This is a genomic window from Bradyrhizobium sp. TM233 (genome assembly GCF_036247965.1).
GTDB classification, from domain to species: domain Bacteria; phylum Pseudomonadota; class Alphaproteobacteria; order Rhizobiales; family Xanthobacteraceae; genus Bradyrhizobium; species Bradyrhizobium ottawaense.
On record NZ_BTIG01000025.1, the window covers coordinates 1 to 55,423 of the forward strand.

Annotated in this window: 54 protein-coding genes and 1 tRNA gene (1 of these 55 cut by a window edge); 26 read left to right on the forward strand and 29 right to left on the reverse strand. The window is 61.6% G+C overall.

From position 1 onward, the window contains the following. Positions 1-800 precede the first annotated feature (800 nt). Complete coding sequence (locus tag AABA86_RS30425) at positions 801-1,058, reverse strand: hypothetical protein (RefSeq protein ID WP_338309426.1); 258 nt, start codon at positions 1,056-1,058, stop codon at positions 801-803. Beyond that, positions 1,055-1,783 (reverse strand): recombinase family protein, encoded by a 729-nt coding sequence (locus AABA86_RS30430; RefSeq protein ID WP_338309427.1) that lies wholly within the window; start codon positions 1,781-1,783, stop codon positions 1,055-1,057. The genes AABA86_RS30425 and AABA86_RS30430 overlap by 4 nt, the downstream gene beginning before the upstream one ends. A gap of 224 nt (positions 1,784-2,007) precedes the next feature. On the opposite strand from AABA86_RS30430, the gene AABA86_RS30435 reads away from it, so the two are divergent. Next, a complete protein-coding gene (locus tag AABA86_RS30435; protein ID WP_338309428.1) occupies positions 2,008-3,180 on the forward strand; it encodes a sigma-70 family RNA polymerase sigma factor in 1,173 nt (390 codons plus the stop codon). A gap of 7 nt (positions 3,181-3,187) precedes the next feature. After that, positions 3,188-4,819: an NERD domain-containing protein gene (locus tag AABA86_RS30440; RefSeq protein ID WP_338309429.1), complete on the forward strand. Its 1,632-nt coding sequence runs from the start codon at positions 3,188-3,190 to the stop codon at positions 4,817-4,819. On the opposite strand, the gene AABA86_RS30445 is transcribed toward AABA86_RS30440, so the two are convergent. Together AABA86_RS30445 and AABA86_RS30450 are read right to left on the reverse strand one after the other, a co-directional pair. Continuing rightward, positions 4,792-5,742 carry a hypothetical protein gene (locus AABA86_RS30445; protein WP_338309430.1) on the reverse strand — a complete coding sequence of 317 codons (951 nt, stop codon included), beginning with the start codon at positions 5,740-5,742 and terminating at the stop codon, positions 4,792-4,794. The genes AABA86_RS30440 and AABA86_RS30445 overlap by 28 nt on opposite strands. Before the next feature lie 761 nt (positions 5,743-6,503). Continuing rightward, complete coding sequence (locus AABA86_RS30450) at positions 6,504-9,599, reverse strand: helicase-related protein (RefSeq protein ID WP_338309431.1); 3,096 nt, start codon at positions 9,597-9,599, stop codon at positions 6,504-6,506. Positions 9,600-9,765: 166 nt separating this feature from the next. Between AABA86_RS30450 and AABA86_RS30455 the strand changes: the two genes are divergently transcribed. From AABA86_RS30455 to AABA86_RS30465, 3 genes are all read left to right on the forward strand, one after another. Next, positions 9,766-11,421, forward strand: coding sequence for a DNA cytosine methyltransferase (locus tag AABA86_RS30455; RefSeq protein ID WP_338309432.1), 1,656 nt, complete (start codon positions 9,766-9,768; stop codon positions 11,419-11,421). Between the two features lie 33 nt (positions 11,422-11,454). Further along, positions 11,455-11,883, forward strand: a complete 429-nt coding sequence (locus AABA86_RS30460; RefSeq protein WP_338309433.1) for a very short patch repair endonuclease — start codon at positions 11,455-11,457, stop codon at positions 11,881-11,883. 397 nt (positions 11,884-12,280) lie between these two features. Continuing rightward, a complete protein-coding gene (locus AABA86_RS30465; protein WP_338309434.1) occupies positions 12,281-13,393 on the forward strand; it encodes a hypothetical protein in 1,113 nt (370 codons plus the stop codon). Positions 13,394-13,431: 38 nt separating this feature from the next. Here the strand turns inward: AABA86_RS30465 and AABA86_RS30470 are convergent, their stop codons facing one another. Together AABA86_RS30470 and AABA86_RS30475 are read right to left on the reverse strand one after the other, a co-directional pair. Beyond that, a complete protein-coding gene (locus AABA86_RS30470) occupies positions 13,432-14,028 on the reverse strand; it encodes a hypothetical protein (protein WP_338309435.1) in 597 nt (198 codons plus the stop codon). 5 nt (positions 14,029-14,033) lie between these two features. Continuing rightward, positions 14,034-15,356, reverse strand: a complete 1,323-nt coding sequence (locus AABA86_RS30475; RefSeq protein ID WP_338309436.1) for a GmrSD restriction endonuclease domain-containing protein — start codon at positions 15,354-15,356, stop codon at positions 14,034-14,036. A gap of 336 nt (positions 15,357-15,692) precedes the next feature. On the opposite strand from AABA86_RS30475, the gene tenA reads away from it, so the two are divergent. Further along, a complete protein-coding gene (tenA, locus tag AABA86_RS30480; protein ID WP_338309437.1) occupies positions 15,693-16,367 on the forward strand; it encodes a thiaminase II in 675 nt (224 codons plus the stop codon). Positions 16,368-16,392: 25 nt separating this feature from the next. Here tenA and AABA86_RS30485 read toward each other — a convergent pair whose 3' ends face one another. Next, positions 16,393-17,337, reverse strand: a complete 945-nt coding sequence (locus AABA86_RS30485; RefSeq protein ID WP_338309438.1) for an AEC family transporter — start codon at positions 17,335-17,337, stop codon at positions 16,393-16,395. 108 nt (positions 17,338-17,445) lie between these two features. Between AABA86_RS30485 and AABA86_RS30490 the strand changes: the two genes are divergently transcribed. After that, the gene (locus AABA86_RS30490; protein ID WP_338309439.1) at positions 17,446-18,786 is read left to right on the forward strand and encodes a helix-turn-helix transcriptional regulator; all 1,341 of its coding nucleotides are present in this window, start codon (positions 17,446-17,448) and stop codon (positions 18,784-18,786) included. A 48-nt stretch (positions 18,787-18,834) separates the two neighbouring features. On the opposite strand, the gene AABA86_RS30495 is transcribed toward AABA86_RS30490, so the two are convergent. Together AABA86_RS30495 and AABA86_RS30500 are read right to left on the reverse strand one after the other, a co-directional pair. Next, positions 18,835-19,755 carry an HpcH/HpaI aldolase/citrate lyase family protein gene (locus AABA86_RS30495; RefSeq protein WP_338309440.1) on the reverse strand — a complete coding sequence of 307 codons (921 nt, stop codon included), beginning with the start codon at positions 19,753-19,755 and terminating at the stop codon, positions 18,835-18,837. Positions 19,756-19,757: 2 nt separating this feature from the next. Further along, positions 19,758-20,924 carry a CaiB/BaiF CoA transferase family protein gene (locus AABA86_RS30500; protein WP_338309441.1) on the reverse strand — a complete coding sequence of 389 codons (1,167 nt, stop codon included), beginning with the start codon at positions 20,922-20,924 and terminating at the stop codon, positions 19,758-19,760. A gap of 431 nt (positions 20,925-21,355) precedes the next feature. On the opposite strand from AABA86_RS30500, the gene AABA86_RS30505 reads away from it, so the two are divergent. Then, complete coding sequence (locus AABA86_RS30505; RefSeq protein ID WP_212248339.1) at positions 21,356-21,700, forward strand: hypothetical protein; 345 nt, start codon at positions 21,356-21,358, stop codon at positions 21,698-21,700. Between the two features lie 383 nt (positions 21,701-22,083). Further along, the gene (locus AABA86_RS30510) at positions 22,084-22,761 is read left to right on the forward strand and encodes a ParA family protein (RefSeq protein WP_028150667.1); all 678 of its coding nucleotides are present in this window, start codon (positions 22,084-22,086) and stop codon (positions 22,759-22,761) included. A gap of 80 nt (positions 22,762-22,841) precedes the next feature. Here the strand turns inward: AABA86_RS30510 and AABA86_RS30515 are convergent, their stop codons facing one another. The 5 genes from AABA86_RS30515 to trxB all read right to left on the reverse strand — a co-directional run bounded on the left by AABA86_RS30515 (position 22,842) and on the right by trxB (position 26,715). Continuing rightward, positions 22,842-23,006: a hypothetical protein gene (locus AABA86_RS30515; RefSeq protein ID WP_212248460.1), complete on the reverse strand. Its 165-nt coding sequence runs from the start codon at positions 23,004-23,006 to the stop codon at positions 22,842-22,844. A gap of 133 nt (positions 23,007-23,139) precedes the next feature. Next, complete coding sequence (locus tag AABA86_RS30520) at positions 23,140-23,286, reverse strand: hypothetical protein (protein ID WP_165637427.1); 147 nt, start codon at positions 23,284-23,286, stop codon at positions 23,140-23,142. A 166-nt stretch (positions 23,287-23,452) separates the two neighbouring features. Next, positions 23,453-24,361 carry a 4-hydroxy-tetrahydrodipicolinate synthase family protein gene (locus AABA86_RS30525; RefSeq protein ID WP_212248338.1) on the reverse strand — a complete coding sequence of 303 codons (909 nt, stop codon included), beginning with the start codon at positions 24,359-24,361 and terminating at the stop codon, positions 23,453-23,455. Between the two features lie 459 nt (positions 24,362-24,820). Further along, positions 24,821-25,744, reverse strand: coding sequence for a LysR family transcriptional regulator (locus tag AABA86_RS30530; RefSeq protein WP_026201990.1), 924 nt, complete (start codon positions 25,742-25,744; stop codon positions 24,821-24,823). 5 nt (positions 25,745-25,749) lie between these two features. Further along, entirely contained in the window at positions 25,750-26,715 is a 966-nt protein-coding gene (trxB, locus tag AABA86_RS30535) for a thioredoxin-disulfide reductase (RefSeq protein WP_338309442.1), read from the reverse strand. A 266-nt stretch (positions 26,716-26,981) separates the two neighbouring features. Here trxB and AABA86_RS30540 point away from each other — a divergent pair, with 266 nt between their 5' ends. After that, positions 26,982-27,461, forward strand: a complete 480-nt coding sequence (locus AABA86_RS30540; RefSeq protein WP_057741909.1) for an Lrp/AsnC family transcriptional regulator — start codon at positions 26,982-26,984, stop codon at positions 27,459-27,461. Between the two features lie 315 nt (positions 27,462-27,776). On the opposite strand, the gene greA is transcribed toward AABA86_RS30540, so the two are convergent. The 3 genes from greA to AABA86_RS30555 all read right to left on the reverse strand — a co-directional run bounded on the left by greA (position 27,777) and on the right by AABA86_RS30555 (position 33,249). Next, on the reverse strand, positions 27,777-28,250 hold the full coding sequence (greA, locus tag AABA86_RS30545) for a transcription elongation factor GreA (protein ID WP_007596674.1): 474 nt from the start codon (positions 28,248-28,250) through the stop codon (positions 27,777-27,779). A gap of 222 nt (positions 28,251-28,472) precedes the next feature. Then, the gene (gene carB / locus AABA86_RS30550; RefSeq protein ID WP_338309443.1) at positions 28,473-31,937 is read right to left on the reverse strand and encodes a carbamoyl-phosphate synthase large subunit; all 3,465 of its coding nucleotides are present in this window, start codon (positions 31,935-31,937) and stop codon (positions 28,473-28,475) included. A gap of 142 nt (positions 31,938-32,079) precedes the next feature. Then, a complete protein-coding gene (locus AABA86_RS30555; RefSeq protein WP_338309444.1) occupies positions 32,080-33,249 on the reverse strand; it encodes an MFS transporter in 1,170 nt (389 codons plus the stop codon). Between the two features lie 113 nt (positions 33,250-33,362). Here AABA86_RS30555 and AABA86_RS30560 point away from each other — a divergent pair, with 113 nt between their 5' ends. Beyond that, a complete protein-coding gene (locus AABA86_RS30560; RefSeq protein WP_212248334.1) occupies positions 33,363-33,734 on the forward strand; it encodes an ArsR/SmtB family transcription factor in 372 nt (123 codons plus the stop codon). 110 nt (positions 33,735-33,844) lie between these two features. Here the strand turns inward: AABA86_RS30560 and AABA86_RS30565 are convergent. Together AABA86_RS30565 and AABA86_RS30570 are read right to left on the reverse strand one after the other, a co-directional pair. Further along, positions 33,845-33,920, reverse strand: a tRNA-OTHER gene (locus AABA86_RS30565). Positions 33,921-33,974: 54 nt separating this feature from the next. Then, the gene (locus tag AABA86_RS30570) at positions 33,975-34,676 is read right to left on the reverse strand and encodes a class I SAM-dependent methyltransferase (protein ID WP_212248333.1); all 702 of its coding nucleotides are present in this window, start codon (positions 34,674-34,676) and stop codon (positions 33,975-33,977) included. A 114-nt stretch (positions 34,677-34,790) separates the two neighbouring features. Between AABA86_RS30570 and AABA86_RS30575 the strand changes: the two genes are divergently transcribed. Then, positions 34,791-35,315, forward strand: coding sequence for a Dps family protein (locus AABA86_RS30575; RefSeq protein WP_212248332.1), 525 nt, complete (start codon positions 34,791-34,793; stop codon positions 35,313-35,315). A 115-nt stretch (positions 35,316-35,430) separates the two neighbouring features. On the opposite strand, the gene AABA86_RS30580 is transcribed toward AABA86_RS30575, so the two are convergent. Then, positions 35,431-35,952: a cupin domain-containing protein gene (locus AABA86_RS30580; protein ID WP_212248331.1), complete on the reverse strand. Its 522-nt coding sequence runs from the start codon at positions 35,950-35,952 to the stop codon at positions 35,431-35,433. A 208-nt stretch (positions 35,953-36,160) separates the two neighbouring features. Further along, positions 36,161-37,351: a glutamine-hydrolyzing carbamoyl-phosphate synthase small subunit gene (gene carA, locus AABA86_RS30585; RefSeq protein ID WP_212248330.1), complete on the reverse strand. Its 1,191-nt coding sequence runs from the start codon at positions 37,349-37,351 to the stop codon at positions 36,161-36,163. A 146-nt stretch (positions 37,352-37,497) separates the two neighbouring features. Here carA and AABA86_RS30590 point away from each other — a divergent pair, with 146 nt between their 5' ends. From AABA86_RS30590 to AABA86_RS30620, 7 genes are all read left to right on the forward strand, one after another. Further along, positions 37,498-38,208: an alpha/beta fold hydrolase gene (locus AABA86_RS30590; RefSeq protein WP_212248329.1), complete on the forward strand. Its 711-nt coding sequence runs from the start codon at positions 37,498-37,500 to the stop codon at positions 38,206-38,208. Between the two features lie 52 nt (positions 38,209-38,260). Next, a complete protein-coding gene (locus AABA86_RS30595) occupies positions 38,261-38,716 on the forward strand; it encodes a GatB/YqeY domain-containing protein (RefSeq protein WP_212248328.1) in 456 nt (151 codons plus the stop codon). A 127-nt stretch (positions 38,717-38,843) separates the two neighbouring features. Then, positions 38,844-39,980, forward strand: a complete 1,137-nt coding sequence (locus AABA86_RS30600) for an epoxide hydrolase family protein (RefSeq protein ID WP_338309445.1) — start codon at positions 38,844-38,846, stop codon at positions 39,978-39,980. A 129-nt stretch (positions 39,981-40,109) separates the two neighbouring features. Then, the gene (locus AABA86_RS30605; protein ID WP_212248326.1) at positions 40,110-41,720 is read left to right on the forward strand and encodes an acyl-CoA synthetase; all 1,611 of its coding nucleotides are present in this window, start codon (positions 40,110-40,112) and stop codon (positions 41,718-41,720) included. A 26-nt stretch (positions 41,721-41,746) separates the two neighbouring features. Further along, positions 41,747-42,214: a MarR family winged helix-turn-helix transcriptional regulator gene (locus AABA86_RS30610; protein ID WP_338309446.1), complete on the forward strand. Its 468-nt coding sequence runs from the start codon at positions 41,747-41,749 to the stop codon at positions 42,212-42,214. A 97-nt stretch (positions 42,215-42,311) separates the two neighbouring features. Continuing rightward, positions 42,312-42,680, forward strand: coding sequence for a YybH family protein (locus tag AABA86_RS30615; protein ID WP_338309447.1), 369 nt, complete (start codon positions 42,312-42,314; stop codon positions 42,678-42,680). Positions 42,681-42,682: 2 nt separating this feature from the next. Then, positions 42,683-43,126 carry a hypothetical protein gene (locus AABA86_RS30620; RefSeq protein WP_212248323.1) on the forward strand — a complete coding sequence of 148 codons (444 nt, stop codon included), beginning with the start codon at positions 42,683-42,685 and terminating at the stop codon, positions 43,124-43,126. On the opposite strand, the gene AABA86_RS30625 is transcribed toward AABA86_RS30620, so the two are convergent. Then, the gene (locus tag AABA86_RS30625; protein ID WP_338309448.1) at positions 43,127-45,358 is read right to left on the reverse strand and encodes an ATP-binding protein; all 2,232 of its coding nucleotides are present in this window, start codon (positions 45,356-45,358) and stop codon (positions 43,127-43,129) included. Positions 45,359-45,600: 242 nt separating this feature from the next. Here AABA86_RS30625 and AABA86_RS30630 point away from each other — a divergent pair, with 242 nt between their 5' ends. Continuing rightward, a complete protein-coding gene (locus AABA86_RS30630) occupies positions 45,601-46,374 on the forward strand; it encodes a DUF2189 domain-containing protein (protein WP_212248321.1) in 774 nt (257 codons plus the stop codon). A 28-nt stretch (positions 46,375-46,402) separates the two neighbouring features. On the opposite strand, the gene AABA86_RS30635 is transcribed toward AABA86_RS30630, so the two are convergent. Both AABA86_RS30635 and AABA86_RS30640 read right to left on the reverse strand, forming a co-directional pair. Next, the gene (locus AABA86_RS30635) at positions 46,403-46,594 is read right to left on the reverse strand and encodes a hypothetical protein (RefSeq protein ID WP_338309449.1); all 192 of its coding nucleotides are present in this window, start codon (positions 46,592-46,594) and stop codon (positions 46,403-46,405) included. Beyond that, positions 46,594-47,400 carry a transglutaminase-like domain-containing protein gene (locus AABA86_RS30640; protein WP_338309450.1) on the reverse strand — a complete coding sequence of 269 codons (807 nt, stop codon included), beginning with the start codon at positions 47,398-47,400 and terminating at the stop codon, positions 46,594-46,596. The genes AABA86_RS30635 and AABA86_RS30640 overlap by 1 nt, the downstream gene beginning before the upstream one ends. A gap of 393 nt (positions 47,401-47,793) precedes the next feature. Between AABA86_RS30640 and AABA86_RS30645 the strand changes: the two genes are divergently transcribed. Beyond that, positions 47,794-47,973 carry a hypothetical protein gene (locus AABA86_RS30645; RefSeq protein WP_028140481.1) on the forward strand — a complete coding sequence of 60 codons (180 nt, stop codon included), beginning with the start codon at positions 47,794-47,796 and terminating at the stop codon, positions 47,971-47,973. 18 nt (positions 47,974-47,991) lie between these two features. Here AABA86_RS30645 and AABA86_RS30650 read toward each other — a convergent pair whose 3' ends face one another. The 3 genes from AABA86_RS30650 to AABA86_RS30660 are packed head-to-tail and all read right to left on the reverse strand — an operon-like array spanning position 47,992 to position 49,278. Continuing rightward, positions 47,992-48,504, reverse strand: a complete 513-nt coding sequence (locus AABA86_RS30650) for an SRPBCC family protein (protein WP_338309451.1) — start codon at positions 48,502-48,504, stop codon at positions 47,992-47,994. Further along, positions 48,501-48,971, reverse strand: a complete 471-nt coding sequence (locus AABA86_RS30655; protein ID WP_212248316.1) for an SRPBCC family protein — start codon at positions 48,969-48,971, stop codon at positions 48,501-48,503. The genes AABA86_RS30650 and AABA86_RS30655 overlap by 4 nt, the downstream gene beginning before the upstream one ends. After that, positions 48,964-49,278 carry an ArsR/SmtB family transcription factor gene (locus AABA86_RS30660; protein WP_212248315.1) on the reverse strand — a complete coding sequence of 105 codons (315 nt, stop codon included), beginning with the start codon at positions 49,276-49,278 and terminating at the stop codon, positions 48,964-48,966. The genes AABA86_RS30655 and AABA86_RS30660 overlap by 8 nt, the downstream gene beginning before the upstream one ends. 230 nt (positions 49,279-49,508) lie before the next feature. Between AABA86_RS30660 and AABA86_RS30665 the strand changes: the two genes are divergently transcribed. The 3 genes from AABA86_RS30665 (at position 49,509) to AABA86_RS30675 (ending at position 52,830) form a co-directional block, all read left to right on the forward strand. Continuing rightward, positions 49,509-50,954 (forward strand): LVIVD repeat-containing protein, encoded by a 1,446-nt coding sequence (locus AABA86_RS30665; RefSeq protein ID WP_338309452.1) that lies wholly within the window; start codon positions 49,509-49,511, stop codon positions 50,952-50,954. A gap of 197 nt (positions 50,955-51,151) precedes the next feature. Next, positions 51,152-51,772: a LysE family translocator gene (locus AABA86_RS30670; protein WP_212248313.1), complete on the forward strand. Its 621-nt coding sequence runs from the start codon at positions 51,152-51,154 to the stop codon at positions 51,770-51,772. An 83-nt stretch (positions 51,773-51,855) separates the two neighbouring features. After that, the gene (locus AABA86_RS30675) at positions 51,856-52,830 is read left to right on the forward strand and encodes a DUF3592 domain-containing protein (protein ID WP_212248312.1); all 975 of its coding nucleotides are present in this window, start codon (positions 51,856-51,858) and stop codon (positions 52,828-52,830) included. Here the strand turns inward: AABA86_RS30675 and AABA86_RS30680 are convergent. Then, a complete protein-coding gene (locus AABA86_RS30680) occupies positions 52,827-53,621 on the reverse strand; it encodes an N-formylglutamate amidohydrolase (protein ID WP_338309453.1) in 795 nt (264 codons plus the stop codon). The two genes, AABA86_RS30675 and AABA86_RS30680, sit on opposite strands and share 4 nt — an antisense overlap. A gap of 75 nt (positions 53,622-53,696) precedes the next feature. On the opposite strand from AABA86_RS30680, the gene AABA86_RS30685 reads away from it, so the two are divergent. Then, on the forward strand, positions 53,697-54,095 hold the full coding sequence (locus AABA86_RS30685) for a gamma-glutamylcyclotransferase family protein (protein ID WP_212248310.1): 399 nt from the start codon (positions 53,697-53,699) through the stop codon (positions 54,093-54,095). Here AABA86_RS30685 and AABA86_RS30690 read toward each other — a convergent pair. Beyond that, on the reverse strand, positions 54,092-54,655 hold the full coding sequence (locus tag AABA86_RS30690; RefSeq protein ID WP_338309454.1) for a chlorite dismutase family protein: 564 nt from the start codon (positions 54,653-54,655) through the stop codon (positions 54,092-54,094). The two genes, AABA86_RS30685 and AABA86_RS30690, sit on opposite strands and share 4 nt — an antisense overlap. A gap of 161 nt (positions 54,656-54,816) precedes the next feature. Here AABA86_RS30690 and dnaG point away from each other — a divergent pair, with 161 nt between their 5' ends. Beyond that, positions 54,817-55,423: the 5' portion of a DNA primase gene (gene dnaG / locus AABA86_RS30695; protein ID WP_338309455.1), read on the forward strand. Its footprint extends 1,406 nt past the window's final position; 607 of the gene's 2,013 nt are visible here — the first part of the coding sequence; its start codon is at positions 54,817-54,819; its stop codon lies beyond the right edge, outside the window.

The window sequence follows — 55,423 nt, forward strand, 5'->3', positions numbered from 1 at the left end:
TGGGACTTCTAACGGGTGGAGAATATAGGGATGTACCTAAGTATATGAAATATATGATATAATAGGTATTATTACATAGGGGGTGGTGATGGTTATTCACCCCCCATGTACCTCGGGGGGTATACCTACCATAACGTGGAACGAATGTTTGACCGACCTGATCAGTTTATGACTGGACGGGGGATGCGAACAGTTAATGAGCGGCTGGGGTACGTTACGCTCCTCTGGCTCAGCGACATAGGCCACAGGGATTCCTATGGTGGCGCTGGATTCGCTTCAGCGCTCGGGGGCACCAAGACAGCATGGACACGAACGGCCTCTGGGTGGACTCCTTATGGAATCCTTGGGCATAGCGGCTTCGTTGGCCGCAGGCGGGGCACCGGCCTATATTGTTTCACTCAAGGTGAGTGACAGGGCTGACGCCGCTGGGGTTCGGCGGCTTTGGCGGCTTGAAACCGAGTAGACTTGAAGTGCCGCGTAGGCGCCGCGCCACGATAGGGTCCAGTCGGGCCGGAAGGACCCATTCGATCCTCACGTGTACCGAGGGACCGAGGAACACCACCTGACCGCCAACTGAGGCCTGGCGTTGATGTCGGCTGCGGGAAGGCGAAGCAGACGTATCGGAGATGTTGAGCGTGTACACTGCTGCAGTTAGCTCGGCGGCGGCGGCCCTTAAAGCCAAGCAGTTGTGAAGTCGGGACACCGGGGCGTGGCCATTTAGGATCCAGTATCGCGGGAGAGGCTCATTTGAGGAGCCTCAAAGGGATACCACTATGAAGTGGCGAGCGCGCCAACGCGCGTTAGCTGTTGCTGTCCACAACGACCAGAGTTGCCTTAAAGCACTCGTCACACACAGGTACTTCGAGATTTCCTGTTCCATCATTGTCTGTCACGTCCTGATACCAGCGCGTAGCAAGTGCGGTTTCACATCTCGCGCACTGCTGGTCCTCCACGACTATGTCACGGATAAGGGCCGCGATTGCTTCGTCGCGTGTCTCGCATACGCCGACCCACAAGGCTCGGCCGTCCTTTGAAATGATGTTCATCACGCGCTTCATGTGCTCAGTTCTTCCTTCTTTCCATTGTTCTGCTCGCGCTTCCCAAGACACAACATGAGCTTGATCGCCGTGGGCGCGTAGGGCTTACCGGTTTTAGTCGTATGTCCGGCCTCTGCAAGCGCGGCTGAGACCTCGCGGAGCGAACGTCTACCACCCTTCGGCCGTGACCGGGCCAACTTCCGCGCAAGCTCAACTGTCTCAGGCCGTTGCTCAGCAATGGACTTGCGGCCCTCGACCTTCAAGCCGGTTCGGCGCTTGCGGTCTCGGGCGCCCTTTAGCTTCGCGACCAGCATCGCCTTCTCAAACTCAGAGACAGCGCCAAGGACCTGTCGGATCAAGCGCGCTGTGGGGGTGTCATCAAGGAATGACGTGGGGCTGTCCGCCGCGACAAGCTCGATGCCGCGCGCCCTCAACATGGCATAGCCAACTTCCTGGACCATCAGGTCCCGGGCAAATCGGTTGGCAGTCTCGACAATAATGGTTTTGGTGCCGTTCGCCTCAAGTGCTTCCAGCATCGCCGCGAAACCCGGTCGGGTGTCGATTGGATCGGAGCCTTTGACTGCCTCGTCGTGATAGGTGCCAACCAAGTGGATGCCGGTGCGTTTGGCGTAGGCCTCAATGGAATGAAGCTGTCGACGTCCACTGTCCCTATCCTCGCCAATATTGGCGGCCGATGAGGTCCTAAGATAGGCGAATGCTCTGACAGATTGTCTTGATTTTGCCATAGCTTGCAAACTGATGTCGTATCGATTTCCTGAGAATTAGATACAGTACCCGGAGATGCAACCCGGTATTTTGGAATCCCTTCGATTCCCTATTCGCATACCTGAGCGAGCCCGTGCGGGGCCTGCAGCTTGAAAAGATAGACTTTGTGCCATCCCGCTGAGGGCACGTCATAGTTGCAGTTCACCTCCATTAATCCCAAAATGTGCTGGGGGAGGGATTCTGAGTGGTTGAGGTTGAGGAACTTGCTCAATCGGCCGCATCGCCGGCTGACATCGTCACGGCCGAAGAGGCCGCTTCTTCGTTCTTTCGGACTGATCTTGTTGAGCGCGTGCTCAAAGCGCTGCTTGCAGACGCCGAGCGTGCTGAAGGTGACTTGCAGCGGGCTGATATCAATCGCGCGTATCTCCGACGAAAGCTCACCATTCCTGAATGTGAATGGGTCGAGCAGCATCTCCGGCAAAGCCCTATTCGAATTGTTGAAGATGATGAAGGCGATGAGGACGCCTCCGTTTCAGAACTGAACGAGTTCATTAGCTCTAAGCGTGTGAGATATCTGACCGAGATTGAAGAGCGAGAGCTCGGAAGGAAAATCCAACTTGCTCGTCAGGTACGGGAAAGCGACGAATCCTCTGATCCTGAATTTGTTGCGCGAGTGATGCGAGACGCTGAAACTGCCAAGTCAAGGTTTGTGGAAACCAACATTCGGTATGTCTACAAGCTCGCCCGACAGGAGCGGCACGTTCATCATCTTGCTGCGGATGACCTCTTTCAAGAAGGTATGATGGGGTTGCTTCATGCCACTGAGCTGTATGATCCCGAGCTGGGGTTCCGCTTCAAGACTTATGCGACTTGGTGGGTACAACAGCGGATGCATCGAGCGCGGGATGATAGCGAACGAACGATCCGGCTGCCTGTGCACGTTCAAGAGACGATCAGGAAGGTCCGACGTAAGAAAGTGAAATTGGCTTTAGAGCTCAATCGTGAGCCGAGCCTAGGTGAACTCGCAGACTACATCGGCGCTAATCGGGAAAGATTAGCGAAGCTGCTTTGGCGCCTCCGAGCCACCGATTGTCTGGAAGCGGACGCGCCAGTAACTGAGGACGGCGATCCCCTAATCAATTTTAAATCCGACGACGAAGCTGAGACGGCCTTCGAAATCGTCGCGCAGCAAGAGCTGAGGGCGAATCTTTCGGAAGCATTGGCCACGCTCTCTCCTCGTGCAGAGCGGATTCTAAGAATGCGATTTGGTCTAGATGGGAACGAGGAGCAGACGCTCGAAAGCATTGGTCAGGTTTTTCACGTTACGAGAGAGCGGATAAGGCAAATCGAAGCAAAGGCGCTTCGGACATTGAAACACCCTTCTAGGTCGCGAAGACTGCGTTCATTCATCGAATAATGCACCAATGGCACAGTATTTTGGACTCGGCTCAGATGTTCCTATTGAAGACTCAGAAAGGCTAGTCGCTGACAGCTTGAGGCAATTGCCCGATGACTACTTTGTTCTCCATCACGTTGCGTGGCAGTCGCGCAGGAATGGGAGGGAAGGTGACGGCGAAGCCGATTTCCTCGTAATCCATCCGCGCAAAGGCATCGTCGTGATCGAAGTGAAGGGCGGTGGGATTGATGTAGTAAATGGAAGATGGTTCTCGAAAGACCGTTATGGTCAGAGTCACGAGATCAAGAATCCGTACGAGCAAGCTATCGCCTCAAAGCATGCCCTAGTAGATTGGTTAAAGGGCGACTTGGCTATTTCCAATGTCGGTATTGGGCACGCTGTTGCCTTTCCGCACATCGATGCCGTGCCTCCTCTTGGGCTGGTGGCATCAAAAGCTATAACCTGGTCTCGCGCTGATCTCGCGGAGCCGCGGAAAGTCGTCGAAGGGGTGATTTCTCATTGGGGGTTGCGGGCAAACCTTTCCGCACAAGATACTTCGAGGCTTTTGAAGCTGCTTGCTCCAACCGTAACCGTTCGCAGGACTCTCGTTTCAATCTCGGCTTCGTCATCGAACGAGCTATTCGCGCTGACGGCACAACAGGTCGAAGCTCTGGCAGGGCTCCGGTCTGTACGTGGAGGACTTCTGTTTGGAGGCGCGGGTACTGGCAAGACTGTTCTGGCCATTGCTAGGGCCCAACAACTGTCTAACGAAGGCTTTCGAACTCTGCTGGTCTGCTACAATGAATTGCTGGGAGATCAGCTTCACGCCCAATTCAATGATATGAAGTCGCTATATGCGACGACCTTCCATAAGCTCTGTTTTCAAGAAGCTCGGAAGGCCGGCCTGACTATACCATCTTCTCCTTCCGCAGAATGGTGGGAAACTGAGGCGGCAGAATTGCTTGTAGAAGCCTGCGCAACAAATGGCGCGGAATTCGACGCCATAGTGGTCGATGAAGCGCAGGATTTCGCTCCCTCTTGGCTTGACGCACTTCGCTGTCTCTTCGGTCCTAAAGCAGAGCAACCGTTCTACGTGTTTGCAGACCCGCGCCAAGAGTTGTGGGGCCGGAATTGGGCCAATGGGGCCGACTGGCCTTTCACCCACCAGCTGACTAAGAATCTTCGTAACACTTCCCCCATTGCCGAGCGCATTTGTGCCGTTTTCCAAAGCAATGACCACCCAAGTGGCGTCAACGGTCCGGCTCCCATGTGGAGGGATCTTGAGAATCCCAAAAATCCCGAGGTCGACGTCATCGCCGTTGTCGAAAAGCTCATCGACGAGGGCTTTGGACCGAAAAATCTACTTGTCCTTTGCGGCACGGCGAAGACGGCTAGCCGATTGAGGAGCTTCACTGTCGGGCCATACTCTTTTGGGCTTTGGGGAGGCAACGGAATTGCGGCAGAGACAATCGCGCGGTTCAAAGGACTTGAATCAGAAGCCGTCGTTCTACTTCTGGACCGGAGCGATGAAGCAAATATTGAAAAAATGCTGGCCTATGTTGGCATTAGCCGCGCGCGGGCCGTCTTGGCGGTCATCGGAAGTGGTAAGCAACGGAACCTTTTGAATTGGTCTTACTCTGCGGCTGTCAAGTCGAAATAGCCGGCCCCACCTGCAAGAGTTGATCTTGCGAGCATTGTATTGAACATCCTGCAGGAAGGCTCGCCAAGATGCAGGCATACGGCGCATGCGCCCCCGTTGTCGGCGCAACCGGGATCAAGGGCGCAGCGTTGCTCGTCCTCAACCAGCCCATCGAGCATCGTATGCAATTCACTTTCGAAAAGCGCCTGCAGTCCTCCTAGGATGAAATCTCCTCGAGCCGCAGAGTAGACGAAGAATCCAAAGCAATATGGAAGCACAAGTTCGGACAGTGCGCTCCTCTCGATGCCAGCGAAAACCGCCGCTCGCTTGATGAAGGCATGACAAAAGGAATGGATCAGCGTGATCAACAGTCGATCTGAATCGCTCACTACGCTAAAGTCACTAGACGATCCGCTCATGTCTTGCAGTAAAGCAATCGCTGCGTCTCTCGATGTACTGGCAGCTGCTAACCGTCTTCCCCTTGCGGACATCCATCTGTGTATCCACAGCGGATCCAGCCGCAAGAAAAGAGCTTCGGTCTGAACCAACTCTCCATAGATGGTGTAATCGCCATTCATCTCCCGGTAGGTTCGCAAACGGCTCTTGCCTGGAGTTGCATCACCCCGTGTGTAACCAAATTGCCCAGTTAGAACAGGGAATCGGTCTACCAACTCGACACGCTCAAGTCCCGCTCTTCTTAGCGCCTTTGGATAGGCGTCGTTGTATAATTGCTTTGTCTGGATTCCGGCAGCGGCGTTTTTCAAGTCGGAAACAGTTATCCTGCTCTCGAAGTTGGCCAGCGCGATCTGCCGCGCCTCGCGTTGGGCTCGTTCTCGTACGGCCGGCGTTAAGTCGATGGCTATTGGACGCTCCTCGCTACGTGGCGGCATCGCAGCTACCATCGCTGCAACTGTCGCATCATCGAAGCCTCGTTCCTTCAACATTCGACGCAAGGAGTCCGTGTCGGTTGCTGCAGGGGCGTCCACGAGATTCCGTCCTCGCATGCCGTCCAAAACCCACTCCAGTGCCCGCTCTCCACCGCCAGCGACCTCGACGCGTTGTAGGATCTCACGTCTGGGCGGATTTATGAGGACGATGCCTCGCGGCTTGAACACATTCCCTGATCGATGAACCGTGAACGAAAGTGCCCCTCCCTGATCGCAATCGCATTTTGCGCCAAATCCACGTTGGATTCTGTCGTTGCATACAGGACAATAAAACACGAGCTCGGTTGCGGAAGCCGTACCGGGTAGCCTAACTGCGCGTTGACCGTGCTTCGGGCACTTCTTCACGTAAGGTGTCTTCAGCGCCCCACAGTCCTGATGGTATCCGACGAAAGGCAACTGTCCTCGCGCGGTGGTCGAACCACATTGACATCGGCCGGCCGGTGTATCGTGAAGACGCATGCAGCGCCGACACAAGTAGAGCCTTGGAAATGGCTCGCACCAGACGCCTCGTTCCTTATTGACCGATTTTACGCGGACGGAACGGTTTCGAAGTAGGTCGGCAACGAAGCCACCATCTTCGTTCTCAGCAGACCAAGGAAAAGCAACTCGAATGAGCTCTTCTCGCAGCGCTTGAGGGTCAATAGCACCCTCTATTCGTGCGTCTGTCCAGCGACGAACCTTCCAGATTCGACCAGCCGCGTCGACTGTCTGCTCCGGGAGATGGCCAAACAGGATTTGAGAATTGCTCCTGGTTTCCCTCATTGGCTGCTATCTCCAGAAATTGGCGATTGCTCTTCGACGTCCCGCAAGGAGAGCATCGCTTGTCCGGTCGGAGATAGATCAGAGATGAACCGGGTATCTGCTGATGGCTCGCGGAGGTTTCTGGTGAAGCCGTCGAACCATAGGTCTATTTGATCGTTAAGAAACTCATCCAGTTCGGTTAGTTCCAAGCTTCTCTTGATGGCCTCTCGATCCTCATTGAGGAGGTTCGGGCGCTGCTTAACTAAAGCATTCAGGTGCCGAGGAGTCGTAAGGGATGATGACCCCTCGGGCTCGTGTATCAGTTGAAGTCGTGCCAACTCTAGGCCGGCCAAGGTGCGCTCAAGCACCCTGCGGCTTTTTCGTGTTATTGGTATAGCCTCTACGAACCTATCACCATGCGAGACAAACTCGGCGAAGGAGCGGTAAACACTCGCGTCTCTCTCGCGCGTCATCTTCGGCACAACAATAACGAGGGCGGGCCACCTACGCCCCACGCGAGCCGTGGCCTGAATGAATTCGGCGACACCCAAGGGCAGCGCCATCATGATCATGACATTGAGCCGGTCGATGTCGACGCCGTGCGACATCATCGAAGACGCTGCTATTAGGTGCAGGCGCTTATCGAAATCAGCTTCTGGTGTTTCTAAACGGTCAAGTATCTGCCGGACGTTGTCAAAACCGGTTCGGCCTGTCAGTGACTCGATATTTGGTGGCGGCTCCAGTCCGGCGTATTGGGTCTCCGACGAGCGGATCACTGCATCGAGGTCTTGGAGCGTGTTGCCGTAGACCACGTTTGTCCCGTATATGTTTATAAGGAAGTCACTAAAGCGCGGGTCGATCTGCAACTCCGAGCAGACGCCCGTTGGATCGTTCAACAGCCTACGAGTAGCCTTTTGAAGGGTGACAACCAATCGGTCGACGACAAATTCGACAGTAAGGCGCCTTGGGGCGAGCGCGATATACCGCCGCATCAGTTGATCGGAATCGGCGGTCCAAAATCCCTTTCCGTCCTGCGGCGCAGGTTGAGGAAAAACCCGCGCGGTGCGTCGATATAATACAGAAACCTGCTTCTCATATCCGGTCAAAGTGGCGGACGATGCGAGAATCTTCGGCTTTGATCCTGTCAATTCCTCTTGCACGCTGTCGAGGGCGGCTTCGTAATGCGCATCGACCGCGCCTAAACTATCTCGGAGAAGATGAAGCTCGTCCTGCAGTCGAAAGGTCGGTGCAAAGAGAATCTTGTCGATCGGGAGGGGAGCGGGCTCGCCGCCCGCACAGTCTGGAACAAGGCATCCATTCTTGCGGTCCTGCCTTCGAGCGTATGTATAACCGTGACCTGGCCTTGTGCACTTTCCCCAAGGTGGTCCGACTAGCCCCCTCATGCCCGATTGGCGCGCTATGTTTGCGGCCTTGTCCAGCGTGCCTACCACTACGGTCGGCAGGAATCTCCAAATCTCATCGTCTACAACGAAAATTGGAAGCGGACTGCCTTCAGTTTCGCAACTTGGATTCGTACAGGTGTGCACCAATCTCCAAACCTTGCGGTCAAAGCTAGTGCAGACTGATCTCGACCGGCATATGGGACATGTCTCGATGATCCGAAACGGGTTTGAGGTGTCATCGACTTTGTCGGCATCCCATTCGCCTTCTCGGACGGCCTCCTTTTTGATTCTATTCGGAGTAGCGGTTCCACCAACAAGGAACCCGAGGGAAAAGGGATCGCCCGGAATTCCCTCCTTCCGACGCACAATCTCAGCTGCACCGAGCGCGTTCACGAACCTCTGCGTTTGTTGTAGTGAAAGCAGTCGAAGGGGGAAGCGGGACCAAGCTGTGATCCCTGACGCCTTGCCACGCAATCTATCGAGCAGCGCTGCTGTGATGAGCAAGCCGAGATACGTCTCAGTCTTGCCTCCTCCAGTTGCAAACCAAACGATGTCGACGACATCCGCCTCCTGCTCTGGATTGACAAGGCAGCTCATATTGGCCAGCAAGAACGCAAGTTGGAAAGGTCTCCAACTATCGTAGCGGCCCTGAGCTGAGATTCGCATCGCACCATTCATCAGCCGGAATGCGGATTGAAGTTGCGCGTTCTCCTTAAGAAGGTCCAATCCTTCGCGGACTCGCAAGAGTTCGCCTTGGAAGTCGGACGATGCTCGTGCAGCCTCATCCCGCATACCAGAGGACCATCCTTCAGAGACCGCTCGGGCATTAAGTGCGTCGCCTGACCAAGATCGATCTGCCCAGTCAACAAACTCGGTAATCAGCGCCTCACAAGATGGAATCGGATTCTTGGAGAGCGCCTCGAAGCTCAGGTTGGGTTGCGGCGACGTTGATGTCCAATAAGCGGGGCGCATCTTGGAGATGAACGGCGCGTCCGAGGTGCGCATACCGCCAACAATTGTCTCGACGCCGCAATTGATGCCGAATGCGGGGACCTTTCGGTCATAGCGAAAGCTATCTGGTAGCGCGTCGAGCTCGAAAGGCTCGCATTCTAAGCCGACGACTTCCATTGAACATTGGAACAGACGGCCCTCCGCGAGGTCGTCAACATCGGCATCAGTCGGCGTCGAGTTTACGAAGGTAATCTCAAGGTTGCGAATTGAATCATTGCGGCGTGACGCTCGTACCCGAATTTCGCCCTGCAGGCCTTTGCCCCCAGCTTGGCTCAAGGCAGCAGTGATCTGGTCGCGGCCAAAAATTTCTTCAGAGCTCCCGTCAGGAATCGTGGCATCGACAGACGTCTCGATTGGGCCGACTTTTTGCCAGCGCCATCTAAATGCGGAGTCCTTTTCGGCTCGCTCTCTGAGCCAAATGCACATTGAGACCCGAACGGTGAAGTTCGACAGTGTCTTAGGCTTTAGCCGGATTCCGATGGCACATGGTTCTAGTCTATCTCCGCGCTCGTCCTGTCGTGTGACGACGTCCTTAGGGCCGAGACGGCCCAGCCAAAAGCGCCCGGTAGGATCGACTTCGGACCGAGGCACCTCATCGCCTCTTGCATCCAAGATGGCGCGGAGCTCCAGCCAGCGAACAAATCGTTCTGCAGCGCGGTACCTTGCGCCGTCCTCGTCAACATAGGAGATGAAGTCCATCATACGGCCCCGACACGTATCAGTTGCGTATATTCTATCAAACCCGCTGCTATGCAAGCCAAATGAAGGCGTCCCCAGCTTCGTTGGGGGATGGGTCGATTGTTGTGGATCCCGACTTCGGAATCCTGTACTTGACGTGTGGTTGAGCTGATTCAGGTCCACGACAATGGGTAGATCAAAAATACTTAAGGCTATTGATTTGTACTCTGGCGTGGGCGGCTGGGCGCTTGGCTTGCGACTTGCTGGAATTGATGTCGTCGCCTCGTACGATTTATCAGGTGCAGCAAACGAAACAAACTTCAAGAATAATCATCATCAGGCCCAGACGGTCGATATAAGGCGACTGAGTTTAGACGAGATTCCTTCAGCGGTGGACATTGTTGTTGGGAGTCCGCCTTGCACCCAATTTTCTTTCGCCAATCGCGGCGGCAACGGCAACATCGCGGACGGTCTAAAGGACATCGTGAAATTCCTGACTGTCGTCGATCACATCCGTCCAAAGTTCTGGGCTATGGAGAATGTCCCTCGTGTTGCAAAAATTATCGAACATGAACTTCGGGCGGGTGGTCGTTTGCGGCGCTTCAGGCATCTTGGTCTGACGTTCCAAATTGTTAACATGGAAGATTTTGGACTGCCTCAACGAAGAAACCGATGCATCGTTGGTAATATTCCATTCGATCTGCTGTCGGCTTACTCGCGCGACACTCGGAAGCGGACCCTAGGTGCTGTTGTGAAAGCATTGTCGAGCAGGGCGGTGCATGATCCGATTTATGGAGTTCGACTGAGGCGTGATCATCTTCGCGATCATGTTTTCGAGGAAGCGCTTGATCTTGAGGAGGTTCGGATAAATCGGGCCAACAAGGCGTGCCACCCGGTCTACAACGCCATGCCTTTTCCCGACCAACTCAGCAGGAGCGTTCGAACGATAACGGCGACTTGCACCCGCGTTTGCCGAGAGAGCATTGTCATCTCCGATCGTGATCACCCGACGAGGTACCGTCGCCTCACGATTCGCGAACGCGCTTCGCTTCAAGGCTTCCCGATTACCTTCCAGTTCTACGCGTCCAGCTATCGAAAGAAGTTGGAGATGGTGGGTAACGCGATGCCACCTCTCTTTAGCTATTACATCGGTCACGCAATGAAGAGTACGTCTCCAACAAACGTACCGAAAGTGACGCAGCTTGCTTCGTTGCTTGGTGTACCTGCTGCGCTGGCAGAAGAAACGCGTCCAGAGAAAAGGACAACTCGATATCAACCAAATCGGCGGTTTCGATTTGCAATCCCTAGTCTCCGCCTAAAGAGTGGTGTGCGGTTCGAGCTAGCGAATTCCGCCGAAGAAAATGCGATGTGGGAGGTGAACTTCTTCTTTGGGACGTCGAAATCGATTCACTCGATATCGCTGGAGCGCGCGCTCGCAACAGTGGTCCTCAGGAAGTTGCCTAGCTCCGCTCGCGGGCCGGTAGAGATGCAGTTAGATCGACTAGGCGAATTTATTAGGTCTGCTGATGTAGGCAGGTTACAACAAGTATGGACCCATCGCGGTCCAGGGAGGACGACCCCATTCATGGTCCTCGATGCACTCGACGAGTGTGGTCGGGAAGTTGGTAAATCACTTAGTCGCCTTTCCATCTGTCCGCAAATATTGGCGGAGTTGATAGAGAAGGAGTTCGCCGAGGATCGCGAACAGCCGGTCGGAGTTCCCAAGCTGCTGAAGAACGCCCCAACAATCTTGGCCGGCATTCTCGTAGGTTCCATTGCCAATCCTTTACTCAAGTTTCGTCGCATCGGCGCTACCCTTGGCGGAGCGGCAAGAGCAGGTTAGCCTGTTCTGCCCTTAGTGTTAGTGGTCGGACTGATGGTCGATAGGCTCACGCCTGCTGAGCGCAGCGCTCATATGGCACGCATCAGGCGTAGCAACACGAAGCCCGAATTGATCGTTCGGAAGCTGCTCCATCGACTAGGATATCGATTTCGAATTCAGCTGCAGGGAGTGCCCGGAAGGCCCGACATCGCTTTTCCGGGCCGGCGGAAAGTGATCTACGTCCATGGCTGCTTCTGGCACGCCCACGAAAATTGCCCCATCAGCCGAATCCCCAAGTCACGGACGGAATTTTGGCAGACGAAATTCGCAGCGAACCGGGAGCGAGACCGGCGTTTGGAGACGTTGGCCCGGAAGGCGGGGTGGAGCTGCTTGGTCGTCTGGGAATGTGAACTTAAGCACGAGGAAGAGCTTGCGCCCAGACTCAAGGCTCACTTGGGGCCGACAAGGATAGGTCGAGACTAACTCTGCAGCCATTCCAGCGAAGGTGCGTCCGAGTTGGCAGCCTTGCGGCTCTAGCCGATGGGGACTCTTCGCCGAAAAGAGGAGGCTTGAGGCAAATACAAAAAGGCACTACAAACCACGCGGTTTCGGCGTAAAAAAGTTCAGGTTTATCAAAGGGAAGGCTGACGGTTGGCAGTACCCACCCAACTGTACCAAAGCTCTTAAAGATAGGATCGGGACCTTTTATTAAGCCCCTTTGAGTAGCGAATTTGGATTGCTTTCGATCGACTTCGGGACGCTCCGCACAATCTTGGCTTGTCGCATCGGCGAGAGGACCTTTCCCGGGGATTCTACTAAACGACAGTTGGAAGCTTCCGTTTGCGCGCGTAAATTGTAGAGAGCGGGCAGGGGAGCGAGAATGAGCGAGGAAGATGGTGCCGAGTCCACAGGGACTCCGCAAAGGAAGAAGCGGTCTGAAAAGAACAAAAAGAAGACCGCGAAGACAAGACGATTGGGGAAGCCGAAGAAGCAATCCGTTAGCAGCAATACGGCAAAGTTTCCGCGGCACAGCGTGGACAAAGCGCTCCGCATTCCACGCGCGATAATCGACCAGAACGCTGGACATGACTGTACCGACGCGGAAGCTGCCACGTTCGTCGGCGTCGGGTTCAATGGTCCATTTAAGGTAGAAGTAAGTTCATCGATCAAATACGGATTTCTCTCTCGCCCGAGCGCAGGCCGAATTGCCGTGACAGAGAGAGCGCGACAGGCGATTCGTCCTCAGAAGGCGGGCGACGATATTGAAGCCCTCCGAGCAGCCGTGCTCGACGCGCCAGAAATCAAAGAAGCCTATACCCACTATCGCGGCGAGTATTTGCCGGACGAAGAATTTTTCGAACACGCCCTTGAGGACAAGTTTGGCATCCCAAATGATAAGGTTGCCGAATTCAAGGAGATATTTCTCGCCTCATTGCAAAGTGCGCAATTGGTGGAACGCAGAGATGACAAGTTTCGCATACTTGATACGAAGGGCGCCTCGCAGGAGGGAGCAACACAAATCAAAAAGCTGAGCACTAGTGCCAATGTTAGCGCTAGTGATAGCTGCTTTGTGCTGATGCCCTTTGGTCCTCCGGTAGGAGACTACTACAGTCAGATTTATGAGCCAGCCATCCAAAAGGCCGGCCTGCGGCCCGTCCGGGCGGATGCCGATATATTCGGAACGGGGAAGATTATCGATCAGATATGGAATGGTATCAATTCAGCGAAGGTTCTGATTGCGGAGCTTACTAGCCGCAATCCAAATGTTTTCTACGAGTTGGGCTTGGCCCACGCTCTCAACAAACCAGTAGTGCTAATATCGTCTAACGAAGGCGACGTCCCCTTCGATCTAAAGCACATCCGAGTTATCTACTACAACGTTAGCGATCCCTTCTGGGGTGAGAAACTCATTGAGAAGGTCGCAGAAAATATTCTCTCAGCTCTCACCAATCCCGAAGAGGCCGTATTCAAGCGAGCGCTGACTTCAAAATAGTTACAGTGACAGTGCACGAAAACACCTATCCAGCCGCCCTACCAGCCACCGTTCCAGTCCTTCAATCGGCCGAGCAGAACTAGGAGGGCGGCATATGGCTCGTTGACATGCTCCGGCTGATACAAATCTAGTTCGCTTTCGGCTAAAATCTTGAGGTGCACGTTGTTTCGATGCTTCCAAAGCTGCGTGAGGGTTGCGCATTGCTCTTGGGAGATCCACCCTTCTTCTTGAGCCTTCGTCAACCGAGGATTCACACCGGCGCCGTTCTTTGCGGATAGCACTTTATCTCGGGAAAGGCCGGGAACGCAGAGCGATACCTCCAATATCGTTCCTAAAGTTACGATGGCGGACTTCAAGGCCATTTGCTTGCCGACGCTAGCGATATCCGTACGCGAAACCACCCACCAAAGAACGTCAAGGAACATGAATCCGTAAGCGCAACTGCTGATTTGATCTCGCGTCAAGTATGCAGGGCACCGTACCCTGTATTGGGCAGCGGTTCCGATCATTCCACGCGGGAAGCTGATTTTAGCCTCTGGCTTAAACGCGCGCCCACAATAGTCTTGGATGTCTTGGACTAAAGAGCCTGCATTTGCAGCTGCAGCCTTCAGCTCATTGTCGTCTGCAATAGCCATAGCTGTTACGCCGCCAATCTGCGGTTTCCATTTCCCTTTGACGAATTGTGCCTTCTGCACATCAGAGCGGCGTTCTCCAACTTACTTCGCCCACCTCTACTGTGTGGATCTATATGATCGATTGTGAAGTCGTTCCAACTCAGTTTGGTCGTGCATCCCTTATGAGAGCAAACGCGGTTCGCGGAGGTATTCCAAATGATGCGGCGCTGCTCGGCGGTAAACCCTCGTTGCGAGTCTTTGCTCGAAAAAAGACTCTTCAAGATGCTACCAAGGATCTGTTCGCGCTTTCGCCTCTGACTTACGTCATCGGTCATCTGCGACACCGTGACTAAGTATTCTCGGTAGAGTTCCTGGTCTGGACGAGCTCCCTTCGCTTTACGCTGGAGCTCACGAACTTCGTCGACTCGGTTTGCGAAAGCCTTGAGCAAGTCCCACGCAAGCTGATTTCGACGACGATCAGTAAGGACGAGTCCTTCTTGCTCGTACTTTCCGATCAAGACTGCCAAAGTATAGAAGTCTGTGATTTGCTTTAGACGGGTGCTTTTTAAGTCCGGGAACATGCGTTGTACCCGGTTCAGCGTTGTGGTTGCCAGCGACACAGCTCTTTTTAGTTGCCGACCATCGAAGGAGTTCGTTTGCATAACCCTATCTAGAGCGGTTTTCTTGTTTAGTACGTCGCCTTGAACGAGCGACAGCATCAATTCTGACACGAACTCAACGTGCTTCATCCGATCGATTTGACCGGCAGTGAGAATTCCATTCTTCAAGAAGTACTTCGCGAATCGGTTTGCCAGTCTCGATGCCTCCTTGAGGAATGGGCTGCGATAGTAACGGGCATGCCTCTTCTCTTGTCGTGTCAGTGCTTTGCCGGTCGAGTTAATTCGAACGAAAACCTCTATGATTTCTCCGAGCTCGCCATCGACCTCGATCACGGGTATCTCATAACCTGTGATGAGATGTTGTAGGCCTCTTCTCTTCATAAGAGGCCAGTCGATCCACTCCAATTCATCAGAGCCTGGAAGCTGAGTGCGTGTATAAAATCGACCGCGCAACGTGCCGATGAACATCAGCAGGGACTCAATACGCTGCTTTCCGTCGATCACGTCGAATACTAAGTGGCCGTCCTCCTCACGCTTGTACAGGAAGATAGCAGGAAGAGGATAGTTCCGTAGGATGCTGTCTACGAGTTTGGCCCTATCGCGCTCATTCCAAACCGATTGGCGCTGGAAACCTGGCTCAAGGTTCAGATGATTGCGCTCGTACAAATTCCAGAGATCGAGCACGCTCTTAGTTGTTGCTTTGTGCTTCGTAGACGCTGATTTCTGCATTTGCCCCCCGACATTTGCGCTATCATAACGGATAGTTGAAATTCAGCCAACCTTCAACCGCACGATCATCATCACCACCAGCGGCAGCGTAACCGCCGCCAGCAGCGTCCCCAGCGCCACCGCGCCCGATACCGCGTTCGCCAGCCGCTGATACTGCACCGCGAAGATATGCGCGGACGCTGACAGTGCACTAAATTCACGTCGAGGAGAGCGCCCTATCCGCAACGCTGCTCAAAACCAATCTTGTCCGCCGCCACCGTAGCTCCTCGTTCCGCAATGCGCTATCGGTAGCGAGCCAAAGACGTTCATCGACAAGCAAGCCAGGCGGAAAACATCGTGAGTTTCTTCGAGCGTCTCAAGACAGCAGCATCCGCTGAATGGCGGGCCTACACCGAGCATCCCTTCACGAACGGATTGGCGGACGGCTCGCTCCCTGAAGCTGCGTTTCGTCACTATCTCGTTCAGGACTATCTGTTCCTCATCGAGTTTGCGCGCGCCTACGCGCTCGCGGTCTACAAGTCGCCCAGACTTGCCGACATGCGTGAAGCATCGGCCGGCCTTTCGGCTATCCTTGATGTCGAGATGAACCTGCATGTGAAGCTCTGTGCCGAATGGGGCCTGTCCCCGAGCGACCTTGAACAAGCCCCTCCGGCGGCCGAGATGCTGGCCTATACGCGCTACGTGCTGGATGCGGGAATGCGCGGCGATCTGCTGGCGCTCAAGGTGGCGCTTGCGCCTTGCGTGATCGGGTACGCGGAGATCGCAACGCGGCTCGCCTCGCAACCCCTCGCGGGCGCTGCGACGAATGCCTATCGCGTCTGGATCGCCGAATACGCCGGCGCGCCGTACCAGGAGGTCGCTGCCAAGGCGCGAGCGCATATGGAGCAACTCGCCGATCTCTATGCCACGCCGGCCCGCGAGGCCGAACTGATTGCGATCTTCAAGGAAGCCACCCGGCTCGAGGCAGACTTCTGGGAGATGGCCTGGCGCGCGGGCCAAGCCGTCGCATAGCGGTGTCGGCAGCCGTCAGGCGCCCCTACCTCCCTCCGGCCACCACCCACACCACCACCGGCAGCGTCGCCGCCGCCAGCAGCGTGCCCAGCGCCACGGCTCCCGACACCGGGTTCACCAGCCGCTGATACTGCACCGCGAAGATGTAGGCATTTGCGCCGGTCGGCATTGCCGCGAACAGCACGACGACACCGGCGGCCAGCGGCGGCAGGTCGAGCAGCTTTGCCAGCACGAACGCGGCCGCCGGCATCGCCGCCAGCTTGAGCGCGCACATCGCCAAGATACTCAGCTTCTCGCCCTTCACCTCGAAGCGGAACAGGTTGATGCCGAGCGCGATCAGCGCCGTCGGCGAGCCCGCCTGCGCCAGGAGCTCGATGGTACGGTCGACGACCGGGGTGAGGCCGAGGCCCGTAAAACGCCAGATCACGCCAAAGCCGATCGCGAGCATCAAGGGGTTGCGGGCGAGGTCTGTGAGCACGGGCCAGATGACTGACAGGGCCGAGCCGGTCCGCTTGCGGCTGACCAGCTCCATCTGCAGGATGCCGCAGAGCCAGAGCAGCGGCGTGTTCACCGACAGGATCAGGGCCATCGGCCCTGCGGCCTCGTTGCCGAGTGCGGAGAGCGTCAGGGGAATGCCGAGCATCACGATGTTGCCGTAGACCGAGCCGATCGCGAACACGACGCCGTCCTCGCGATCTTCCCGCCGCGCGCGGAGCAGCGCCGAGATCATAAGCGCCGCGATCCAGGTCAGCGCGAGCGCGCCGTAATAGGCGCCCCACATCCTGTAGGGACTGACATCGGGGAATTCCGAGACGACGATGGTGCGGAACAGCAGCGCTGGGATCGCGATGCTGAAGGCGAATTCGCTGATGCCCTTGTGCGCGGCCTCGGAGACGAAGCGAAACAGCACCGCTGCATAGCCGGCCGCGATCAGCGCGAACACCGGTGCGACGATCAACAGTGTAGCCATGCGCCCCTACAACCCCAGCTCGATGATCCCATGTGCGATCCGCACATTGGCATAATCGATCATCCAGCCTTCCAGCGTCACCGCCCCTGAGGACGGTGGCAGTGCTTGATGACGGTGACAGTGCATAAAAACTCCCGCACCGCAAAATGCACGTTAGCCGCAAGGCTGACCAAAGACAATTTGTGCACCGCCACCGTGACCGATCTCTCACGCAGAAATCCGGGAGAAGTCCCGCGAAGGCAGCCGAACGGCAATTGCTGGAAGGCAATCTCGTGTAACCTGACTACATTCTTTGATCGATTGGATCCCATGTCCCTTGCCGCCGACCGTCTCCTCGCTGCCGTCGAAGCGATCTACGATACGGCAGCGAGCCCATCATTCTGGCCATCCGCTCTTGGCAAGATCGCAGGCTGCTTCGATGACGCCGGCGCGATCCTGCAATGGCGAAGGGACGACGGGGCCTTCGGAGCCATCGCCTCCGAAAGCCTCGCGCCGGCGCTCACCGACTATGGGACGCGTTGGGCGCAGCACGATTTCAAGGCCGAACGTTGCATCTCGGCCGGCCTTTACGTCAGCGGCGAGCCCTTCACCGATCGACACATCGGCCCGATCGACGACGCCTACCTCAACCATCCGTTCAGCAGAGAATTCCTTGCAAGGCACGGTTTGGGCTGGTTCGGATCGATCGGGGTGTCACCCGACCCCCGGATCATCGTGGCTCTCAGCGTGCAGCGAGCCTTCGCCAAGCCGCAGTTCTCCGAGGCCGAGCTGGACCTGATAGCGACGCTCGGGCGCCATGCCGAGAAGTCGTTGCGGCTGTCGATCAGGTTGCTTGATACCGAACTGGCCAATCTGGGCCTTGGCGACGCCCTCGCGCGGATCGGCATCGGCGTGTTCGCGCTGGACTCGTCGGCGCGCGTGCTGTTCGCCAATCCGGTTGGGGAGAGCCTTCTCGGCGAGGTGTTCGACCTCGTGAACGATCGTCTGCGTGTTCGCATGGTGGCGAGCCGGGCGCCGTTCGAGGCCGCTATGACGCAAACGCTTCGCGCCGAGGCGCGCGATCTGCTGGCCGAGCCGAGACCCATTCTCGTCGAGTCGAGTGCGACAGGCCGGCGTTTCGTCATCTACCTGCTCCCGATCACCGCCGGCGCACTTTCGGACAGCCATTTTCTGACCCGCACGCGAGCGATCGTGCTCGCGATCGAGCAGAAATCTGCCGAGCCTCCGGATCCCGCCATCGTGCGGGACATCCTGGGCTTGACGCTCGGGGAGGCCAGGATCGCCTCGCTGGTGGGCTCGGGCGTTCCGCCGAAACAAGCTGCGGGCCGGCTCGGGATTGCCGAAGACACGGCGCGCAATGTGCTGAAGCGCGTATTTCAGAAGCTCGGCATATCCAGGCAAAGCGAGCTCGCGGCGCTGCTCGGCCGGCTCGTGTTGCGAGGGCCTTGAATCACCGGCCTTTGAAGGATGCGCGTCGGGAATGGCTTGTAGGCGCCGCTACGACCCCAGGGCGATGATCCTGCGCGCCATCCGCACATTGGCATAGTCGATCATCTTGCCGTCCAGCGTCACCGCGCCCTGGCCCTGCGCTTCGGCCTGCTCCATGGCCTCGACGATCCGCCGCGCCTGGGCCAGCTCCTGGTCCGAGGGCATGAACGCGCGCAGCGTCGGCTCGATCTGGTCGGGGTGGATGACCTGCTTGCCGTCAAAACCCATCGCCGCGGCCTTTTGCGCCGCGCTTTCGGTCAGCCTGGCATCGCGGAACGCGCCGCAGGGGCCGTCGATGGCGATCAGGCCGAACGCGCGGGCGGCGACCAGTAGGCGCATCATCGGATAGGCGAACAGGTCGAGCGGGGCGGAGGCATAGCCGCTTTGCGCCGATCCGACATGGCGGTAGCCATCCGGCGACACGCCGATGTCGGAGGAGCGGGCGCCGATCGACGCCGCGAAATCGCCGACGCCGAGATGCAGCGCGGCCACGCTGTCGTGGCACGCGGCGAGCGCATCGACATTCACGAGGCCGAGCGCAGTCTCGATCAGCAATTCCAGCGCGACCGGCGAAGCGCGATCCGGCGCGGTAGCGCGCAGCTGATCGGCGATCGCAACGATGTCGCTGGCGCGCTCCGCCTTCGGCACGATCACCGCATCCAGCCGGGGAAGCGCCGCCAGCGCGCGGATTTCCTGCGCGATGAAGCGGCTGTCGACGGCGTTGACCCTCACCGTGACGCGCTTGGTACCCCAGTCGAGCGAGGAGAGGGAGCGGACGGCTTCCTCCAGCGCAAAGCTCTTCTCCGCTGGCGGCACCGCGTCCTCGAGATCCATGAACACCGCGTCCGCAGCCGAGGCCGCTGCCTTGGCGACGAGGCGGGAGCGATGCGCGGGGACGGCGAGGTAGGCCCGCGTTGGCCGTTGTGCCATCGTCAAATGTCCTTCGCCAGACCAAGCTCGCTGAGGATGGCTTGATTGTGCTGTCCCACATCCGGCACCGGATCCATCCGCGGCTTGACGCCTGGAATGGTGAGCGCGGGCAGGAAGCTCATCACCGGCCCGCACGGCGAGCCGACGGTCTGCACCCGCGAGCGCGCGCGGAGCTGCTCATGCTCCAGAAAGGCCTCGACCGAATTCAGATGCGCGTTGGCGATCGCGGCCTCATCGAGCAGGCGCAGCACCTCCTCGCTGGTCATGGCGGCAAAGCGCTGCTCGATATGCGCCTGCAGATCGTCGCGGTTCTGCATGCGCAGCGGATTGGTGCGGAAGCGCAGGTCGTCGGCGAAGCCGGCGTCCCCGAGCACGATGCGGCACAGCGATCGCCATTCGCGATCGTTCTGGATGCCGAAGAAGATGGTGTTGCCGTCGCCGACCCGGAACGGGCCGTAGGGCGCGATCGTCGCATGCTTCGCGCCGGTTCGCGGCAACGGCCGGCCGGTGCTCTGGGTGTAGAAGGCGGGATAGCTCATCCAGTCCGTGATGGAATCGAACAACGAGGCCTGGAAGGCGGTGCCCTTGCCGGTCCTCTCGCGGCGATACAGCGCCATCAGCACGCCGTTGAGGATGTACATGCCGGTGGCGATGTCGACCACCGACAGCCCGACCTTGGCCGGCTCCGCCTCGGTGCCGTTGATGGCGAGAACCCCGGCCTCGCACTGGACCAGCAGATCATAGGCCTTCTTGTCGCTGTAGGGGCCCCCGGTGCCATAGCCCGAGACGTCGCAGGCGATGATGCGCGGATGTTTGCGCAACAGCGATGCGGCATCGAGGCCGAGCCGCTCGGCAGCGCCGGGCGCGAGATTCTGGATGAACACGTCGGCCTGCGGCAGCAGGGCGTCGAGGACCTTGCGGCCGTCCTCGCTCTTGATGTCGATGGCGAGGCTCTCCTTGGACCGGTTGGTCCAGACGAACTGGCTCGACATGCCGTTCATCACGTGGTCGTAGTCCCGGCAGAAATCCCCAGTGCCCGGCCGCTCGATCTTGATCACCCGCGCACCCCAATCCGCCAGGTGCCGGCTGGCCAGCGGCGCTGCGATCGCCTGCTCGAGCGAGACCACCGTGACGCCGGACAGCGGCAGATCCGCTTCATTCCCCGTCATGCGATCGTTCTCCTCATGTGCGCTTTTCGACCAGCGCAGGAGACCAGCCGACCACCCCACGCGCATCTTCTTGATGCTGACATGATGCCCCTGTTTTGCCCGACAAGTCAAACGTGGTTTCGTTAAATCCTAAGGCGTGAAAATGCGTAACGATTGCCGCGACTTGGCTACTGTGCATGGGGTTGTTTTCGCGTTTTTTGTTTGAGGGGTCTGTGGCTCCCTGTCATTCCCCGCGTCCCCATGTGGTCGTGGAGAGCTCCGCGTCTCAAACGCTTTCCGGATGACCGCGGGTCGCCCGGCGACAGCGAGGCGGAAGTCTGACCGCTCTGTTGCCAAGACCGCACAGGTCCGACCTTTCGCATCCCCCCTCGGTTGCCAACGAACCGTCGTTCACCCACTATTCCCTCCGACTCGACATGTTGGGGGGATCGATGCCGGCGTTTCGCTTCAAGACATCCTTGGCTGCTGCAACCCTCGGGATGGCCCTGGCCGTGCTCATCCAGCCCGGTGCGGGCTTCGCCTATACCCCGGAGGAGCAGCAGGCCTGCACGCCGGATGCGATGCGGCTGTGCGGCGAGTTCGTTCCGAACGTCGATGCCATCACCGCCTGCATGATCAAGAAGAAGGCGCAGCTCTCGCCGCAATGCCGGGTGTTCTTCCGCCCCGGGCCCGAGCCGGGCGAGGCTCGCGCCGGCAAGCCGACCAACATCGCGCCCAAAACCGCGAGGAAGAGCACCAAGCCGGTCGCCAGGAAGAAAAAGACCAGCGACGGCTGAGCCCGGGACAGCCGCGTTCCTTGTCTGAAACCTTCGTCATGCCTTGCGTCAGCCCTGCGCCAGCGAGCGGACTCCTTTTGTTCGCGAAGGCCGCGCTGATGCCTGCGGCAATTACGAACGCGCGATGGAAAAGAGTCGGGTAAGGGTTTGCGCGGGAAGGTTGCATTCCGCCTGGTCCCGCTCGGCTGCTCAAAAAGCGCACAGACGCTCGCGCGGACGGCGTTTCGTTGCAGTCTGTCTCTCGTCCTGCGACGCAGTGTGACTCAAAAGCCAACACGCCTTGTTATTTCGTGGCCGTAACGCAACCCTCGATAAATTTTTCTTTCACGAATCAGCGCGGTGATTCATTTTCGCGGCCTGGGGTCAATCTGGAGGCCGAAGGTATGAACGTTATTGTTTTTGCATCGCGTAAAGGCGGCTCGGGCAAGAGTACCCTAGCCGCGCATCTCGCCGCGCAGATCAAGGCGAGCAAGCAGGTCATGCTCGTGGACGCGGACCCGCAGGGCTCGCTCACGCTGTGGCACAAGCTGCGTGGCACCAACGAACCGCCGATCAAGGCGGCCGTGAACTCCGTCAGCGGCATCGTCTCCGCTGCCAAGCGCGACGGTTATGAATGGGTGTTGATCGACACGCCGCCGAACCTCTCGGCCGTGGTCGACGACGCGATCAAGAACGCGACGATGGTGGTCATTCCGGCGCGTCCCGGCGTGTTCGACGTCAACGCGGTGCAGGAAACCATCCAGATGTGCCGCGCCGCGCGCAAGCCCTACGCGGTCGTGCTCAACGGTGCGCCGGCGCGCCGCGACGAGTCCGAAAGCCCGATCGTCACCATCGCGCGCGAAGCGCTGGCGAAATTCCGGGCTCCGGTGTGGGGCGGCCAGATCACCAACCGTTCGGATCTGCTGATGGCGCTGAGCCACGGCGAAGGCGCGCGGGAGTATCAGGCCGAGAGCCGTGCGGCTCAGGAAATCGCAAGGCTGTGGGCGGCGATCGAGCGTTCAGTCAAGGCCATTCGCGGCACGGCGTCGGCGTCCGGCGCAATGCACAAGCAGGCTGCATAATTTTCATAAATCATTCCCCGGACGAAAAACGCGCGGGAATGTCCGCGCGTTTTGCGTTTTCGGGATCTGCCGAAGGAGGGCTACGCCACCATCAGCATGTAGAACACGATGACCGGCGACAGCGTCAGGATCACCGACCAGATGCCGGCGGCCCAGAGAATGTCCTCGGTGGTAAAGCTCTGCTCGGTGGACAGCTTCTCCTGTCCGGCGCCGAAATACGACGCCATCTCATTATGACTATTCATAAACGCCCCCGCGATTTCTTCGCTTATGGGCGTGAACGATACGCGGGATGTTTTAAGATTCCGGCTTGCAAACCGCTGCGCATTTTGAGCGCATTTGTGACGGCCGCTTAACCATCCGCGCGACGTGCCGCCTTCAGGCGAGCCAGATCCGATACAGCAGCACCGGCATCAGGCCGAGCATCACTGCCCAGAACCCGAACGACGAAACGACGAGAATTCCCTGCAAAAGATCGGCCGGCGCGTATTGGCTCGCGGCCGTAGGCCGGGTGCGATGTCCCATGGTCATTCCCCCTCTGGAAGTTCCTGGAGAGCAACGATAGGGACGGATGGGTAAACGAGCGGTGGATGTACCATGCGGCGGGCGCGAAGGCCGTTGGGGTGATGTTAACCACGGGCGGCGCTCTTACCCTCCCCTGGAGGGGCCCTCCAGGGGAGGGTAAACGATACTACGCCGCGACCTTCGTCCGTCGCTCGATCTCGCGATCAATCGCGGCGGCGAGCTCGCTGCTCACTTCCACCATCGGCAGACGCACTTCGGGGCTGTCGATCAGGCCGCATCGCCACAGCCAATACTTTGCCGGCGCCGGGCTCGGTTCGGTGAACAGCAGCCGCGTCAGATCAGCGACCTCGTGCCAGCGCGCCAGCGCCGCGTCGTGGTTGCCGCGCTTCGCTTCCGCATACACCGCCGCAAACGTCGCGGTCTCGACATGGGCCGACAGCACGATGCCGCCGTCGGCGCCGTCGCTGAGCGCCTCGAAATAGCTCGCGTCCTCGCCGGTGAGCACGCGAAATTCCTTCGGCCGGTCGCGCAGCAGCGCGATCGATTGCTCGCGGCTCGCCCCGCAATCCTTCAGGCCCACGATGTTCGGGTGCTCGGCGAGCCGCAGCATGGTCTGGTTGGTGATGTTCACCGAGGTGCGATAGGGAATGTTGTAGATCGCAATCGGCCAGGCGGCGTGATCGGCGAGCGTCTCGAAATGCGCCAAGAGGCCGCGCTGCGAGGGGCGCACATAGTAAGGGCTTGCGATTAGATAACCGTCGATCGGCCAGTCCGCGGTCTCGTCGAGGCGGTCCTTCAGCCGCGAGGTGTCCGCGCCTGACAGTCCGAGGCAGATCGGCAAGGTGCGCCGGCCCGCCGCCATCTCGTCGCGCACGATGGCGACGAGGCGTTCGAGCTCGGCTTCTCGCAGCGTCATGCCTTCGCCGGAGGTCGCCCCCAGGATGAAGCCGTCGATGCCTTGCGCGCTGTAGTGTCGCGTCAGCCGCCGCAGCGATCGCTCGTCGAGCGCGCCGCCCTGAAACGGCGTCACCAGCGGCAGCCACAGCCCGTGCAAATGATCTTCAAGTCCGGTCATGTTTCCATCTCCTTCTCGGGAAACCTGAGACGGAGGGCACATGAAAAAACCCCGTCCAGGCGGCGGGGTTTTCGGGATTGCAGCGATGACGAAGCCGGTCTAGCGCGCGCAAAACTCCGAGGTCCCCGGATGGGGGCCTTTTTTCGAGGCGGTCGCCTTCGACGAGATTGCGCACGACTTCGTGATCATTTGCAAATGATGCGGGGTATGCCTGGAACTGTCAATACACGCGGAAGGCGAAGGCCGGTTTGACCGAAAAAAAGCCGGGCTCGAATGAGCCCGGCTTAAGGTATTGGCCACGTGAGGCCGACACAATCACCTTCCAAGAGGGATTACTGAACTCCCGCGCCACTGGAGGAGGGGGACAAATGCGCAACGCGAAGGCTCAGCGTGCAAACAGTATGAGCTTGACGAGCGCCATGCAGCAACAGCCGAGGCCGCATGTCAGTCATGCGGAAATCAGGAAGGCCAGCGCTGCGCCTTGCTCACCACGAAGTCGCGGAACACCTGCACGCGCGCGACCGTCTTCAACTCCTCGGGATAGACGAAATACGTATCGAGCTGGATCGAATCCGACTCGCCGAACAGCTGCACGAGTTTGCTCTGTTCCTCGACGAGGTAGTCGGGCAGCGCGGCGATGCCGAGGCCCTGCTGACAGGCGCGCACCAGACCGAGGATGTTGTTGACCCTGAAATAGGCTTCGCGCGGACCCGAGCCGTTGCGGCCGGCTTCGACCAGCCAGTTGCGGTTCTGCAGATGCGGCGCGAAGTTGCCGTCCGAGAGCGTGATGATGCGGTGGGAGTCGAGCTCCTCCAGCGTGCGCGGCGTGCCGAAGCGCTTGATGTATTCCGGCGAGCAATAGGCGTGGAAGCCCATCGCGAACAGCTTGCGCTGGATGAGATCCGGCTGCGTCGGCTTGCGGGTGCGGATGGCGACGTCGGCCTCGCGCATCGACAGGTCGAGCTCCTCGTCGGTGACGATCAGCGAGATCCGGATTTCCGGATAGAGCGCGGTGAATTCGCCGAGCCGCGGGATCAGCCAGTTGATGCCGACGCCGGGGGTGGTGGTGATCTTGAGGTCGCCGCTCGGCCGCTCGCGGCTGTCGGTCAGCTTGGCGCGCGCCGCCTGGAGCTGCATGAACACGTCATGCGCGGTGCGGAACAACAAATCGCCCTGCTCGGTGAGGATCAGGCCGCGGGCATGGCGGTGGAACAGCGAGACCGAAAGCTCCTGCTCCAGCGCCGAGACCTGGCGCGACACCGCCGATTGCGACAGGCCGAGCTGCTCGCCCGCATGCGTGAAGCTGCCCGCTTCCGCCGCTGCGTGAAACACCTTCAGCTTGTCCCAGTCCATATCCGTAAATCCGTCGCGTGTTCGGGGCATGATCTTTATTCCGCTGCCGCGCGCTCGCTGGCGCGCAGGGCCAAGAAACGTTCGGCTTCGAGCGCCGCCATGCAGCCGAGGCCGGCGGCCGTGACGGCCTGGCGATAGGTCTCGTCGGCGACGTCGCCGGCGGCGAATAGGCCGGGCACCGATGTGGCGGTCGAGTTCGGGGCGACCTCGACATAGCCCGACGGTTTGAGCTTGATCTGGTCTTTCACGAGCTCGGTCGCCGGCGCGTGGCCGATGGCGATGAAGACACCGTCGGTCTTCACGTCCGTCAGTGCGCCGGTCTTGACGTTCTTCAGGCGCACATGGGTGACCTTGTTCGGGTTCTCGGTGCCGCAGATCTCGTCGACGGCGCAGTCCCAGATCACCCTGATCTTCGGGTGCTTGAACAGACGCTCCTGCAGGATGCGCTCGGCGCGGAAGTGGTCGCGGCGATGCACGATGGTGACCTGCGAGGCGTGGTTGGTGAGGTACAGGGCTTCCTCGACCGCGGTGTTGCCGCCGCCGACCACCACGACCTCCTTGCTGCGGTAGAAGAAGCCGTCGCAGGTCGCGCAGGCCGATACGCCGCCGCCCTGGAACTTCACTTCGGACGGCAACCCGAGCCAGCGCGCTTGCGCGCCGGTGGCGAGGATCACGGCGTCGGCGAGATAGACGTCGCCAGAGTCGCAGGTGAGGCGGAACGGCCGCTGCGAGCTGTCGAGCTTGATCACCAGGTCGGAGATGATCCTGGTGCCGACATGGACCGCCTGCTTCTCCATCTGCTCCATCAGCCAGGGGCCCTGGATCACGTCGGCGAAGCCCGGATAGTTCTCGACGTCGGTGGTGATGGTGAGCTGGCCGCCCGGCTGGATGCCCTGGATCAGGATCGGCTCGAGCATCGCGCGCGCGGCGTAGATCGCCGCCGTGTAGCCGGCGGGGCCGGAGCCGATGATGACGACCTTTGCATGGACAGGGGCGGACATATTGACGGACGCCTTTCACGGGGGATTCGCAGCGCGGGCGCGGAACGTGCCGGGAGGCCTCGCGGAGGCGCTGAAATATCAGAGCTAATCTAAGCGTTCTGGTGAGCTATGCAAGAATTGCATTGCCTGTCGGCGGATTTTTCCAACAAGGAACAAAAGTCGATTGCGGTGCACGCGCAATAAAATTGCGCTACTCGTGCGGACTGGGCTATGAGGATTGCGGCAAACCCACCAATACAGCCGCAAAGGCCAGGAGTTCCAATCAAGTGTCGCGGAACCTAGACGAGATCGACCTGAAAATTCTCTCCGAGATTCAGGCCGACGGTCGAATCACGAATGTCGAGCTGGCCAAGCGGGTCGGCATCTCGCCGCCGCCCTGCCTGCGCCGCGTCCGGGCGCTGGAGGAGGAGGGCTACATCCACGGCTATCGCGGCCTGTTAGATGCCCGCAAGCTCGGCTTCGACGTCACCGTGTTCGCCGCCGTGCACCTGTCCAGCCAGGCCGAGGCGGATTTGCGCGCCTTCGAGGAGTTCGTCCGCGCCGAGCCCTTGGTGCGCGAATGCTGGATGCTGTCCGGCGAGGTCGATTTCATCCTCAAATGCGTCGCCCCCGACATGGCGACCTTCCAGGATTTCGTCACCCACCTGACCGCCGCGCCCCACGTGCGCAATGTGCGGACATCGCTGGTGCTGCATAATTCGAAGTATGAGGCGGCGGTGCCGCTGGACGTGAAGGGGAGGCGGTAGCGCGCCAGTCTCGTGCCCCGGACGCTGCGCAGCGCCCCCGGCGATGCGAAGCATCGTCCGGTGCGGTGCGCTGCAGAGCCGGGGCCCATCTCACCTCGCCTTCCCGTGTCGCCTTCTGGGTCCCGGCTCTGCGCAGCAGCGTAAGAACGCTGCAGCGCGTCCGGGAGACGAGAGTGAAGGGTGTTGCTGCTACAAGCTCCGCTCGCAATGACGCGGGGTGAGAGAGCGTGCCCCACCCACACAAGCAACACGCCGAAACGAAAAGGCCGCGCATCGCGCGGCCTTTTGAAAACGTCTCAGCTCAGCGGCAAATTCTTACCGCCACTCCACCTTGGTAATTTCATACGCCTTGGCGCCGCCGGGTGCGTTGACCTCGACGGTCGAGCCCTTCTTCTTGCCGATCAGCGCGCGCGCGAGCGGCGAGGTGATGGAGATGCGGCCCTTCTTGGCGTCGGCCTCGACCTCGCCGACGATCTGCCACACCGTCTTCTTCTCGGTGTCCTCGTCGACCAGGGTCACGGTGGCGCCGAACTTGATCGTGTCGCCGGACAGTTTGGAGATGTCGATAATGTCGGCGCGCGCGAGCTTGTCCTCGAGCTCGGCGATGCGGCCTTCATTGTGGGACTGCTCTTCCTTCGCGGCATGATATTCCGCGTTCTCCGACAGGTCTCCGTGCGAGCGCGCCTCCGCGATGTGCTCGATGATGCGCGGACGGTCCTCGGACTGGCGCTTCTTCAATTCTTCCCCGAGCGCGGCAAAGCCGCCCGCTGTCATCGGAACCTTTTCCATCTCTTCTCTCGTCCTTCGGCTCCGCGTCCCCACAACAGCGGGCGCGGCAACCTTGATTCGTCGGTATTCCCGGCCCTGAACACGCGGCCACCGGAACGTTATGTGGGCTGGCGCCGGAACAGAACAACCACCATGGCCGGACAGTTCCTCCGGCCATTGTGGCTTCATTGCCAATCACTTAACGGATGGCTTAACCCTTAAGGCTCGGCCTTCCGCTCGCGATCAGGTTTCCGAAAAGTAGCTCTGCAGGGTACGAACCTCAAGGTCCCCGCCGAGATAGGCGCGGATGCCCTGCGCGGCCGCCACGGCCCCGGAAAGAGTGGTGTAATACGGCACTTTATGCAAGAGGGCCGCGCGCCGCAGCGAACGGCTGTCGGCGAGCGCCTGCGGGCCTTCGGTGGTGTTGAAGACGAGCTGGACGTCGCCATTGGTGATGGCGTCGACGATGTGCGGCCGGCCCTCCAGCACCTTGTTCACCTTCTCGGTCGGGATGCCCTGGTCGGTCAGGAAGCGCTGGGTGCCCGAGGTCGCCAGCACCTTGAAGCCGAGCGAATGCAGTTCGCGGACCGCCTCGGCGATGCGCGTCTTGTCGCTCTCGCGCACCGAGACGAACACCGTGCCCTTGCGCGGTACTCGCGTGCCGCCGCCGAGCTGGCTCTTGGCGAAGGCGACCTCGAAATTGCGGTCGATGCCCATGACCTCGCCGGTCGAGCGCATCTCGGGCCCGAGCACCGTGTCGACGCCGGGGAAGCGCGCGAACGGGAATACCGATTCCTTGACGCCGACGTGCTTGAGCTTTGCCTTCTTCAGCTTGAAATCGGCGAGCTTCTCGCCGGCCATGATGCGCGCGGCGATCTTCGCGACCGGCGTTCCGACCACCTTGGCGACGAAGGGCACGGTGCGCGAGGCGCGCGGATTGACCTCGAGCACGTAGATCTCGCCGTCCTTGATGGCGTATTGCACGTTCATCAGACCGACGACGTCGAGGCCGAGCGCGAGCTCGCGGGTCTGCCGCTCCAGTTCCTCGATCATCTCGGGCTCGAGCGAATGCGCCGGCAGCGAGCAGGCGCTGTCGCCGGAATGGATGCCGGCTTCCTCGATGTGCTCCATGATGCCGACGATGAAGGTGTCCTTGCCGTCGCAGAGGCAGTCGACGTCGATCTCGGTGGCGTCCGAGAGATAACGGTCGAACAGCAGCGGGTTCTTGCCGAGCACGGTGTTGATCTGCCCGGTCTTGTCGTTCGGATAGCGCGCCTTGACGTCGGCCGGCACCAGCTCCGGCAGCGTGCCGAGCAGATAGTCGTTGAGCTGGTTCTCCTCGCGGATGATCTGCATCGCGCGGCCGCCGAGCACGTAGGACGGGCGCACCACCAGCGGCAGGCCGAGATCGGCAGAGACGAGCCTTGCCTGCTCGACCGAATAGGCGATGCCGTTCTTCGGCTGCTTGAGACGGAGCTTGTCGAGCACGCGCTTGAAGCGGTCGCGGTCCTCGGCGAGATCGATCGCGTCCGGCGAGGTGCCGAGGATCGGCACTTCGGCGGCCTCCAGCGCGCGCGCGAGCTTCAGCGGGGTCTGGCCGCCGAACTGCACGATCACGCCGTGCAGCGTGCCGTTGGTGCGCTCCTTCGCGATGATCTCCAGCACGTCCTCGGCGGTGAGCGGCTCGAAATAGAGCCGGTCGGCGGTGTCGTAGTCGGTCGACACTGTCTCGGGGTTGCAGTTGACCATGATGGATTCGTAGCCGGCATCGTGCAGCGCGAAGCAGGCGTGACAGCAGCAATAGTCGAACTCGATGCCCTGGCCGATGCGGTTCGGTCCGCCGCCGAGAATGATGACCTTCTTCTTGTCCGACGGCGCGCTCTCGTCTGCCGGCGCACCCGCGAACGGTGACTCATAGGTCGAATACATGTAGGCGGTCGGCGAGGCGAATTCGGCCGCGCAGGTGTCGATGCGCTTGTAGACCGGGCGAACGTCGAGCGCGTGGCGCTTCGCGGTGACCTCGGCCTCCGTCGTCTCGGCGAGCACCGCGAGTCGCGCATCGGAGAAGCCCATGGCCTTGAGCGTGCGCATGCCGAAGGCATTGCCCGGCAGGCCATTCTTGCGGACCTTCTCCTCCATGTCGACGATGCCGCGCATCTCGCTGAGGAACCACGGGTCGATCTTGCAGGAGTTGAAGATCTCTTCGTTTGACCAGCCGAGCCGCATCGCCTGGGCGACCTGCAGCAGCCGGTTCGGCGTCGGCGTGCCGAGTGCGGCGCGGATCGCATTCTTGTCGTCGTCGCGGCCGAGCCCTTCGATCTCGATTTCGTCGAGGCCGGTCAGTCCGGTCTCGAGCCCGCGCAGCGCCTTCTGGAGGCTTTCCTGGAAGGTGCGGCCGATCGCCATGACCTCGCCGACCGACTTCATCGACGTGGTCAGCGTGGTGGAGGCGCCGGGGAATTTCTCGAAGGCGAAGCGCGGCACCTTGGTGACGACGTAGTCGATGGTCGGCTCGAACGAGGCCGGCGTGGCGCCGCCGGTGATGTCGTTGGCGATCTCGTCGAGCGTGTAGCCGACCGCGAGTTTTGCCGCGACCTTCGCGATCGGAAAGCCGGTGGCCTTCGAAGCCAGAGCGGAGGAGCGCGACACGCGCGGGTTCATCTCGATGACGACCATGCGGCCGTCCTCGGGATTGACGCCGAACTGCACGTTGGAGCCGCCGGTCTCGACGCCGATCTCGCGCAGCACCGCCAGCGAGGCGTCGCGCATGATCTGGTATTCCTTGTCGGTCAGCGTCAGGGCCGGCGCCACCGTGATGGAATCGCCGGTGTGCACGCCCATCGGATCGAGGTTCTCGATCGAGCAGACGATGATGCAATTGTCCTTCTTGTCGCGCACCACCTCCATCTCGTACTCTTTCCAGCCGAGCACGGATTCTTCGATCAGCACTTCGTTGGTGGGAGACGCGTCTAAGCCGCGCTCGATGATGTCGAGGAACTCTTCCTTGTTGTAGGCGATGCCGCCGCCGGTGCCGCCCATGGTGAAGGAGGGGCGGATGATCGCGGGCAGGCCGATCTCGGACAGCGCCATCATGGCCTGTCCGAGCGCATATTCCTGGTAGCGCTTGCGGCGGTCGCTTTCGCCCAGCGTCCACTGCCGATCGTGTTCTTCGAGGGCCGCGCCCGAGAGCTTTTCGCGTTCAGCCTGACGCTTATCCCGGAAGGACTTCTTCAGGGCGGAGGCGTTGGCGAGCCGCGACTTCGGCGTCTCAAGCCCGATCTTGGTCATGGCCTCGCGGAACAGCTGGCGGTCCTCGGCCTTGTCGATCGCGTCCGCGGTGGCGCCGATCATCTCGACGTCAAACTTGTCGAGCGTGCCTTGCAGGCGCAGCGACAGCGCGCAGTTCAGCGCGGTCTGGCCGCCCATGGTCGGCAGCAGCGCGAAGCCGCCGGGAATGACGTGACGTTCCTTTTCTATGATCTTCGCAACAATTTCGGGCGTGATCGGCTCGATATAGGTCGCATCGGCCAATTCCGGGTCGGTCATGATCGTGGCCGGGTTGGAATTGACGAGGACGATGCGATAGCCCTCTTCCTTCAGCGTCTTCACCGCCTGGGTGCCCGAATAGTCGAACTCGCAGGCCTGGCCGATCACGATGGGACCGGCGCCGATGATAAGGATGGTGGTGATGTCTGTACGTTTGGGCATCAACTCTCGCCGGACTGGAATTTGGGCACAAAAAAAGGGCGCGCTCCTGCGCGTCCCTTTGGCCGAGAGCGCGGTGGTCTCCCTCGCGCGCGGGTGGGTCTTAGACCAGATTCCAGGGCGGCGAAACCCCGAAAAACGCCCATCAACCGGCAATTTTGACGGGTTTTGGCCGGGCCTGCCAGCCACGGGCGAGATGCACCAGAAGGGAGGCCGCAACGCTCGATCCGCCGATCCAGCCGAGGTCGTTCGGCGAGAGGGTCGCCAGCACCGCCCCGCCCAGTGCCCCGCCGATGGCGAAGCCGAGATACATGGCGGAGGCGTTGAGCGAGAGCGCGATCATCGAGGCCTGCGGCTCGATCCGGATGATGCTGGCGACCTGGGCCGGGTAGAATGCCCAGCCAGAGATGCCCCAGAGGAAGATCGTGCCCAGCACCGCATAGTGCGCCTGGCCCGGCATCAGCTTCAGGACCACCGAGTGCAGGATCAGCGCAACTGCCATGCCGGCGAGCCCGAGGCCCACGGTGGCGAGCGTGCCGAGCCGGTCGGCAAGTAAGCCGCCGAACATGTTGCCGATCGCCGCTGCGCCGCCAAACACCAGCAACGCAAGGCTGATTTGCGAAGCATCGAAGCCGAGGCCGCGGAGCGGAACCGCGAAATAGGTGAACACGGTGAAGCCGCCGAGCGCCCATAGGATCGTGATCACAAGCGCGACCAGGACATTGCCGTGACGCGCCACCGCCAACCGTTCGCCGAGCGAGGCGGTGTTGCGCGGCAGGCCGCGGGGCAGGCCGAGCAGAAGGCCGGCGAGCGCGACGGCGCCGATCAGGGCGACCATGGCAAAGGTCGCGCGCCAGCCGAAGAGGCTGCCGACGAGGTTGCCGAGGGGAACGCCAATCACGGTCGCGACCGTCAGGCCCGACGTGACCAGAGCCACCGCTCGGCCGCGCCGTTCGGGCGAGGCGACCGCCACGGACACCGCGAGCGCCGTCGGCATGCAAAGTCCGGAGCCCAGCGCCATCAGCATCCGCGAGGCCAGCAGCAGGGCGTAACTGGAAGCCACCATCGCGGCGAGATTTCCGGCGATGAAGGTCGCGAGCGCCAGGGCCAGCACGGTCCGGCGATCGATATTGTTCAGCGCGACGGCCAGGATCGGCGAGCCCACGGCGTAGGTGAGGGCGTAGGCAGTGACCAATTGGCCGGCGGCGGAGACCGAAATCTGCAAATCGGCGGCGATGCCGGGCAAAAGTCCCGCGATGACAAAGCCTTCGGTGCCGATCGCAAAGGCCGCCAGGGCCAGCCAGAACACGCTCATTGGACGATATCCCTATGTTCAATGTTTATTGAACTATTGGATGTGAGGGGCTGTAAGTCAATTGGTTCAAGAACTATTGAACATTGCGGCCGCTTCGCTATGATTTCCGGATCATGAGCCGCACTCCTCTTCACCCGACCCGCGAGCAGATCGAATTGCCGATGGTGCTGGATTGCCTGAGTGATCCGATCCGGCTCGCCATTGTCTACCAGCTTGCGCTGCAGGAGCGTGTCAGCAGCGAGCTCTGCTGCGGCGACTTCAACGGGCTCGCGGGCAAGTCCAACCTCGCCTATCACTTTGCCAAGCTGCGCGAATGCGGCCTGATGCAGACGCGCGTGGCCGGCACCAACCGCTTCATGCGGCTGCGCCGCGAGGATCTGGACGCGCGTTTTCCCGGCCTGCTCGATGCGGTGATCAAGTCCGCAAGCAAGGATGCGGAGCGGCTTCAGCTGCTGCCGGAGGGTGAAGTGGTGGAGGCAGGTTGAGGTTTGCGCGGGCAGTCCGTCTACGCGCTTCGCTTCAGCTACGCCGGACACGCTTTGCCCCTTCGGGTCAAGCGTGGCTGCGCCACGCGTAGCCCCGAAGGGGCGAAGCGTGGAGACCCGGCCTGGATTTGAACCAGGATGTAGAGCGTTGCACCGCCCTCGCGTAGACGCTTCCGCCACCGGGCCACGGCGATCATGACCGATCGGGGTGCGACAAGCCACCTCAGCTAACTGTTATGCTTAACGAACCAGCGGCGGTCGCGCGATGAAGGTCATGCGCCAGCGATTGTGGCCGATATTGCTGTGGGCGCGCTGGACCGCGAACCCGGCCGCTCTGAGCTTGGCGGTGATGTCCTCCTCGCTGTAGCGCTGCAGCCCGATGCGCGTGCGCAGATGACGGTAATCGGACAGCGCGGTGCTGATCAGCCCGACCAGCGCGTCTTTCAGGAAACCGTGGCGCAGGCCGAAGCCGAGCAGCGCCATGACGTCCCTGACCATGCCGACATTGGGCTGGAGGATGTCCCCCAGCACCAGCTTGCCGGAGGGCTTCAGGATACGACGGATGGTGAGGAGCGCGGCGTCGAGCTCGTCCGGCGCCATGTATTGCGCGACCGAGTTCATCACGACGAGGTCGATCGACTGGTCCTGCATCTTGCGGACATCGTCGAGCGAGCGGACGCGGATCCTGGTGTTCGGGGCAAACCGCGCGATCAGCCGGCCGCGCACGCCCGGCGCAGGCTCGGCGAGGATCAGCTTGCCGCAAGCCGATGCCACCTGGCTCGCCGACAGCGCCTCGCCGCAGGCATAATCCAGCACCGTGGCGTCCGGCGAGGAGATGTAGCCGATGATGTCCCGCGCGATGATCTGGAAGTGCAAGTCGCGATGCAGCTTGCTGACATAGATCGTGTGCGTCGAGTCGTAATAATCGATCCAATCGTCCATGGTATTCGAAGGTCCCGGCCAAACGGTTCCTATCACGGAACCGGTGCTGCCCGCCTTGCGTTAGGGGTGCGACGGCGCGCCGTCAATGTCCGCGTCCTAACAGGAAGGCTTCCCGTGAGCAAAACCAACAACAAGGTCTCGCCCGATCTCGATACCCCCACCGACCTGTCGCCCGACGGGGTCAAGAAGGTCTCGGAGGCGCTCAACGTACTTCTGGCCGACGCCTTCGCGCTGTATCTGAAGACCAAGAATTTTCACTGGCACGTCAGCGGCCGCCACTTCCGCGACTATCATCTGCTGCTCGACGAGCAGTCCGACCAGATCTTCGCCACCACCGACCAGCTCGCCGAGCGCGTCCGCAAGATCGGCGGCACCACGCTGAAGTCGATCGGCCAGGTCGCAAAGCTCCAGACCATCAAGGACAACAACGAGGACTACGTCCCGCCGCGCGAGATGCTGCGCGAACTGATGCAGGACAACAAGCACGTCGCGGCCGCGATGCGCAAAGCGCACGACGTCTGTGACGACGCCGGCGATGTCGCGAGCGCCAGCATCCTCGAAGTCTTCATCGACGAGACCGAGCGCCGCACCTGGTTCCTGTTCGAAGCCACGCGGCAGGAGGGTGGCAACGAGGCGTAGGGCACGGTGCCGTAGGGTGGGTTAGCCGCAGGCGTAACCCACCTCTTCTGTTTCAGCGGAGACAGACGTGGTGGATTACGCTTCGCTAATCCACCCTACGCACCTTCGCCTTTGTCTACCCCCACAACCGCATCAACGCCCCATCCTTGCCCGTCACGGGATCAGCCGGCGGCAGCGCGACTTGTGGAATCGTCTTCAGCGCCTTGGCGTGGTTGTCCGGCGTTGCGCGCGTGATCTCCATCTTCGCGCCGGGCGGATAGGCCCCGATCACGCAGAAATCACGGCTCGCCTTGATGCATTGATGCCCGGTACCCGCCGGCAGAATCGCGACATCACCCGCCTTGATCTCAAGCTCCTGGCCGTGGTCGCCGCCGAAGCGGACGCGGGCACTGCCACGCGCCACGCCGAGCACCTCATGCACCGTCGCGTGATAGTGCAGATAGTCGTAGACGCCGTTGCGCCACGTGCCGCCCCAGCCGTTCGCTTCGAACAGGCTCTCGATGGTCTCCTCGGGTCGCTCGGGATCGAGCTTCACCGCACCCTGGTAGACCAGGAAGGGGCGGATGTTGTTCGGCACGAGCCCGTCATCCCTAAACACGATGGCGAGCGGCTCGGCCTTGTCGCGGACGACGGACATGATGGGACTCCGGCTGCAAACGACAGCGGGACAACATTCTATCGTGTGGGGGTGTTCCTCAGAGGTCCAGTGTCCCGGACGCGCTGCAGCGTGTAACGCTGCGCAGAGCCGGGACGCAGAGAGCCGGGAGTCATAGGCCCCGGTTCAGCAGCGCATCACGCCGCAAAGAGCGGCGCGCTGCACTGCGCCCGGGGCACGAGAGCGCGTCTTACGCGCTCTTCTTTTGCCGCATCAGATCCGCGAAACGCTGGAACAGATAGTGCGAGTCGCGCGGGCCGGGCGAGGCCTCGGGGTGATACTGCACCGAGAACACCGGCTTGCCGTCGAGCTGGATGCCGCAATTGGACCCATCAAACAAGGAAATGTGGGTCTGCGTCGCGCCCTTCGGCAGCGTCGCCTCGTCCACGGCAAAACCGTGGTTCATCGAGGTGATCTCGACCTTGCCGGTGGTCTCGTCCTTGACGGGGTGGTTGGCGCCGTGATGGCCCTGATGCATCTTCTTCGTCTTGGCACCGACGGCGAGGCCGAGCATCTGGTGGCCAAGGCAAATGCCGAAGGTCGGCGTGCCCGATTTGATCACGTCCTGGATCACAGGCACGGCATATTTGCCGGTCGCGGCCGGATCGCCCGGACCGTTCGACAGGAACACGCCGTCCGGCTTCATTGCCAAAATGTCTTCGGACGAGGTCGTCGCCGGCACCACCGTCACCTTGCAGCCGACGCCGGCGAGCAGGCGCAAAATGTTGCGCTTGATGCCGTAGTCGATGGCGACGACGTTGAACTCAGCCTTGTCCTGGCGGCCAAAGCCCTTGTCCCATAGCCACGGCGTCTCGTCCCAAGTGAAGCGCTGGCCCGAGGTGACCATCGGCACGAGGTCCATGCCCTCGAGGCCCGGCCATTCGCGCGCCTCTTCCTTCAACCCATGCAGGTCGAACTCGCCGTTCCTGGCGTGCGCGATCACGGCGTTGGGCATGCCCTTGCTGCGGATCAGCGCGGTCAGGGCGCGGGTGTCGATGCCGGACAGGCCGATGATGCCGCGGGCCTTGAGCCAGGCGTCGAGATGCTTGGTGGCGCGGTAGTTCGAGGGATCGGTGATCGCGGTGCGCAGGATCACGCCGCGGGCGCCGGGTGTGGCGGCCATGTTCACCGTCTCGATGTCTTCCTCGTTGGTACCGACATTGCCGATATGCGGGAAGGTGAAGGTGATGAGCTGGCCGGCATAGGAGGGATCGGTAAGGATCTCCTCATAGCCGGTCATCGCGGTGTTGAAGCAGACTTCACCGACGGCGTGGCCTTCGGCGCCGAGACCAAAGCCTTCGAGCACCGTGCCGTCGGCAAGCACGAGGAGCGCGGTCGGTTTATGGTCCGGCCAAGCAGGATCGTTGTCATGTTGTGTCATGAGCGCGTTTCATAAGCCTGCCGGACGCCCCCGTCAAAGCGCAGTTGCGCCGATTCACATGCGTTTTTGCATATTTGACAGCCCGTCTCGGGCTCTTAAGCTTGGCTGCACAATTTCCGGCAAATTCCTGGGCTCGCGAGGCAATAATGGACCAGACCACCCCGATCCTGTTGGTTCCGGGGCTGGCCTCCTCGGCCCGGATCTATGCTCCGGTCATCCCGGCGCTGTGGCGCTTCGGCCCGGTCATGGTTGCCAACCATATCCGCGACGACAGCATGGCTGCGATTGCCGCCCGCGTGCTGAGCGAGGCCCCGCCGCGCTTCGCGCTGGCCGGCCATTCCATGGGCGGCTACGTCGCGTTCGAGATCATGCGCCAGGCGCCCGAGCGGGTGGTCAAGCTCGCGTTGATCAACACCCAGGCGCGTCCCGATACGCCGGAGGCGACCGTGCGCCGCCGCGGCCTGATGGAGCGCGCCAGGCGCGGCGAGCTCCGCGCAATCCGGGAGGAGAGTTTTCCGGAGCTCGTGCATCCGTCGCGGCGCGATGATGCCGAGATTCTCAAGCTGGTGTATGCGCAGGACGAGGATGTCGGTGTCGCGGGCTATCTGCGGCAGCAGACCGCGATCATCGCACGGGTGGATTCGCGCCCGACGCTTGCAGCCATCAAATGCCCGACGCTGGTGTTGACGGGCGATGCCGACAACACCATCCCGAACGCTCTCTCCAGGGAGATGGCCGAGGGCATCGCCGGCGCAAGGCTCAAAGTCCTCGATCGCTGCGGGCACTTGCCGCAAGCCGAGCAGCCGGAAGCGACAGTGCGCGCGCTGACCGAATGGCTCGGAACCGAGGTTGTCTAGGACCCGCGAACGGCCTAGATCAGGCGTCATATCTTTCGAAGGGATCACGATCATGCTGCGCGACGACATCAACAATGCGGTCAAGGAGGCCATGAAGGCCAAGGACGAGCGCAAGCTGTCCACGCTGCGCATGGTCAACTCGACCATCAAGAACGCCGACATCGATGCGCGCGGGCAGGGCAAGCCGCCGTTGTCGGACGCCGACCTGCTCGGCGTCTTTCAGAAGATGATCAAGCAGCGGCAGGAATCGGTCGAGCTCTACGAAAAGGGCGGCCGCGCCGAGCTCGCGGCCCAGGAGCGCGAGGAGATCGGGGTGATCTCGGCGTACTTGCCGAAGCAGATGGCCGACGACGAGGTGAAGAAGGCGATCGCAGACGCGATCACTGAAACCGGTGCCGCCGGCATGAAGGACATGGGCAAGGTGATCGCCGTGCTGCGGGCCAAGTACGCCGGACAGATGGATTTCGGCAAAGCCAGCGGTTTGGTGAAGGCGGCGCTGTCGGGCTAGGCCGTCATTCCGGGGCGACGCGAAGCGTCGAGCCCGGAATCCATCAGGCCGCCAGCTCTGTTGCTCAATGGATTCCGGGTTCGTGCTTCGCACGCCCCGGAATGACAAAAAGAAACTGGGAGGCACGATGACCGCCATCAAACCGTTTCGCATCGCCATCAGCGACGACATCCTCACGGACCTCAAATCGCGTCTCACCCGCACGCGCTGGCCGGAGGCGGAGCTGGTTGACGACTGGAGCCAAGGCGCACCGCTGAAGTGGATTCAGGAGGTCTGCACCTATTGGGCCGATGGCTACGACTGGCGGGCGCGCGAGGCAAAGCTCAACCGCTTCGAGCAATTCACCACCGAGATCGACGGGCTCGACATTCATTTTCTGCATGTGCGCTCGAAAGAAGCAAACGCACTGCCGCTGATCATCACCCATGGCTGGCCGGGCTCGATCGTCGAATTCCAGAAGGTGATCGCGCCGCTGGTCGATCCCGCCGCCCATGGCGGCAATCCCGCCGATGCGTTTCATGTCGTCTGTCCCTCGCTGCCGGGCTTCGGCTTCTCGGCCAAGCCCAAGGTCACCGGCTGGGGCGTCGACCGCATCGCCGCGACCTGGGCGAAGCTGATGGACCGGCTCGGCTATGCGCGTTACGGCGCGCAAGGCGGCGACTGGGGCTCGGCGGTGACGACCTCGCTCGGCGCGCAAGATGCCGAGCACTGCGCCGGCATCCACATCACGCTCGCCTTCAACGCGGCGCCGAGGGTCGAGGGTGAACCGACGGCGGAGGAGAAGCGGGCGCTCGCCGGCCTCAAGCACTATGTCGATCTCGACTCCGGCTACTCCAAGCAGCAATCGACGCGCCCGCAGACGCTCGGCTATGGCCTCACGGATTCGCCGAGCGGGCAGGCGGCCTGGATTCTGGAGAAATTCTGGGCCTGGACCGATTGCAACGGGCACCCTGAGAACATCTTCAGCAAGGACGAGCTGCTCGACAACGTCATGCTGTACTGGGTGACGGAGACGGCGACCTCCTCGGCGCGGCTTTACTGGGAGAGCTTTGGCAAGCGCCGCACCACGCCTGTCGTCAAGGTGCCGACGGGCGTCGCGGTGTTCCCCAAGGAGATCATCACGCCGGTGCGGCGCTGGATGGAGCCGAACTTCCATGACATCACGCATTGGAGCGAGATGGAGAAGGGCGGCCATTTCGCCGCCTTCGAGCAACCGGAGCTGTTCGTGCGCGATGTCAGGAAGTTCTTTGCGACGTTGCGGTGAAGTGTCCCCTCAAACGTCATGCCCGGGCTTGTCCCGGGCATCCACGGCCTTAGACTAGCAGTGAAGCAAGAAGAACGTGGATGGCCGGGACGAGCGCGGCCATGACACCGAGACTGGAATCGCCGGGCCATGCTGACCGAAGCCGCAACCTACGACGAACTCTATCGCAACTTCCGCTGGGACATCCCGGCGCGCTTTAACATGGCGGAAGCATGCTGCGATCGGCATGCCGACGGCACCGGCCGGCTCGCGCTGATCTATGTCGACGAGAACGGCGCCACCACGCGGACCTCCTTCGACGAGGTCGCGGACATGTCGCGCCGCTTCGCCAACGTGCTGAAGGCGGATGGGCTTTCGCGCGGCGACCGAGTCGCGGTGTTCCTGTCGCAATCGCTGGAGCTGCCGATCGCGCATATGGCGGCGTTCCGCTCGGGCCTGGTCTCGATCCCGCTGTTCGCACTGTTCGGCGAGGACGCGCTGGAATTCCGCCTGTCGAATTCACAGGCGAAGGCAATCATCACCGATGAGGCCGGCTGGGAGAAGCTCACGAAGATCCGCGAGCGGCTGCCCTATTTGCAGGACATCTATATCACGAGCGGCGCAGTCCACGCCGGCGCAAAGCCATTCTGGCCGGCGATCGAAACCGCGTCCGAGGACTTTGCGACCGTCGACACCGCCGCCGACGATCCCGCGCTGATCATCTACACCTCGGGCACGACGGGAAATCCAAAAGGCGCGCTGCATGCGCACCGCGTCGTGCTCGGCCATCTCCCCAACGTCGAGATGTGTCACAACTTCCTGCCGCGCCCCGGCGATCTCATGTGGACACCGGCGGACTGGGCCTGGATCGGCGGCCTCGTCAACGGCCTGCTCGCATTCTGGTATCACGGCATCCCCCTGGTCGGGCATCGCGCGCGAAAGTTCGAGCCGCAAGCGGCGATGCAGATGATGGCCGACCTTGGCGTCCGCAACGTCTTCCTGCCGCCGACCGCGCTCAAGCTGATGCGGCAGGCCGGGGTGAAGCATCCGGGCGTCAAGCTCCGCAGCATCTTCACCGGCGGAGAATCGCTCGGCGGCGAGCTGCTCGGCTGGGTGCGCGAGACTTTTGGTATCGACGCCCATGAGGTGTTCGGCCAGACCGAGTGCAATCTCGTGATCGGCAGCAACTCCAACCTGTTTCCAATCCGCCCCGGCGCGATGGGCAAGGCGACGCCGGGCTTCGACGTCCGCATCGTCGACGACAAGGGAGAGGAGATGCCGCGCGGCCAGCGCGGTATCATCGGCGTGCGCCAGCCATGCCCCGTCACCATGCTCGAATACTGGCGCAATCCGGAGGCGACGGCGAAGAAATATGCCGGCGAATTCCTGCTCACCGGCGATCTCGGCGTGCAGGACGAGGACGGCTATTTCTGGTATGTCAGCCGCGAGGACGACGTCATCACCACCGCCGGCTATCGCGTCGGTCCGTCCGAGATCGAGCATACGCTGATGAAGCACCCGTCGGTGGCGATGGCCGCGGTGGTCGGCATCCCCGATCCGATCCGCACCGAATCGATCAAGGCCTGGATCGTGCTGCGCCCGGGCTTCACCGGCACCGACGCGCTGGCACGCGAGATCCAGGAGTTCGTCAAGGTGCAGCTCGCCGCGCATGAATATCCGCGCTTCGTCGAGTTCGCCGAAACGCTGCCGATGACGGCGACCGGCAAGGTGCTGCGGCGCGAGCTGCGGGCCAAGGGCTGACTTCTTACAAGGGCTGACTTCCGACGATGGCCAAGACGTCTCAAGCCGCGGGGCTTCACCGCGCCTCGCTCGACAAGCTGCACGATCTCGATGCGGCGCTGGAGCTCATGTATTACGGCTGGCGTGGCATGACGCTGGAGGCCGACGAATATCTTGCGAAGCAGGGCCTGTCGCGTCCGCACCATCGCATTCTCTACGTGGTGGCACGCCGGCCCGATATCGCGATCGGCTCGCTGCTCGAGGTCCTCGGCATTTCCAAGCAGGCCTTGAGCCGGCCGCTCAATCTGCTGCTGGAACGCAAGCTCCTGACGTCGAAGCGCTCGCCCGAGCAGCATCGCTCCAAGCTGCTGCGTCTGACGGCCGCCGGGCAGCGCATCGAGCAACGGGCCTCGGACCACGAGCGCAGGGTCTTGCGCGAGGCGTTCGATCGCGTCGGCGCATCTGGGGCGGCGGCATGGATGGCGGTCATGGAGACGATCGCCGACACCAACTGACGACTCTTCAAGTCAATGTAGTTGACATGAGAAGCGGGCTTTGCCACTGTCGTGGCAACGAGCCGGGGAGGGCCCGTGTCATGAGCGGACAGGTTCCATGAGCGCGCATAAAATGGATCGCGCGGCCGCCGAGCGCTTTGTTGCGGCATGGTGCTCGAGCTGGTGCAAGGTCGATATCGACGCGGTCGTGGCGCATTTTGCCGAGAACGCGCAGATGCGCAGCCCTCTGGCGCTGACGCTGACCGGTTCTCCCGTCGTCGCCGGCATCGAGAATATCCGCGCCTATTGGCGGAAAGCCTATGGCCACATCGAAAGCGCGGACCTGAAGATCCTGAGCTGGAGCTGGGATGACACCATCGCGCGACTGACGGTGTGGTGGCAGCTGGGCGACACGCGCGCCAGCGAGTTCATGGATTTTGACGAAACGGGGCGCGTCGTGCGCAGCGAAGCCTTTTACGGAAAATGACCATGCGCCTTTCGGATATCGTCCTGCTCCTCAACGCGCTGTGGTTCGGCGGCGCCTTCATCCAGTTCAGCATTGCGCAAGCCAACACGCTGAAGATCTTGCTGCCGCGGGAAGAGCGCAGCAATCCGATCGCGCCGACCCTGGCGGCCAGCGTTGCGTTCCTGGGCGGAATGAACCTGCCGATCGGGCTGTTGTCGTTCTATCTCCTGGTCGCGCGTCCGCCCTTCTTCCAGCCGGTCGAGGCGCAGCTGGTGCTGTTCCTGTTCTTTGCCGCCTGCCATTTCAGCCAATTCGCCTACAATCTTCCGGTGCTGATGCGCGGAGGCCGCGTCGGCGTGGCTTACTGGCCCGTGCTGAAGGGCCCGATGCTGAGGATCTTCGTCATTGACGCAGGTCTGTTCGCGGCCAATCTCGCAGTGGCGCTTGTGCTCGTGTCCCGATCCTGACTACCGCGATGTCGACGCCAGGGCGGAGCGCAGCATCGCCGCAAGATCCTTTCGCCGGAACGGCTTGGTCAGAATGCGGGCTTCGCCGGCCCCGTCCGGCGTCTTGACGGGAGTCTGGCTGTAGCCCGAGGTGAAGAGCACCTTGAGATCAGGCCGCAGCTCGGTTGCTTGCTTCGCAAGCTCCGGCCCGAACATACCGCCGGGCATCACGACGTCGGTGAACAGCAGCTGGATGTCCCCGGGCTGGCGCAACACCTCCAGCGCTGCGGGCCCGTTCGACGTCGCGACGACCCGGTAGCCCAGCGTTCTGAGCTCGCTCTCGACATAGGCCCGCACCATGTCGTCGTCTTCGACGAGGAGAATGGTTTCGTGTCCCGCTTGTGTGACGGTCGCCTCCGCGGGGCGCAGGTCCTCGCCCGGCGGTGTTGCGAGACGGGGAAAGAACAGCCTGATGACACTGCCTCGTCCCGGTTCGGACTGCATCTGCACAAGGCCGCCGGACTGTCGTGCAAATCCGTAGACCATGCTCAGGCCGAGCCCGGTCCCCTTGCCGACTTCCTTGGTTGTGAAGAACGGCTCGAACGCGCGGCTCGCGACTTCGGAGGTCATGCCGCTGCCGGTATCCGTCACGGCCACCATGACGTAGTCGCCGGGTCGCGGCTCGCCGTTGACGTCGAGGTCGGATTCACCGAGCGAGCTGTTATGGACCTCGACCGTCAGCTTGCCGCCCTCCGGCATCGCATCGCGCGCGTTGAGCACGAGGTTGAGCAGGGCCGTGGTCAGCTGGCCGGGATCGACGCTGGCCGGCCATAAATCCTGTTCGAACGCGAAGCGGCACTCGATGTGCTCGCCCAGCGTCCGACGCAGAAGCTGCTCCATGCCGAGCACCTTCTCGGCGATGTCGATCTCTCTCGGCCGCAGGGGCTGCTTTCGCGCGAAGGCGAGCAGGCTCCGTGTCAGGTCAGAACCGCGCTCGGCGGCGGTCGCGATGTCGCCGGCGATTCGGTGCAATTCCTTGTTTCCCGCCAACTGGTCGGCGAGATGCTCCGAGTTACCGAGAATGACGGTCAAGAGATTGTTGAAATCATGCGCCACGCCGCCGGTGAGCTGGCCCATGGCTTCCATCTTCTGGGATTGGCTGAGCTTCTGGTTGAGATCCGCGATCGCGGCGCGCTGCTGTTCGAGCGATTCGGCGGTGCCGTTGAGCAGGGTCATCAATCCGCCGAGCTCGCCGCCCGGATGGGGCTCCGGGATGCGCGCGCTGAGATCGCCGCGTCCGAGCCTCTTCGCCATGGTGGCGAGCCGCCCGACCTGGCGGCCGATGCTCACGGTCGTGAGGATCCATAAGCCGGCGAGGAGCAGCAGCAAGGCCACCGCGAGAATCGCCATATCCTCGTAAAGCCGGCGGTTCGCCGCCGCGACCAGTCCGTCCTTGGAGCGTCCGACCATGATGGTGAGGCCGGCCTTGCGGATCGAGGGCGAGCGGGCGACGCCCCAGATCTGCGTGCGGCCCCCGCGGTCGGTGACTTCCCGAAATGGCTCGCCATCGGGCGCTGCGGCAAAGCGGAACAGATCGGAGCCCGCAATGGACCCGCCGACGGGCTCGCTCCAGCCGCCGCCCTTGGGGGCGACCAGGACCGTACCCTTGGCGTCGACGAGCAGGATGTCCTTCTCGGCGAGCAGCCGCTTATCGTGAAATTCCGCGAATTTGTTCAGGTTGAAGGACGCGAGCAGCACGAACTTCAGCGCGCCCGCCTCTGATCGCACGGGGTAGGCGATCTGGAGCACCGACAGTCCGGTGAGACGGCCGAACACCGGCTCCACCGCGACGACGCCCTGAAGCCCCTTGACCTGTTTGAAATAGCCGCGGTCGTTCAGGTCGAGCGTGCGGTTGGTCCGCAGCGAGTCACAGAACAGGCTGCCGTCGGGATCGATGGTCAGGATACCCGTGAACTGCGGATATTCTTCGCGGACATCTGACAGAAACGCCGAGCAGGCCGCCTTGTCGCGCGTGTCGAGGTCGCGGGCCCGGGCGAGCCCATAATGAAGCTGGGCGGTGCCCTGGATCTTCTCGTTCAGATCGCTGGCGATGTCGTCGGCGGAGGCGGCCAGATTGGCCAGCGCGGCGTCGATCTCGCTGGCCCGGTTCTGCACAAAGCGCAGCCCGACCAGGATCGCCGGCACGAGCATGGCGGCGATGACGAGGATCAGTAACCGGGTACGCAGGCTCATCGGTGGGGCGGTCCGCTCTCAGGCGTATCTGCTCGGAGGTACAATTTGCGGTACGATCGTCTCCCCAGTCCATAGCCATTGGCGCGAAAATCGCAACAATGGTCAAGGATTTCGCATCGCGAGCATTGTTGCGTCGCCGCTACTCCTCGCGCCGGCCGGCATCAAGTTGCGCCTCCGCACGGCGGCGCTAATATCGCAGCATATGCGCGACGAAAGATCGCGCCGATGTGTGGAGGGAGCTGATGTCCATCTCGGGCAAGGTCGATCCGGTGGTACGCCCCGTCGCGGCGACCGACATCGCCGAGGCGCTGGTCGAGGGTCTGCGTGATTTCCAGGCGTTGCCGTTCTACGGTCTCTGCTTCGGTGCGCTCTACGCCGCCGGGGGGATCGCCATCATGCTGTGCCTCACCGCCTTCGGCATGGTCTATCTCGTCTATCCCCTGGCGGCAGGCTTCGCGCTGATCGGGCCGTTCGTGGCGATCGGGCTCTATGAGGTCAGCCGCCGCCGCGAGCGCGGCGAGCCGGTCTCCTTCGGGGCGATCTGGTCGGCCGTGCGCTCGCGCAGCGAGATCGGCTGGATGGCGTTCGTCACGCTGTTCGTGTTCGTGATCTGGATGTACCAGGTGCGGCTCCTGATCGCGCTGCTGCTCGGCCTGCACGCGTCGTTCTCGAGCCTTCAGGAATTTATGACCGTGGTGCTGACGACCAATGAGGGCCTGCTGTTCCTCGGCATCGGCAATGCGGTTGGTGCCGTGCTGTCGCTGATCCTGTTCTCGCTGACCGTGGTGTCGTTTCCGCTGCTGCTCGACCGCGAGGTCGATTTCGTCACGGCGATGGTGACGAGCGTGCGCGCGGTGGTGACGAGCCCGCTGCCGATGATCACGTGGGCCGCCGTGATCGTGATGCTGCTGATCGTCTCGGCGCTGCCGTACTTTCTCGGGCTGATCGTGACACTGCCCGTGCTCGGTCATGCGACCTGGCACCTTTATCGGCGGCTGGTGGTGCCGGCGGCGTAAGAAGGGAGCCGGGCGCGACGGCGGCGAGCTATTCGCCGGTTGCCAAGCGGCGAACGCCGGATGAGGTCAGTTCGAGTTTGCCGAGCCGCCTGATCGCATAGCCCAGGTTGACCAGGCGTTCGCCGCGTCCTTGCGGAATTTCGTCTTGCGCCTTGCCCTTGCCGACCTCGGCCAGCGACGCGAATTCATCGGCGCTGAGCGCAGCGGTGCTGTCTGTCATCAGGCGACCTCGTCCGTCCATACCTTGAAATTGAGCAGTTTATTCGGACCGAAGGTCTGGGTGATCGGGACGTCTGCGGCGTCGCGTCCCTGTGCGATCAGCACGCGGCCAATCCGCGGCGTGTTGTTGCGCGGATCGAACATGTGCCAGCTCCCACCGATGAAAGCCTCGAACCAGGCCGCGAAATCTCCCGCAGGCCAGGGCTGCGGTGTGCCGATGTCGCTGAGGTAGCCGGTGCAATAACGCGCCGGGATGTTCATGCAACGGCAGAAAGCGACGGCGAGATGGGCGTAGTCGCGGCATACGCCCTTGCCTTCGTCGTAGGCTTCCCGGGCGGTCCTGGTCGCACGCGCGTGCTCATGCCCGAACGTGATGCGGCGATGAACAAAATCGCAGATGGCTTGGACCCGCGCCCAGCCCGGCGGGGTCTGCTCGAACAACTTCCACGCGATATCCGACAGGCGATCGGTCTCGCAGTAGCGACTACCGAGCAGATAGACGAGCGTGTCGGCCGGCAGCGCTTCGACGGCGTGCTGAATCGCGTTTGGAAACGCCGGGTCGGGCAGGCCGCTGTCGCCAACGACGCCATCGCCGGCAAGGCGGAAGGCGCCGGCCGGCGCTACGATGCGGCTGCACCAATTGCCGAAGAGGTCGCGATAGGGATTGATCGCCACCGAGGGGCTGGTGGTCAGCAGGTCGGGCACGATGACATCGGAGGCGCGCGTGAAGTGCGTGCCCAACACCATGATCATGGGCGTCGGCTGCGGGAATTCGTACAGCATCTCGTACCCGACGCGGAGCTTCATACGAAACACTTTCCCTTGGCTAAGCTCTCAACATGGCTACGAAGCGGTCGAACACAAGGCTTCGACCGCCTTATTCGCCCGCGAGCGGCATTTGGCGCTTCAAAAGCGCGGCGCGGGGCGAGAAAACGATAGCTAATTGCAGTGATTGCGCGCACGGTGCGCCAATGTCGGGCAGGCCGGTCGTCTCTGCGCACACAGGCCGCTACGACTCCAAGCGCGCGATTTGAACGGCTCATTTCTGGCGTCGGCGGAACCGATACGTCGTAACGACGACGACCATTGGCGTATTGCCCGTTCCAGCGGCTGGGCCGCGCGCGGCGGGCTCGTGCCGCTCGATGCCGGGAAGATTCCATCGCGGTCGATATGAGATCGAACGCCAACCGAAAGCACCTGATGCAAACGCTCTCCCCACGGCACGTCAAGGCAGACGAAGCGCTCCGGCTCGGCGTGGAGTCGGGCTGGTACGCGATCAAAGTCAGCGGGACCTTTGTCTCGGGGCCGCACGACTCTGAAGGGGAATGCCGTCGCAAGATCGACGAGATTCATCCGCCGCTGGTGAAGAAGAAACGATGAGGGCCCAGGTTCCGGCCGCTACGGCGTCTTGATCCCCATCGCCTTCAGCGCATCCAGCATCCGCTGCGGCGGGCCCATCTTCACCACCAGCGGCTTGCCGGTCTCGAGCACGCTCTTGAGACCGGACAGGATCGCCGGCCAGCCCTGCCGTCCGCCTTCGAGGATGTCGTCGCTAAGCGGCCGGTCGTGGCTTTCGCTCATCGTGAGCCGGACCGCATCGCCGACCTGCTCGATCTCGTAGGTGACGAGGGTCGGGCCGAGCTTCTCGATCAGCTCGGGCCAGTTCACGTTGAACGTGACCGACAGCTTTCGCGGCGGATCGTAGGCGAGAACCTCGCCGCTGATGTGCAACGCGCCATCGGGCGTGCGCACGGTGAACGCACCGCCAAGGCGCGGCTCGACCTCCACGGCATTGCCGAAGAAATATTGCTTGCTGAACTCGGCCGAGGTCAGCGCCTGCCACACCTTCTCCGGCGTCGAAGCGATGTAGATGGTGTAGACCGTGAGCGGCTTGAATTGATCGAGGTTCATTTTGCGTCGAATCCCTTGTTGAGCGCCGCGCGGGGAATGGCGAGCACCTTGCCTCTCTCCAGCAGGCTTTTGAGCCCGGACAGGATCGCCGGCCAGCCATTGGAGACGGCGCCGAGATATTTGCCGCCCTCGACGAAGCCGTCATGCAACACGGTCAAACGCACGAGCGCGCCGAACGGTTCGATGGTGAAGACGACGCGTGAGATCGGCTCGCCGCGCAGCTCTTCGAACTTCTGGTGCTTGAAGCTGTAGGACAGGCGGCGCGGCGGATCGGCCTCGAGGATCTCGCCGGAATCGGTGATCTCGCCGTCGAGCGTGAGCGCAAAGGGCGAGCCGGCCTTCCAGTCGGAGCGGACCTCGGCGCCGAACCAATATTGCCTGGTGAATTCGCTCGACGTCAGCGCCTCCCACAGCTTCTCCGCTGTGGTCTCGATATAGGTCACGTAGACGAACTCCGGCTTACTCATCGCGCTTCTCCAACTGGCGTTTCAACTCGCTGAGTGCGGCGAGCTTGCCGCGCTCGAATTTCTTGATCCAGCGTTCGCCGATCTGATGGATCGGCACCGGGTTGAGATAGTGCAGCTTCTCGCGGCCATGCCTGATGGTGGTGACCAGATTGGCCTCTTCCAGAATCGCAAGGTGTTTCGTGACGGCCTGGCGCGTCATCGCCAAGCCTTCGCAGAGCTCGTTCAGCGTCTGGCCGTTCCTCGCATGAAGCCTGTCGAGCAGCGACCGTCGTGACGCATCGGCGAGCGCTTTGAAGACCTCATCCATGGCGCCGATAATAGGCAACCAAATGGTTGCATGTCAAGCGCGCCGTCATTCCGGAAACCGCGTAGCGGTTATCCGGAATCTCGAGATTCTCAGGTGCGCAACCGCGCACCATAGTTCGCACTTTGTGCGCCCCGGAATGACCAGCCGCCGAAATCGTGTTTTGGTCGCGCGCAATCGGCCGTGCTAGCCTTTCAGCTCAGCCAGCACAGATTGGTTCCGGGAGGACATCGATGTTCCGCTGCGTCTTGATTGCTGCAAGCCTCGTCCTTTTCGCGTGCAGCTCTGCGGCCTACGCGCAAAAGCAGACCATCGGCGCGCCGCCTGAAGCGTCCAACATGAAGCTCGTCGGCAGCAACGATCTCCAGGCCCGCAGCGCCTATCAGCCGACCATCCATCATCAAGGCGATCGCTGGATCGCTTATATCGGCCATCACGGCGGCACCGATGACGTGCCCGCGCCTGTCAATCCGATAACGGGCAGGGCCGAGCCGAACGGAACCTCGATCGTCGACGTCACGGACCCCGCGCGTCCAAAATATCTGCGGCATTTGCCGGGGCAGGAGGGCAGGTACGAATCCGGCGGCGCGCAGATGGTGCGGGTCTGCGACGGCAAGGTGCTGCCAAAGGGCGATCCCAACGCGGTCTACATGCTGCGAACCTTCGGCGGCGAGGCGCACGAGATCTGGAACGTCACTGACCCCGCCAGCCCGGTGCTCATCACGCGCATTGGCGGCTTGAAGGACACGCACAAGAACTGGTGGGAATGCGACACCGGCATCGCCTATCTCGTCTCGGGCGCGCCGGACTGGCGCACGCGGCGCATGACGCAGATCTACGATCTCTCCGATCCCGAGCATCCGCAGAAGATCCGCGACTTCGGTCTGCCCGGTCAGGAGCCCGGTTCGACCGGCGCGGTGCCGACCGAATTGCACGGGCCGATCTCGACCGGGCCCGATGGCAACCGCGTCTATTTCGGTTACGGCACCAACAAGGGCGGCATTCTGCAGATCGTCGATCGCGACAAGCTCCTGAACGGGGCCAAGGAGCCGACGCCGGACAATCTGCGCTATCCCGAGATTGCGAGCATGCCGATGTCCGCCTTCAACGGCGCGCACACGACGTTTCCGATGCTCGACATGCCGATCGCCGAATTCGCCGAGGACAAGGACGGCAAGACCCGCGACATCGTCATGATCGTCGACGAGGCGATCCTGAACGAATGCGGCGAGGCGCGTCAGATGGTGTGGTTCGCCGACGTCACCACCGAGACGCGGCCGATGATGATCTCGAGCTACACCGTGCCGGAGGCGAGCGGGCAGTTCTGCCAGCGCGGCGGGCGGTTCGGCTCACATTCCTCGAACGAAAGCATGGCGCCGGTCTATTACAAGAAGATGGCCTTCATCGCCTTCTTCAATGCCGGCGTGCGCGCGCTCGACATCCGTGATCCCTATCACCCGAAGGAGGTCGGCTATTTCATCCCGTCGATCACGCAGGCAACCGACAAACGCTGCATCCCGATCGAGGGCGGCGAACGCTGCAAGGTCGCGATCCAGACCAACAATGTCGAGACCGACGACCGCGGCTACATCTACATCGTCGACCGCGCTAATACGGGCCTGCATATCCTGGAGCTGACTGGACCCGCGCGCGCGGTCGCCGGCCTGCCGAAGAACTGACGATGCGGCGCGGGGCGGTGAGGTGCGGGCATGGAACGCGAGGAGCGCATGATCTCCCCCACATTCTCTGCCGGCATCACCCGCCTTCGCGGGGGATGACACCGGTCGTTGAGCGCACACCTTGCGCTCATCTCACTTCCCTCTCCGCCCGTCACATGCATTAATACCCGCCAGCCGCAACCAGCCGAGTCCTCCCCATGATGTCCATGCAAGCCTATTTCGCCTTCGTCGCCGCCTGCATTGCGCTGGCGCTGCTGCCGGGGCCGATCGTCACCCTCGTGATCGCCAACGGCCTGCGCCACGGCACGCGTGCCGCGCTCACCAACGTGGCCGGCGCGCAAGCGGGCCTTGCCATCGTCATCGGCATCGTCGCGATCGGCCTGACCTCGCTGATGGCGACCATGGGCTACTGGTTCGACTGGGTGCGCTTTGCCGGCGCCGCCTATCTGGTCTGGCTCGGCATCAAGCTGATCTGGGCGCCGGTCGAGGGCGTCAATGTCGACGAGCCGCCGGCGCCGCCGCGCGGCGGCTTCTTCCTGCAGGGCTTTCTGGTGCTGCTGTCGAACCCGAAGGTGCTGGTGTTCTTCGGCGCCTTCATCCCGCAGTTCATGGACATGAACCAGCCGCACTTTCCGCAGGTCGCGCTTCTGGGCGCAACCTTCATGGTCACCGCCGTGGTGACCGATGCGCTCTACGCCATCGCCGCAGGCCGCGCGCGAAAATTCTTCTCGGCCCGCCGCACCCGGATGATGTCGCGCATCTCCGGCGGCTTCATGATCGGCGGCGGCATCTGGCTGGCGCTGACCAGGGCGAAATAACCTCGCTTCGGGCCCGTCCGGCTTGAACCCTTCGCGGCGGCAATGCGTCCAATCGGGCATTGCCGCTGACGAAGGATTTTGCCGTGCCCGATCTGCCCTGGTTCGTCTATGCGATGCTGCTCGCGCCGCTCGGGCTGATATTGATCGCCGCCGCTGTGAAGACTTGGCAGGTGCGCGAGGCGCGCAACTGGCCGCAAGCGCCGGGCAAGGTCGTCACCTCGGTTGCTGAGGTGCGCGAGATCAGGGTCTCCGATAGCGACCGCGAGGACGGCTATCGCCTCGAGAAACGCAATTTTGCGAACGTGACTTACGAATATGCGGTCGGCGGCCGCAAGCTGCGATGTAACCGCATCTCGATCGGCGAGGATCTCGGCAATTTCGAGGTGGCCGAGAAGCTGGCAAAGTATCCCGCCGGCAGCATCGTCACCGTCTATTACAATCCACGCCATCCCGATCAGGCCGTGTTGGAGCGCGACCTGCCCAAGGGTCTGTGGGGCTGCCTCGGCATCGGCACGGCGATCGTGCTTGGCATCGTGTTCGGCTCGGCGTTCGGTCTCAACCAGACTTATGCATATCTCGCGCACCACATCGCCCGGCCTGATCTTGCGGGTCTCGCCGTCGGCCTCGGCGCGTTCGGCGTCGTTATCGCGCTGATGGGGTATGGGGTGCGACGCCAGGCCTCGATGGCGACACGCTGGCCGGTGGTGCGGGGCACGATCAAGCTGTCGGCACTCGAGCATTATTACGAGGCCAGCGAGCCGGGCGAGCGCCGCGGCACCGAGATGTTCGGCAAGCGCGTGACGTACACCTATCGCTATCAGAACGTCAGCTACACCAATGAATGCGCGCGCGTTGCGGCCGGGACGTCCGATGCGATGCTGAAGAAGCTCATGGCGCGCTACCAGGACGGCGCAACGGTCGAGGTGCGCGTCAATCCCGACAATCCGGCCGAGGCAACGATCGATGCAAACGGCGCCGGCCGCATCACCTGGCTGCTGTGGGGTATCGCGGGCATTTTCGCCGCGCTGGCGCTGTTCGTCGCCACGCGCGGCGGCTAATCCGCCAACAGCTCCACTTCGATCTCGGCAAAAATCCTTGCCAGCCGCCCGGCCCATTGCTGCTGGCCCGTGTGGTCGGCGATCAGATCCTGCCGGATCTCGATGCCGGTGTTGACGAGGCCGCGCCCTTCGCCGTGGACGGGGATGGTGTAGTCGGTGAGATCGCTGACCGCATAGGGCTCGTTGTCGCCGACGACGAGGTCGCCTTGCTCGCGCAGATGCTTCAGCAGCAGGTGCGGCAGCACGGTGTCGCGGTTGTAGAGCGCGCCGATGTGCCAGGGCCGCGCGACGCCGGCGTAAACAGGCGTGAAGCTGTGCAGCGACACCAGCACCGTCGGTCGCTTGTCCTGCAGGCGGGCGTCGATCGCGGCATCGATGCGATCATGATAGGGCTCGAAGATCTCGCGCCGCCGCGCCTCGCGCTCTCCTTCCGAAATCCCCTCGTTGCGCGGGATCGCGGTCGCCTCGGAGATCACGGGGATCGAGCTCACGGCGGCAGGCGGGCGGTTGCAGTCGATCACCAGCCGCGAATAGCGCTGCGCGATCAGATGCGCATCGAGCATCTTGGCGAGCCGATCGGCGACGCCGGCAATGCCGATGTCCCAGCCGATGTGCCTGACAAGCTCGCTTTCCTCGACGCCGAGGTCGCCGAGCGCGCGCGGCAAGATCCGTCCGTAATGATCCGAGGTGAGCAGGAAGGGCGATGTTCCTTCCGCATTCACCTCATGCACGGGCGGACTATCGCCCTCGCCGAGCAGTTGATCGGCCGTCTCGGCTATGTGCAGGTCCATCCTGATTGCCTATGAAACGATTACGTGTCTAAACGGAGTAACGATATTGCACCGATGTCGCAACGTTAGAACAGCATGACCTCCGATCGCCTTTTCGTCTACGGCACCTTGATGCGCGGCTTCGACCATCCGATGGCGCGGCTGCTTGCGGGCCACGCAGATTTCCTGGGTGAAGCGACCTGCCGCGGCCGCCTCGTCCTGGTGAAGCATTATCCGGGATTGCTGCTGTCGGAGGCAGCCTCCGACATCGTTCATGGCGAGCTGTTTCACCTGCGCGTGCCCGACGAATTGCTCGGCGAGCTCGACATGTATGAAGCCTGCGGCGAGGGTTTTCCGGAGCCGACCGAATATCTGCGCCGGCTGATCGACGTGACGCTGCCTGATGGCACCACGGAGAAGGCCTGGACCTACATCTACAACTGGCCCGTCGCCGGTCTGCCGCGCATCGAGTCCGGGCGGTTTCTCGATCATTAAGCCGACAGCACTTCCTTCACCACGCGTACGTCGACCTCGCGCTCGACGTAACTCCATTCCTCTGTCTGCCTCAGCATCGCCACCAGTTCCTCGAACAGCGAGGCGTGTGCGGGAGCGAATTCGAACCAGGTCAGGAAATCGAAGGGCTCGCCGAGGTCGCGGCAGTGATAGAGTTGCCGCGCGATCGCGGGCAGGAAACGAAGACTGCTCGCGATGTGGTGCGATTTGTCCTCGAAAATCGCCCGGCGCTCTTCCTGGGTCAGCTCCCACCAGGCCTGCGATTTGCGGATCGGGATCAGCGCCGCGCTGGTTGCTTCCACCCGGCCGAGCCCGGCCTGCACGGAAGTGAGTTGCTCCTTCTCGGGCCGCTCGGTGTAGCGCAAGCTGCTTGGGGCGCCGACCAGCCGCCACGCATTGCGCGAGGGCACCAGCGGCAATGAGACGGCCTCGCTGTCGGTCACCGACAGCGCCGGCATGAAGGGCAGGGGCTCGCCCGTCACTGATGAAATCGAGGTGACGCGCCAACCCCCGCTGTGGCCGCCTCGAAACGTCCTGAACATGGCCTATGGAAGCGCGGAACCGGACGCGGTTCAAGCTTTCCGTCGAAACTTTCGCCTGTGAATAGCCGGGAGAAGCCACACATGCTTCGTATTTCCCGGGGCCGTCCCTATATGCCTATCCGGTTGGCCATAACGCCCGACTCAGCCCAGAAATCAGCATAATGCGCTTCACGCCCCAATTCCTCGACGAGCTTCGTGCCCGGCTTTCGGTCTCCGAAGTCGTGGGCAAGCGCGTCAAGCTGAAGAAGGCCGGGCGGGAGTGGAAGGGGCTGTCGCCGTTCCAGCAGGAGAAGACGCCGTCCTTCTACGTCAACGACCAGAAGGGTTTTTACCACGACTTCTCCTCCGGCAAGCACGGCGACATCATCAGCTTCGTGATGGAGACCGACGGCCTGCCGTTCGCGGAAGCCGTCGAGCGGCTCGCCAGCATGGCCGGCCTGGCGCTGCCGGCGGTGACGCCGGATGCGGCGCGGCAGGAGCAGCGCCGCCGTACGCTGCATGACGTCATGGATCTCGCCGCGACCTATTTCGCGGAGACGCTGGCCTCGCGCGTCGGCGCCAAGGCGCGCGGCTATCTCGCCGACCGTGCGATCTCGCCGGCGACGCAGTTGCAGTTCCGCCTCGGCTACGCCTCGCCCGATCGCTTCGCGCTGAAGGAGCATCTCGGCAAGCTCGGCGTTTCCGTTGACGACATGGTCGAGACCGGCCTGCTGGTGGCCGGCAACGACATCCCCGTTCCTTACGACCGCTTCCGTGATCGCGTGATGT

Bases quoted from the DNA above. Each gene is read 5' to 3' on its own strand.
- AABA86_RS30425 (WP_338309426.1), bottom strand. From the start codon at position 1,058: ATGAAGCGCGTGATGAACATCATTTCAAAGGACGGCCGAGCCTTGTGG.
- AABA86_RS30430 (WP_338309427.1), bottom strand. From the start codon at position 1,783: ATGGCAAAATCAAGACAATCTGTCAGAGCATTCGCCTATCTTAGGACC.
- AABA86_RS30440 (WP_338309429.1), top strand. From the start codon at position 3,188: ATGGCACAGTATTTTGGACTCGGCTCAGATGTTCCTATTGAAGACTCA.
- AABA86_RS30445 (WP_338309430.1), bottom strand. From the start codon at position 5,742: ATGTTGAAGGAACGAGGCTTCGATGATGCGACAGTTGCAGCGATGGTA.
- AABA86_RS30450 (WP_338309431.1), bottom strand. From the start codon at position 9,599: ATGGACTTCATCTCCTATGTTGACGAGGACGGCGCAAGGTACCGCGCT.
- AABA86_RS30455 (WP_338309432.1), top strand. From the start codon at position 9,766: ATGGGTAGATCAAAAATACTTAAGGCTATTGATTTGTACTCTGGCGTG.
- AABA86_RS30460 (WP_338309433.1), top strand. From the start codon at position 11,455: ATGGTCGATAGGCTCACGCCTGCTGAGCGCAGCGCTCATATGGCACGC.
- AABA86_RS30465 (WP_338309434.1), top strand. From the start codon at position 12,281: ATGAGCGAGGAAGATGGTGCCGAGTCCACAGGGACTCCGCAAAGGAAG.
- AABA86_RS30470 (WP_338309435.1), bottom strand. From the start codon at position 14,028: ATGGCTATTGCAGACGACAATGAGCTGAAGGCTGCAGCTGCAAATGCA.
- AABA86_RS30475 (WP_338309436.1), bottom strand. From the start codon at position 15,356: ATGCAGAAATCAGCGTCTACGAAGCACAAAGCAACAACTAAGAGCGTG.
- AABA86_RS30485 (WP_338309438.1), bottom strand. From the start codon at position 17,337: ATGGCTACACTGTTGATCGTCGCACCGGTGTTCGCGCTGATCGCGGCC.
- AABA86_RS30490 (WP_338309439.1), top strand. From the start codon at position 17,446: ATGACGGTGACAGTGCATAAAAACTCCCGCACCGCAAAATGCACGTTA.
- AABA86_RS30495 (WP_338309440.1), bottom strand. From the start codon at position 19,755: ATGGCACAACGGCCAACGCGGGCCTACCTCGCCGTCCCCGCGCATCGC.
- AABA86_RS30500 (WP_338309441.1), bottom strand. From the start codon at position 20,924: ATGACGGGGAATGAAGCGGATCTGCCGCTGTCCGGCGTCACGGTGGTC.
- AABA86_RS30505 (WP_212248339.1), top strand. From the start codon at position 21,356: ATGCCGGCGTTTCGCTTCAAGACATCCTTGGCTGCTGCAACCCTCGGG.
- AABA86_RS30510 (WP_028150667.1), top strand. From the start codon at position 22,084: ATGAACGTTATTGTTTTTGCATCGCGTAAAGGCGGCTCGGGCAAGAGT.
- AABA86_RS30515 (WP_212248460.1), bottom strand. From the start codon at position 23,006: ATGAATAGTCATAATGAGATGGCGTCGTATTTCGGCGCCGGACAGGAG.
- AABA86_RS30520 (WP_165637427.1), bottom strand. From the start codon at position 23,286: ATGGGACATCGCACCCGGCCTACGGCCGCGAGCCAATACGCGCCGGCC.
- AABA86_RS30525 (WP_212248338.1), bottom strand. From the start codon at position 24,361: ATGACCGGACTTGAAGATCATTTGCACGGGCTGTGGCTGCCGCTGGTG.
- AABA86_RS30530 (WP_026201990.1), bottom strand. From the start codon at position 25,744: ATGCCCCGAACACGCGACGGATTTACGGATATGGACTGGGACAAGCTG.
- trxB (WP_338309442.1), bottom strand. From the start codon at position 26,715: ATGTCCGCCCCTGTCCATGCAAAGGTCGTCATCATCGGCTCCGGCCCC.
- greA (WP_007596674.1), bottom strand. From the start codon at position 28,250: ATGGAAAAGGTTCCGATGACAGCGGGCGGCTTTGCCGCGCTCGGGGAA.
- carB (WP_338309443.1), bottom strand. From the start codon at position 31,937: ATGCCCAAACGTACAGACATCACCACCATCCTTATCATCGGCGCCGGT.
- AABA86_RS30555 (WP_338309444.1), bottom strand. From the start codon at position 33,249: ATGAGCGTGTTCTGGCTGGCCCTGGCGGCCTTTGCGATCGGCACCGAA.
- AABA86_RS30560 (WP_212248334.1), top strand. From the start codon at position 33,363: ATGAGCCGCACTCCTCTTCACCCGACCCGCGAGCAGATCGAATTGCCG.
- AABA86_RS30570 (WP_212248333.1), bottom strand. From the start codon at position 34,676: ATGGACGATTGGATCGATTATTACGACTCGACGCACACGATCTATGTC.
- AABA86_RS30580 (WP_212248331.1), bottom strand. From the start codon at position 35,952: ATGTCCGTCGTCCGCGACAAGGCCGAGCCGCTCGCCATCGTGTTTAGG.
- carA (WP_212248330.1), bottom strand. From the start codon at position 37,351: ATGACACAACATGACAACGATCCTGCTTGGCCGGACCATAAACCGACC.
- AABA86_RS30590 (WP_212248329.1), top strand. From the start codon at position 37,498: ATGGACCAGACCACCCCGATCCTGTTGGTTCCGGGGCTGGCCTCCTCG.
- AABA86_RS30595 (WP_212248328.1), top strand. From the start codon at position 38,261: ATGCTGCGCGACGACATCAACAATGCGGTCAAGGAGGCCATGAAGGCC.
- AABA86_RS30600 (WP_338309445.1), top strand. From the start codon at position 38,844: ATGACCGCCATCAAACCGTTTCGCATCGCCATCAGCGACGACATCCTC.
- AABA86_RS30605 (WP_212248326.1), top strand. From the start codon at position 40,110: ATGCTGACCGAAGCCGCAACCTACGACGAACTCTATCGCAACTTCCGC.
- AABA86_RS30610 (WP_338309446.1), top strand. From the start codon at position 41,747: ATGGCCAAGACGTCTCAAGCCGCGGGGCTTCACCGCGCCTCGCTCGAC.
- AABA86_RS30615 (WP_338309447.1), top strand. From the start codon at position 42,312: ATGAGCGCGCATAAAATGGATCGCGCGGCCGCCGAGCGCTTTGTTGCG.
- AABA86_RS30620 (WP_212248323.1), top strand. From the start codon at position 42,683: ATGCGCCTTTCGGATATCGTCCTGCTCCTCAACGCGCTGTGGTTCGGC.
- AABA86_RS30625 (WP_338309448.1), bottom strand. From the start codon at position 45,358: ATGAGCCTGCGTACCCGGTTACTGATCCTCGTCATCGCCGCCATGCTC.
- AABA86_RS30630 (WP_212248321.1), top strand. From the start codon at position 45,601: ATGTCCATCTCGGGCAAGGTCGATCCGGTGGTACGCCCCGTCGCGGCG.
- AABA86_RS30635 (WP_338309449.1), bottom strand. From the start codon at position 46,594: ATGACAGACAGCACCGCTGCGCTCAGCGCCGATGAATTCGCGTCGCTG.
- AABA86_RS30640 (WP_338309450.1), bottom strand. From the start codon at position 47,400: ATGAAGCTCCGCGTCGGGTACGAGATGCTGTACGAATTCCCGCAGCCG.
- AABA86_RS30645 (WP_028140481.1), top strand. From the start codon at position 47,794: ATGCAAACGCTCTCCCCACGGCACGTCAAGGCAGACGAAGCGCTCCGG.
- AABA86_RS30650 (WP_338309451.1), bottom strand. From the start codon at position 48,504: ATGAACCTCGATCAATTCAAGCCGCTCACGGTCTACACCATCTACATC.
- AABA86_RS30655 (WP_212248316.1), bottom strand. From the start codon at position 48,971: ATGAGTAAGCCGGAGTTCGTCTACGTGACCTATATCGAGACCACAGCG.
- AABA86_RS30660 (WP_212248315.1), bottom strand. From the start codon at position 49,278: ATGGATGAGGTCTTCAAAGCGCTCGCCGATGCGTCACGACGGTCGCTG.
- AABA86_RS30665 (WP_338309452.1), top strand. From the start codon at position 49,509: ATGTTCCGCTGCGTCTTGATTGCTGCAAGCCTCGTCCTTTTCGCGTGC.
- AABA86_RS30670 (WP_212248313.1), top strand. From the start codon at position 51,152: ATGATGTCCATGCAAGCCTATTTCGCCTTCGTCGCCGCCTGCATTGCG.
- AABA86_RS30680 (WP_338309453.1), bottom strand. From the start codon at position 53,621: ATGGACCTGCACATAGCCGAGACGGCCGATCAACTGCTCGGCGAGGGC.
- AABA86_RS30685 (WP_212248310.1), top strand. From the start codon at position 53,697: ATGACCTCCGATCGCCTTTTCGTCTACGGCACCTTGATGCGCGGCTTC.
- AABA86_RS30690 (WP_338309454.1), bottom strand. From the start codon at position 54,655: ATGTTCAGGACGTTTCGAGGCGGCCACAGCGGGGGTTGGCGCGTCACC.